The organism is Nocardia sp. NPDC058518, from assembly GCF_042719655.1.
GTDB lineage: Bacteria > Actinomycetota > Actinomycetes > Mycobacteriales > Mycobacteriaceae > Nocardia.
Genome location: NZ_JBHXNJ010000001.1, coordinates 642,261 through 699,931 on the forward strand (window position 1 = coordinate 642,261; position 57,671 = coordinate 699,931).

47 protein-coding genes, 2 pseudogenes and 1 CRISPR repeat array are annotated in these 57,671 nt (G+C 64.1%); of the genes and pseudogenes, 27 read left to right on the plus strand and 22 right to left on the minus strand.

From position 1 onward, the window contains the following. Window positions 1-280: 280 nt before the first annotated feature. From ACFWPX_RS02830 to ACFWPX_RS02855, 6 genes and pseudogenes are all read right to left on the minus strand, one after another. Window positions 281-1,552, minus strand: a complete 1,272-nt coding sequence (locus tag ACFWPX_RS02830) for a hypothetical protein (protein WP_378925382.1) — start codon at window positions 1,550-1,552, stop codon at window positions 281-283. A 425-nt stretch (window positions 1,553-1,977) separates the two neighbouring features. Then, entirely contained in the window at window positions 1,978-2,661 is a 684-nt protein-coding gene (locus ACFWPX_RS02835; protein WP_378925384.1) for a DsbA family protein, read from the minus strand. Between the two features lie 151 nt (window positions 2,662-2,812). Further along, a pseudogene (locus tag ACFWPX_RS02840) lies at window positions 2,813-3,217 on the minus strand (ATP-binding cassette domain-containing protein); the annotation flags it as partial. A gap of 44 nt (window positions 3,218-3,261) precedes the next feature. Then, entirely contained in the window at window positions 3,262-4,158 is an 897-nt protein-coding gene (locus tag ACFWPX_RS02845; RefSeq protein WP_378925386.1) for a hypothetical protein, read from the minus strand. An 80-nt stretch (window positions 4,159-4,238) separates the two neighbouring features. After that, the gene (locus ACFWPX_RS02850) at window positions 4,239-5,042 is read right to left on the minus strand and encodes a DUF4239 domain-containing protein (protein WP_378914127.1); all 804 of its coding nucleotides are present in this window, start codon (window positions 5,040-5,042) and stop codon (window positions 4,239-4,241) included. A 237-nt stretch (window positions 5,043-5,279) separates the two neighbouring features. Beyond that, window positions 5,280-6,143: an acyl-CoA thioesterase gene (locus ACFWPX_RS02855; RefSeq protein WP_378925388.1), complete on the minus strand. Its 864-nt coding sequence runs from the start codon at window positions 6,141-6,143 to the stop codon at window positions 5,280-5,282. Window positions 6,144-6,470: 327 nt separating this feature from the next. On the opposite strand from ACFWPX_RS02855, the gene ACFWPX_RS02860 reads away from it, so the two are divergent. Next, window positions 6,471-7,232 carry a BTAD domain-containing putative transcriptional regulator gene (locus ACFWPX_RS02860; RefSeq protein WP_378925390.1) on the plus strand — a complete coding sequence of 254 codons (762 nt, stop codon included), beginning with the start codon at window positions 6,471-6,473 and terminating at the stop codon, window positions 7,230-7,232. Between the two features lie 64 nt (window positions 7,233-7,296). Beyond that, window positions 7,297-9,015, plus strand: coding sequence for a hypothetical protein (locus ACFWPX_RS02865; protein WP_378925392.1), 1,719 nt, complete (start codon window positions 7,297-7,299; stop codon window positions 9,013-9,015). On the opposite strand, the gene ACFWPX_RS02870 is transcribed toward ACFWPX_RS02865, so the two are convergent. Next, a complete protein-coding gene (locus ACFWPX_RS02870; protein WP_378925394.1) occupies window positions 9,005-9,772 on the minus strand; it encodes a BTAD domain-containing putative transcriptional regulator in 768 nt (255 codons plus the stop codon). The two genes, ACFWPX_RS02865 and ACFWPX_RS02870, sit on opposite strands and share 11 nt — an antisense overlap. Window positions 9,773-9,913: 141 nt before the next feature. On the opposite strand from ACFWPX_RS02870, the gene ACFWPX_RS02875 reads away from it, so the two are divergent. The 8 genes from ACFWPX_RS02875 (at window position 9,914) to ACFWPX_RS02910 (ending at window position 21,543) form a co-directional block, all read left to right on the plus strand. Next, window positions 9,914-10,117, plus strand: a complete 204-nt coding sequence (locus tag ACFWPX_RS02875) for a hypothetical protein (RefSeq protein WP_378914132.1) — start codon at window positions 9,914-9,916, stop codon at window positions 10,115-10,117. A gap of 65 nt (window positions 10,118-10,182) precedes the next feature. After that, window positions 10,183-12,594 carry a hypothetical protein gene (locus ACFWPX_RS02880; RefSeq protein WP_378925395.1) on the plus strand — a complete coding sequence of 804 codons (2,412 nt, stop codon included), beginning with the start codon at window positions 10,183-10,185 and terminating at the stop codon, window positions 12,592-12,594. Next, window positions 12,594-13,844, plus strand: a complete 1,251-nt coding sequence (locus ACFWPX_RS02885; RefSeq protein WP_378925397.1) for a hypothetical protein — start codon at window positions 12,594-12,596, stop codon at window positions 13,842-13,844. The genes ACFWPX_RS02880 and ACFWPX_RS02885 overlap by 1 nt, the downstream gene beginning before the upstream one ends. A 24-nt stretch (window positions 13,845-13,868) precedes the next feature. Further along, on the plus strand, window positions 13,869-14,396 hold the full coding sequence (locus ACFWPX_RS02890; RefSeq protein WP_378914135.1) for a hypothetical protein: 528 nt from the start codon (window positions 13,869-13,871) through the stop codon (window positions 14,394-14,396). Between the two features lie 15 nt (window positions 14,397-14,411). After that, window positions 14,412-15,734, plus strand: a complete 1,323-nt coding sequence (locus tag ACFWPX_RS02895) for a hypothetical protein (protein ID WP_378925399.1) — start codon at window positions 14,412-14,414, stop codon at window positions 15,732-15,734. A gap of 51 nt (window positions 15,735-15,785) precedes the next feature. Further along, window positions 15,786-17,741, plus strand: coding sequence for a hypothetical protein (locus ACFWPX_RS02900; protein ID WP_378925401.1), 1,956 nt, complete (start codon window positions 15,786-15,788; stop codon window positions 17,739-17,741). A gap of 22 nt (window positions 17,742-17,763) precedes the next feature. Beyond that, window positions 17,764-19,938, plus strand: a complete 2,175-nt coding sequence (locus ACFWPX_RS02905; RefSeq protein WP_378925403.1) for a glucosaminidase domain-containing protein — start codon at window positions 17,764-17,766, stop codon at window positions 19,936-19,938. 483 nt (window positions 19,939-20,421) lie between these two features. Continuing rightward, window positions 20,422-21,543, plus strand: a complete 1,122-nt coding sequence (locus ACFWPX_RS02910) for a serine hydrolase domain-containing protein (RefSeq protein WP_378925405.1) — start codon at window positions 20,422-20,424, stop codon at window positions 21,541-21,543. Window positions 21,544-22,297: 754 nt separating this feature from the next. Here the strand turns inward: ACFWPX_RS02910 and ACFWPX_RS02915 are convergent. Both ACFWPX_RS02915 and ACFWPX_RS02920 read right to left on the minus strand, forming a co-directional pair. Continuing rightward, entirely contained in the window at window positions 22,298-25,933 is a 3,636-nt protein-coding gene (locus tag ACFWPX_RS02915) for a P-loop NTPase fold protein (protein WP_378925407.1), read from the minus strand. Window positions 25,934-26,162: 229 nt separating this feature from the next. Continuing rightward, complete coding sequence (locus ACFWPX_RS02920; RefSeq protein ID WP_378925409.1) at window positions 26,163-26,846, minus strand: transposase; 684 nt, start codon at window positions 26,844-26,846, stop codon at window positions 26,163-26,165. Window positions 26,847-27,009: 163 nt separating this feature from the next. Here ACFWPX_RS02920 and ACFWPX_RS02925 point away from each other — a divergent pair, with 163 nt between their 5' ends. The 7 genes and pseudogenes from ACFWPX_RS02925 to legP all read left to right on the plus strand — a co-directional run bounded on the left by ACFWPX_RS02925 (window position 27,010) and on the right by legP (window position 34,087). Further along, the gene (locus ACFWPX_RS02925; protein WP_378925411.1) at window positions 27,010-27,315 is read left to right on the plus strand and encodes a transposase; all 306 of its coding nucleotides are present in this window, start codon (window positions 27,010-27,012) and stop codon (window positions 27,313-27,315) included. A gap of 2 nt (window positions 27,316-27,317) precedes the next feature. Next, window positions 27,318-27,674 (plus strand): IS3 family transposase, encoded by a 357-nt coding sequence (locus tag ACFWPX_RS02930; RefSeq protein ID WP_378925413.1) that lies wholly within the window; start codon window positions 27,318-27,320, stop codon window positions 27,672-27,674. A gap of 45 nt (window positions 27,675-27,719) precedes the next feature. Further along, on the plus strand, window positions 27,720-28,208 hold the full coding sequence (locus ACFWPX_RS02935; RefSeq protein ID WP_378925415.1) for a transposase: 489 nt from the start codon (window positions 27,720-27,722) through the stop codon (window positions 28,206-28,208). 808 nt (window positions 28,209-29,016) lie between these two features. Next, on the plus strand, window positions 29,017-30,873 hold the full coding sequence (locus ACFWPX_RS02940) for a DNA/RNA non-specific endonuclease (RefSeq protein ID WP_378925417.1): 1,857 nt from the start codon (window positions 29,017-29,019) through the stop codon (window positions 30,871-30,873). 43 nt (window positions 30,874-30,916) lie between these two features. After that, complete coding sequence (locus ACFWPX_RS02945) at window positions 30,917-31,255, plus strand: hypothetical protein (RefSeq protein ID WP_378925419.1); 339 nt, start codon at window positions 30,917-30,919, stop codon at window positions 31,253-31,255. Window positions 31,256-31,364: 109 nt separating this feature from the next. Then, a pseudogene (locus ACFWPX_RS02950) lies at window positions 31,365-32,443 on the plus strand (IS701 family transposase). 453 nt (window positions 32,444-32,896) lie between these two features. Next, window positions 32,897-34,087 carry a Dot/Icm T4SS effector Zinc-dependent metalloprotease LegP gene (gene legP, locus ACFWPX_RS02955; protein ID WP_378925421.1) on the plus strand — a complete coding sequence of 397 codons (1,191 nt, stop codon included), beginning with the start codon at window positions 32,897-32,899 and terminating at the stop codon, window positions 34,085-34,087. Window positions 34,088-34,402: 315 nt separating this feature from the next. Here legP and ACFWPX_RS02960 read toward each other — a convergent pair whose 3' ends face one another. Beyond that, complete coding sequence (locus ACFWPX_RS02960; protein ID WP_378925423.1) at window positions 34,403-34,603, minus strand: hypothetical protein; 201 nt, start codon at window positions 34,601-34,603, stop codon at window positions 34,403-34,405. Between the two features lie 165 nt (window positions 34,604-34,768). On the opposite strand from ACFWPX_RS02960, the gene ACFWPX_RS02965 reads away from it, so the two are divergent. Together ACFWPX_RS02965 and ACFWPX_RS02970 are read left to right on the plus strand one after the other, a co-directional pair. Beyond that, complete coding sequence (locus tag ACFWPX_RS02965) at window positions 34,769-35,893, plus strand: hypothetical protein (protein ID WP_378925424.1); 1,125 nt, start codon at window positions 34,769-34,771, stop codon at window positions 35,891-35,893. A 36-nt stretch (window positions 35,894-35,929) separates the two neighbouring features. After that, the gene (locus ACFWPX_RS02970) at window positions 35,930-37,033 is read left to right on the plus strand and encodes a hypothetical protein (RefSeq protein ID WP_378925426.1); all 1,104 of its coding nucleotides are present in this window, start codon (window positions 35,930-35,932) and stop codon (window positions 37,031-37,033) included. A gap of 445 nt (window positions 37,034-37,478) precedes the next feature. Here ACFWPX_RS02970 and ACFWPX_RS02975 read toward each other — a convergent pair whose 3' ends face one another. From ACFWPX_RS02975 to ACFWPX_RS02995, 5 genes are all read right to left on the minus strand, one after another. Next, complete coding sequence (locus ACFWPX_RS02975) at window positions 37,479-37,715, minus strand: hypothetical protein (RefSeq protein WP_378925428.1); 237 nt, start codon at window positions 37,713-37,715, stop codon at window positions 37,479-37,481. Between the two features lie 77 nt (window positions 37,716-37,792). Further along, a complete protein-coding gene (locus ACFWPX_RS02980) occupies window positions 37,793-38,134 on the minus strand; it encodes a hypothetical protein (RefSeq protein ID WP_378925430.1) in 342 nt (113 codons plus the stop codon). A gap of 120 nt (window positions 38,135-38,254) precedes the next feature. Beyond that, entirely contained in the window at window positions 38,255-39,100 is an 846-nt protein-coding gene (locus ACFWPX_RS02985; protein WP_378925432.1) for a hypothetical protein, read from the minus strand. A gap of 111 nt (window positions 39,101-39,211) precedes the next feature. After that, window positions 39,212-40,075, minus strand: a complete 864-nt coding sequence (locus ACFWPX_RS02990) for an HNH endonuclease (protein WP_378925434.1) — start codon at window positions 40,073-40,075, stop codon at window positions 39,212-39,214. A gap of 600 nt (window positions 40,076-40,675) precedes the next feature. After that, on the minus strand, window positions 40,676-41,158 hold the full coding sequence (locus ACFWPX_RS02995; RefSeq protein ID WP_378925436.1) for a restriction endonuclease subunit S: 483 nt from the start codon (window positions 41,156-41,158) through the stop codon (window positions 40,676-40,678). Window positions 41,159-41,272: 114 nt separating this feature from the next. On the opposite strand from ACFWPX_RS02995, the gene ACFWPX_RS03000 reads away from it, so the two are divergent. Together ACFWPX_RS03000 and ACFWPX_RS03005 are read left to right on the plus strand one after the other, a co-directional pair. Further along, the gene (locus tag ACFWPX_RS03000) at window positions 41,273-41,488 is read left to right on the plus strand and encodes a hypothetical protein (RefSeq protein WP_378925437.1); all 216 of its coding nucleotides are present in this window, start codon (window positions 41,273-41,275) and stop codon (window positions 41,486-41,488) included. A gap of 27 nt (window positions 41,489-41,515) precedes the next feature. After that, entirely contained in the window at window positions 41,516-41,833 is a 318-nt protein-coding gene (locus tag ACFWPX_RS03005) for an NIPSNAP family protein (protein ID WP_378925439.1), read from the plus strand. Here ACFWPX_RS03005 and ACFWPX_RS03010 read toward each other — a convergent pair. The 5 genes from ACFWPX_RS03010 to ACFWPX_RS03030 form a co-directional block, all read right to left on the minus strand. Continuing rightward, window positions 41,830-45,363 carry a hypothetical protein gene (locus ACFWPX_RS03010; RefSeq protein ID WP_378925440.1) on the minus strand — a complete coding sequence of 1,178 codons (3,534 nt, stop codon included), beginning with the start codon at window positions 45,361-45,363 and terminating at the stop codon, window positions 41,830-41,832. The two genes, ACFWPX_RS03005 and ACFWPX_RS03010, sit on opposite strands and share 4 nt — an antisense overlap. A 403-nt stretch (window positions 45,364-45,766) precedes the next feature. Further along, window positions 45,767-46,015: a hypothetical protein gene (locus ACFWPX_RS03015; RefSeq protein WP_378925442.1), complete on the minus strand. Its 249-nt coding sequence runs from the start codon at window positions 46,013-46,015 to the stop codon at window positions 45,767-45,769. Between the two features lie 185 nt (window positions 46,016-46,200). After that, window positions 46,201-46,839: a hypothetical protein gene (locus tag ACFWPX_RS03020; protein WP_378925444.1), complete on the minus strand. Its 639-nt coding sequence runs from the start codon at window positions 46,837-46,839 to the stop codon at window positions 46,201-46,203. After that, the gene (locus ACFWPX_RS03025) at window positions 46,823-47,953 is read right to left on the minus strand and encodes a hypothetical protein (protein WP_378925446.1); all 1,131 of its coding nucleotides are present in this window, start codon (window positions 47,951-47,953) and stop codon (window positions 46,823-46,825) included. The genes ACFWPX_RS03020 and ACFWPX_RS03025 overlap by 17 nt, the downstream gene beginning before the upstream one ends. 147 nt (window positions 47,954-48,100) lie before the next feature. Further along, window positions 48,101-48,568: a hypothetical protein gene (locus ACFWPX_RS03030; RefSeq protein ID WP_378925448.1), complete on the minus strand. Its 468-nt coding sequence runs from the start codon at window positions 48,566-48,568 to the stop codon at window positions 48,101-48,103. Between ACFWPX_RS03030 and ACFWPX_RS03035 the strand changes: the two genes are divergently transcribed. The 6 genes from ACFWPX_RS03035 (at window position 48,549) to ACFWPX_RS03060 (ending at window position 54,968) form a co-directional block, all read left to right on the plus strand. Further along, the gene (locus tag ACFWPX_RS03035) at window positions 48,549-50,267 is read left to right on the plus strand and encodes a VirB4 family type IV secretion system protein (protein WP_378925450.1); all 1,719 of its coding nucleotides are present in this window, start codon (window positions 48,549-48,551) and stop codon (window positions 50,265-50,267) included. The genes ACFWPX_RS03030 and ACFWPX_RS03035 overlap by 20 nt on opposite strands. Before the next feature lie 402 nt (window positions 50,268-50,669). After that, the gene (locus ACFWPX_RS03040) at window positions 50,670-50,813 is read left to right on the plus strand and encodes a hypothetical protein (RefSeq protein ID WP_378925452.1); all 144 of its coding nucleotides are present in this window, start codon (window positions 50,670-50,672) and stop codon (window positions 50,811-50,813) included. Between the two features lie 79 nt (window positions 50,814-50,892). Then, a complete protein-coding gene (locus ACFWPX_RS03045; protein WP_378925454.1) occupies window positions 50,893-52,278 on the plus strand; it encodes a recombinase family protein in 1,386 nt (461 codons plus the stop codon). 399 nt (window positions 52,279-52,677) lie between these two features. Then, a CRISPR array of direct repeats spans window positions 52,678-52,889; the repeat unit is 29 nt; unit sequence GGGCTCATCCCCGCTCGCGCGGGGAGCAC. Window positions 52,890-53,660: 771 nt separating this feature from the next. Further along, window positions 53,661-54,209, plus strand: a complete 549-nt coding sequence (locus tag ACFWPX_RS03050; RefSeq protein ID WP_378925456.1) for a hypothetical protein — start codon at window positions 53,661-53,663, stop codon at window positions 54,207-54,209. Window positions 54,210-54,268: 59 nt separating this feature from the next. After that, the gene (locus tag ACFWPX_RS03055) at window positions 54,269-54,502 is read left to right on the plus strand and encodes a hypothetical protein (RefSeq protein WP_378925458.1); all 234 of its coding nucleotides are present in this window, start codon (window positions 54,269-54,271) and stop codon (window positions 54,500-54,502) included. 241 nt (window positions 54,503-54,743) lie between these two features. Next, window positions 54,744-54,968 (plus strand): EthD family reductase, encoded by a 225-nt coding sequence (locus tag ACFWPX_RS03060; RefSeq protein WP_378925460.1) that lies wholly within the window; start codon window positions 54,744-54,746, stop codon window positions 54,966-54,968. Window positions 54,969-55,121: 153 nt separating this feature from the next. Here ACFWPX_RS03060 and ACFWPX_RS03065 read toward each other — a convergent pair whose 3' ends face one another. Together ACFWPX_RS03065 and ACFWPX_RS03070 are read right to left on the minus strand one after the other, a co-directional pair. Beyond that, window positions 55,122-55,691: a class I SAM-dependent methyltransferase gene (locus ACFWPX_RS03065; protein ID WP_378925462.1), complete on the minus strand. Its 570-nt coding sequence runs from the start codon at window positions 55,689-55,691 to the stop codon at window positions 55,122-55,124. A 256-nt stretch (window positions 55,692-55,947) separates the two neighbouring features. Further along, window positions 55,948-56,535, minus strand: a complete 588-nt coding sequence (locus ACFWPX_RS03070) for a GrpB family protein (protein WP_378925464.1) — start codon at window positions 56,533-56,535, stop codon at window positions 55,948-55,950. Window positions 56,536-57,671 lie beyond the last annotated feature (1,136 nt).

A 57,671-nucleotide genomic window follows, 5' to 3' on the forward strand; every position in this document is an offset into this window, starting at 1 on the left:
GCGGCTCTTCCACCGCCCCCCCCCCCCCTGTGCCGTCGGGCGCACCCCCCCCCCCCCCCCCCCCCGCCCCCGCGCCCCCCCCCGCCCCCCCCCCCCCCCCCCCCCCGCCCCCCCCCCCCCCCCCACTACCGTGGGCACTGCGGCTCGTACTGTCGCCCGGTCGCGCGTTTGCTCAGCTATGGGCTGTGTCGTGTTCGGTGACGAATTCGAGGAGTCCGGGTACCCCGGGCAGACCTTTACCTATCGCGGCGGCCGTCCGTGCCGGGATACCCGACGATTCTCAATTGCTGAAGATGCTGCTCAGTGGCCCGAACAAGCCGGTGGACAGCAGACCGGTCGCATCGACGGTCCGAGACCGGGCCGGTGGCGGTGCCCAGGGTTGGATCGTCCAGCGCTGGGCGTAGCCGTCGCTCTTGTCCCGGCCGATCAGAACCCCGTCGCGATCGGTCCAGTAACTCACGACCGCCGGCAGATACTTGCGGTCGCTGGTGGACCAGATATGCGTCCCGTCGGTGGACCACCGCTGAGTGATGCCCTCACCCTGGTCTTGCCCGCAGCCGCGCATCTCCATCGCCGAGCTCTCCCCGCCCGGCTGTGGATCCTCGTCCGGGACAGGCTCGGAGTCGGTCTGCCACTTCTTGTCGTAGGCCCGGATCGAGTCGAACAGGACCTGCATGTCCCCGACCCAGGCACTGGGCGGACACGGATCCCATGTGTCCCGCACCTGCTGCTCCAGTTTCCGCGCGAACGCCGCCTGCTCCTCGTCGTTTCCGAACACGAGGCTGTCACCGATCACCTTCATGGTGTCTTTGACCAGCCCCTGCCACTCCTGCTCGTTTCCGGTCCACGCGGCAGGCATGGTCGCAGCCAGGCGCCGCTCACGAATGGCACGCGCGAAAGCAACACGGCGTGTCAGGGCATCGCCGGCATAGCTGCCGTTGGCACGAGCGCCGACACAGTGGTTGCCGATGTTCTGCAGGTCACGGACCGCGACGTTCACGATCTGGTTACGAGGCCCCGCATCGCTGCGGTCGTAGCTGGTCTCCAGATACCAGGCACACGCCATACTGCCGTCCGCATCGCCGAGCTCGAGTTCCGGAGGAGCGGTCCGCTGCAGCAGATACTTCGTGCCCTCCTTGTAATGGCTGAGGTCGGTGCTTTTGCCGAGCCGGGCGCGCAGACACCGGCCGGTGTCGTTGTTGGTGATGGTGAAGTCGCCATTCGGAAAGCCCGCCATACCCGCAATCCCTTCGTCGTTCGAACGAAACCGGACAACCGCGACTGTAGACATCGCCTGCGACGCGAACCTGCACCTACGCGAGCAGCGGCGAGCCGACACTTGAGCCGGTTCGGTCTCTTCGGGGTGACGGCCGCCCATGATCACACAGTGCGCCGTATCGACGCACCGGGTCGCCCACGACTTCATCAACCGCCCATCGACATCGACTTCCATCGACGCCTCGACATGGTCGGCGTCCCACACGGCGGTGCGGTAGGTGCAGGGCCGCTTCGAGAACACGCCGAACTTGCGGCGGGACTTGCTCGGCCGCACGCGCAAATGGCGTGGGACCCGAATAAGCGCCAGAAAGGGGCCGCGCCCATGTCGCGCGCAGTTGTCTGCGAGGCCCATGCTCGATAAGTGCCCTGCCGACCCGAGGCAACTGCCTGCTGTAGCGCCAACCATCAACGCGAAAACACCGCCATTCAACATTGCGAGTCACACGTCTTCGAACACCACTGAAGCCGAGTTCCGAAACCCGTTCGGATACAGGACTGAGCGAACTTGCTGTGACCGCTCAGGACGACCGAATCGAAACCAGTCCGTACCAGCGGACCCGCACCGTCAGATCGGATATGAATCCGCGATGACCAGGCGTTTCCAGTTGCCCATGTGTTGCGTGTCCTGCCGAGGGCGCGAACCCGCGACGTGACCGCACCGTCATCATGGGCTCCCACATCGATGCCTGAACATCGAGGTCACTCCACAGCGGCATCGAGAGCAGCAGCCAGGTCGCGGGACCCGCTCACCGTGATCTTCTCGCCGTTGAGGAAGAAGCTGGGTGTGCCCGCGACTCCCAGTGCGAGGCCTTCGTCGAAGTCCGAATTCACGCGCGCCGCGGTGCGCGGGTCGTTGTAGGCGATGTCGAAAGCGGTCATGTCCAAGCCGATTTCAGCGGCCAGGTTCCGGAACACCGTGTCCTGGGCGACGCGCTTCTCACCCCACTCCGCTTGGGTTTCGAACAGCCGCTGATACATCTTTTCGAAGTGCCCCTGCTGCGCGGCCGCCTCGGCGGCACGGGCGGCCCGGCCGGAGTTGACGTGCGACGGGATCGGGAAGTAGCGCACCACGAAGCTGACGCGATCTCCGTACTCGGCGCGCAGCCGCTCCATGGCCGGGAACATCGCCCGGCATGCCTCGCATTCGAAGTCCAGGAACTCCACCAGGGTCACCCTGGCACCTGCGGGGTCCGACAGCCGGTGGCTGTCCGGACGCACCACCGCGGCCGGTTCACCGGTCGATCCGGCCTCGGGCGCCGGAGCGCTCTGGGCACGGTCGTCGCTGCGTGCCGCTGCCAGCACAATCGCGCCGACGACGATGACGAGTACCGCGGCCAGCGTGGTCAGTATGCGGGTGCGGCGCGGCACCGGGCGGGCGTTCACCGCGCCCGACTACGGGCAAATGAGACAAACAGGATGATCTCGACCATGGTCGCCATGCTAGCGCCCGCCGGTCCCAACAATCCAAATTCCTCTGAATACAGAAATAGATGTACCGTTTGGGGCGACAGGCGTATCGTCGACGCGCTGGGCGATCGTCCAGATACTGGGTGGTGAGCAGCACTGTGGTGCCGTTGTCGGCCAGCCCCTTGACGGTCTTCCAGACCTCGATGCGTGACTGCGGATCGAGTCCGGCCGTCGGCTCATCGAGGAAGATGACCGGCGGGTTCCCGATGAGGCTCATCGCGATGTCGAGGCGACGGCGCATGCCGCCGGAATAGGTCGATACCTTGCGCGCCGCGGCCTCGGTGAGCGAGAAACGCTCGAGCAGTTCATCGGCGACAGCGCCGGGGTTCTCGAGCCGCCGGAGGTTGGCGACCAGCACGAGATTCTCATGTCCACTGAGGATTTCGTCGACAGCGGCGAACTGTCCGGTGAGGCTGATGGCCTCGCGCACTTTCTCCGGCTGGGTGGCGAGATCGAAGCCATGGACGCTTGCCAGGCGTGGGGTCGGCACTGCGATGTCTTTACGGCCCTCAGCGACTACTTCCGGCCACGCAGGCGAGCACGCGCGCCTGCGATGATCGTGATGATCATGACGGTCATGACCTGCAGCGCCGTGAGCGGAGGTGCAGGGGGTGGCTGAACACGTGCGGTGAACTCGACGGAGGGTGGCGGCAGCGGCAGCGGCGGCGGGATCGCTGCGGGGATCGATGGGATCACCTCGGGCAGTGGCATTGGGATAGGCACGGCGGCCGGTGCCACCGGTGTCGGTGGAATGGTCAGGGGGATAACGGGCTCCGGCAGATCCGGGACCGGTAGCAACAGCATGCAGGTCAGCAGGGCGCTGCCGGTCGCGGCGCTGCCGACGGCCACACTGCCCGCACCGGCCGAGCCCGAGCCGACGCTTCCGCTGGAACCGAGGCCGACCAGGCTCGAGCCCATGCCGCTACCGGTGACGATGCCAGACCCCAGTGCGGCGCTGCCGACTGCCGCGCTGCCGACACAGGCGGGAAGCACATGGTCGGGGTTGAGGAGCAGCAGGCCGCCGAGCGTGTCCGGGCCTGCGACCGGAGTCGTCAGCGCCGTACCGGGCACGGGATCGGAGGCCCCTGGATCCACGGCGGTTGGATCGATCGTCGCACGGGCGGCATCGATGCCGCTGGAAGTGCTCGGGCCGAGGCCGAGAGCTTGCCCGGCTGCCGGGTTCGGGACCATCCCCGCCGAGCTTCCGGTCGGCGCCGACGACCAGCCCGGTTCACTCGCGGCGCCGCTGCCGGTGCCGAGCCCCAGCTCCAGCCCGCCGGTTTGTCCGTCGCCCGCGGCGGCCTCGGTGCCCGGAGCCGCACTGCCGCTGATGATCTGGTCGATCGTCGGTATTCCCGGATCAGCCGCAGCGAGCGGTGAGTGGACGGCCAGCCCTGCCGCAGCCACCGACACCGCCGCGAATCCTCGTACTGCTCTTCGTTTTCCGCCCACTACGCCTCCGAAAGCCAAGTACTGATTGCTGTTCGACCCGGTCAACGAGGAATATCGCCGCTGGACGACGTTTCCGCGGCAAGGTGCTGGAAGCGCGCGAGCGCGAGTTCGTAGGCGTCCTTGGCGACGTGGTTACCGCCGGCGAACGGCCGATCCAGTTGATAGACAGCCACAATGACCGCACCGATCACCAGACCGAACAACCCGGTCATGAGGATGCTGCGCTTGGTGACCACAACACCGGAGAAGACGGTGCCGAACAACAGCATGGCAGTGGCGAACCACAAGGCGATGTAGAGAAACCAGGGCAACCGATAGCCGGCGTCCAGGCCACGGTCGAAGCGGGCATCGGTGATCGCCGCAACGGCAGTGGCGGTCTCCTCCTGGGCCGCCTTCGCGTCCGCGGTGGCAGCAGGCACGGAATTCACCGCCTCCCGCAGATCATCGAGCGTCGCCTGCGTGGACGAGCTCAGTCGGCGCTGTTCGTCCATGACCTGCCACTCCTCGTCGATCACCTGTCGGGTGTAGGCGGTCACCAGGGTTTGGATCTTCTCCCGATCCGGCTCGGGCATGCTGTTCGCGGACTCGTACACGCCCACCAGGGCTTTGCCCTCCGACACCGTGTGCGCGTGCGAGGTGTCGTACTGCTGCCACAGGATCACCACCACGAACGCCACGATGGCGGCGAAGAACATGTTGACCATGTCCAGCATCATCGAACCAGCACCGGAATCGTCGTCGTGCCGCCATGATTCGGGCCGCACCCGATCCCCCAGCACGAAGATCCCCACCGCGACGCCCACGAAAAGCGCCAATACCGCCAGCTGCAACAGAATTCCTAGCATTCCGCGACTCCGTTCCTGCCCGGGTGGAAGCGATCACAGGGTATTCGCGGCCGCCACCGGGATGGATTGCGATCCGAATCCCTTCCACGCCAACGATTTACGACCGACCGGTCGCTTTCGTGGCGCTGCCGCCGTGAACCCGGCCGACGCGCGATCGTTCGAAGACGGCGATCTCGAGCCCGGTGAGGAGCTGCTGTGGCTCCCGACGCCCCGTATACGACGTCGGCTCTGGAACGCTCAGTCGTGGGTTCTCGAGGAGTATCCGTCCGCGCGCATCAGGCCCTGCGCATCCACCGAAGCCACCAATTCGCCTGCGGACGTGAATATCTGAATCCGCGAGTACATGCGCCCCGCACCCGCGAAAGGACTCTCGCAGCGCAACAGCAGCCAGTCGTGCACGGTGAACGGACGATGGAAGGTGACAGTCTGGGCGAGCATGGCCGACTGCCCGCGGCCACCGCGCCGCGCGATCTCGGCCTGCGGATACGGGCGCGAGGCGACCGGGCCCAGGAAACCCTCACTGCCATGGGCCAATAGCGCCCGCGAGAACACAGGCAGATCGGGAGCCTTGTCGCAGCGCATCCACACATCCAGGGACGGCGGACCCGCGAGATCGAGCGCCAGCGCGTCCGCGCCACCGGGCGTCCGGACCTCCCACGGCAGCAGGGCACACGGCAGGTCGGCACACTCCTCCGGACCAGGCACCTCGGGCGGCAGTACGGCATCGTGCGCGAGAAAGTCCGGCTCGTCGACGCTGAGCATGGCCAGCACCCGGGCGTGCTCGCGCCCGTCCTGCCGGAACGACACCTGCACGGTGGCCAGCGCCTTCCCCGACTGGACGACCTCGACATCCACGTCGACCTCGCGATCGGCGTGCCCACCGCGCGGGAACACACCGTGCAGCGACTGCACCGCCATCTGCGGCACCGTGCGCTCGGCCGCGACCACCGCCTGCGCCAGCGTCTGACTGCCCAACGTCGTCGGCAGCGTCGAAGTCACGTTCCTCGCCCGAAATCGTCCGGGCGCGATCTCGCCGAGATCGAGCACTTCGAGCAGGTCGGCCAGGTCGACGACCGGCCAATTATCGGTTCCACCAGCCACTGCGGAATGCTCGCACACACCTCGACCTCCAGGGAAGCCACGATGAGCGGTGAGTGGGACACTTACTCTGGACGACCCCGCCGCACAGTGGTCACGTTAACGGGGACCGGCCACCAGCGATTCGAGTAGGAAACTACTCGTGTGAGGCTGTCGAACAAGAGGTCTCATTGATGTCGAGCTCATTGTTGTGTCGAGATCGATTGCGTTCTCAAAGGACGTACAGGCTATGTGGACATCAAAGTCGACCGTCGGCCGCGGCCGTCGAGCGAACCGGCCCGACGTCGCATGCGTCGGGTATCCCCGACTCGTGCCGATCGTGGCGGGACGATGATCACACCCGCGGATCCGGTCCCTTCCGATGCGGGACGAGCGTCCGCCCAACTCTCCTTGTTGGGCGGATTCGAACTCCGTATCGACGGCGTGGAGGCCGCGCTGCCGATGCACGCCCGCCGGGTCATCGCCTATCTGGCGCTGCGCAAGTCGAGCGACAGGGAATGCACTCGGCAGGTTCTCGCCGAACGTCTGTGGGAGGACTCTCCCCCGGTCCGATCGCTGGCCAGTCTGCGCACCGCGCTGTGGCGAATACGCCGCGTCGACCCCCATCTACTGACCGGCGACACCGAGCGCGTGGCCTTGGCCGACCATGTCGAGGTCGACGTCCATTGTTTCCGCCGGTACGCCGAAGGGCTGCTCTCCGGCGTCACCACCTGCGTACCGCCGGACGTGCGGCTGCTGTGTGGGGCGGCCGAGCTGCTACCCGGTTGGGACGAAGACTGGCTGATGTTGTTCCGCGAACAGGTCCGCATGCTGCGGCTGCATACCCTCGAGGCAGTGGCCCGCCGGTTGTGTGAGCAGGGGCGCCATCCTCAGGCCATCGACCTGATCCTGTGGGTGGTCGCGGAGGAACCGCTGCGCGAATCGGCCAGGGCGGTACTCATCGATGCCCACTTGGGCGCCGGAAACGCCGCCGAAGCGCACCGGCAGTTCCACTTGTTCGCCACCGGTCTGTGGCACGAACTCGCGCTGCGCCCCTCGCCCGAACTCGGTCGGCGCCTCGGTCTACCGGCCGCCGCCGCTACGGGGCATTGACGCTCGCGATCATGCCCGGGCAGCATCGTCGAACGGCCGGGTCCTTCGATCGCAAGGAATCACTATGTCGGCCGATTTCACCGATGCACCACCTCCGACGACGGTCGCGGGCTTACGCGCCGTAGCGATGCACATCCAGGAGCTGCGCGCGGTCGTCACACTCGATGCGACGACCGCTACCGCCTCCGCGGAAGCGCAGATGACCTATGAGATCGGCCCGCAGTCCGGGTCACCGATCTTCGATCTGCGCCAGTCCGTGCACTCCTGCCGACTCGACGGCGTCGCACTGCCACCGTCGATGATCGCCGCGCGCGATGTCGGCGCCGGGCCGCACAGTACGGTCCGGGTCCTCGACGTCGCGCAGAAGGCCGGATCGGTGCACCGATTGACCATGGCCTACCAGCTCGCGACGCCGACCGCTGATCTCGGAGGCGCCTATCCACCGGTGCTGCAGCTGTCGAACGGACGGGTGCGATGGTCGCTCGGTATGTCCGATCTGTTCGCCGGTCGGTATCTGGAAGCCTGGTTTCCTTCGAATCTTCCCTTCGACCGGTTTCCCTTCGCACTCGAATTGCGGATCATCGGCGACTCGGTCGCGCACTCGCTGATCACCAACGGCGATGCGACCGTCGTCGGGGTCAACTCGTGGGCCGTGCGTTTTCCCGCGTGGTTCACCACCATGTCCCCGCTGATCGAACTGCGACCCTCGGATACGGTGACCGTCAGATCCACGACCACCGTCCTGCCTGTCTCGCGGCGAGCGGTGATCGTCGAAACCTGGAAGCCGTTGGGGGGCAGCGAAAGCCTGGCCGCGCTCAACACCCGAATCGCCGAACTGCTGGCCGAGAACGAACGTACCTACGGCGAATTCCTCGGCACCAGGTTCGTCTGCTTCTTCCATGGCGCCTCCGGTGGGATGGAGTACGCCAACGCGGCCACGACCGCCGCGGGTGCGCTCGGCCACGAGGTGTTCCACTCCTGGTTCGCCCGGGGAGTCACCCCGGCCGCGCAGACCGACGGGTGGTGGGACGAGGCGTACACCAGTTTCCGCGATGACGGCGACACCCGGACCGAGCGATTCGACTACACCGAACCACCGGTCGAGTTGTGCTCACGCGCACCGTTCCAGCGCACGACACCGTCGTCGGCGTATGACCGGGGTGGCCGGTTGTTCCGGGGCATCGCCGAGCGGATCGGCGCCGACCGACTACGCACCCTGATGGCGGAGCTGTACCGCGCCCACCGTGCGATACCGGTCTCGACTGCGGTGTTGGAGTCGTGGCTGGTCTGTGGTTCCGGTGCGACGGATCTCGTCGACGCGTTTCACCGATTCGTCTACGGCTTCGGTGAACCGGCCCCCGACGCCCGCGTCACGTTGGTGGCCGATCCCGCCCCGTGGATCCGCCACGCCGCCGATCAGGCGGTAGCCCACTTGTCACCGAAATTCGGTCAGGACAACTGGTTTCATGCCAGGGTTCGCAATTCGGCGACCGCGGGAGCCTGCCGTCACTTCGTCGTCACCTTTACCGTCCGGACGACCACGGCAGCACCGGCCACGTATCCGGGTGACTTCTTCCCCGCGCTGACCGCGGCGGTCGGATTCGATCTGGCACCGGGTCGCCGGCGCACTGTCTCGGCACGCTGGCCCAGCGGTGCGGTACCCGCGCGCGGAACGAAGGTGACCGTGTTGGTGTCGGTCCATGCGCGGCGCTCGCATCCGGCCTCGGGCACCCACACCTGGGAGCAGGCGTCGACGGCACAGCGCCACATGACTATCGACTGATCGGCGGGCGGGCGGGCGGCGTCGCCACCATCCCCACCCTGCCGAACAATTCGGGCGAGGGCCAGATGCCGAGTTGACTCCACAGCAGCTCGGCGAAGATGCCGAGCTGCCGCCGCGCCTCGACCACATTGCTCTCGCACAGATGGGCCTCGATCAGTGCGGTCTGGGCCGATTCGCGCAGCGGCTCCTCGGCGACGACGGCGAGCATGACATCGATCGCCTCCAGATAGCGCCCCTGCCTGGACAATCGGCGCGCGTCCACCTCGAGTGCGTGTAACCGCAACTGCCGCAATTGTTCCCGAGCGAGCAGAAGCCAGGTCTCGTCCCATCCAGGGAGCAGGTCATTGGTGCGAGCCAGCAGTCGCGCCCGCTCGCGCGGACAGTCACGCTGCTCGGTCAGCATCTGCTCGGCGTTCCGGCGGAACTCGTGGACGTCGACCGCCACCCGATCGGCCAGCCGCAACCGCCCGCCCTCCCCCTGCACCAGCGCCGGGCCGGCCTGACGGATTCGCCACAGCGCCGTCCTGAGACTGGACCGCGAACGTTCCACGCTCGAGTCGGGCCATAGTCGTTCGGCGAGCACGCCCCGGTCGCAGTCCGGTTCGGCGATCTTGTCCAGCGACAGATAGGCCAGAACTCGGCGGGAATGCTGCGGGAGCGCGACATGCTTCGCGTCGACTCGCAGCGCGAATCCGCCGAGCAGGGAGATAGCGAGTTTCTGGTCGCTCGCGTCAGAAGCGCACGCGGACACCGGCATCGGAGTTCCCCTCTCACGGGCCCGGGTGTGGCCCAGTGCGGCAAGCCTGCGCCGGCGACGCTGCGGATTCGTCAACACGGCGTCAACACCGTCCACAGAGCGTTGACGCAATCGGGTAGGCCGATAGGCGACCGTCGGCCGATGACTGGCAACAAGAGCGGCGTGATCGTGGTGCGGGTATGGCGCGACACCGGTCGTTTGATCATTCGAGTACTGGCCGGAACCGATGACGCGAACTCGAGCCGCGAATGGGTTTTCGCCGACGTCGAGGCCACCCTGGCGTGCATCGGGGACCTACTGAACACCCTTCGCGAAGAAAAGGATTCGGATGACACGAAGTGTTGACGCTCGGTCATATCACGGACCCGCACAGTATGCCGAAACAGCCGTCGTTTGCGGAGGTGAACACAATGCGAGTCGACTCCTACATCGAGTCTCGCGGCGATTCCGAGGACTACGTTTCGCCCTTCGCGGGAATGTCCCCGCTGGGTGAGGCGACGGATCAGGCGACCGAACAGGCCGACCCGGAGTTCGACGAATCTCCGTTCGAGAGTTTCTCTTTCACCGAATCCCCGTTCGGCGAGCACACCTACTCCGAGGCCGATGAACAATCGCAACTGGCCACCGAGTTCCTCGAGACCATGCACGACGAGGAGTTCACCGAGGCGCTCGAGCAGCTCCTCAACGAAGGGGCCGCGCGTGCTTTGTCCGACGCTCAGCAGTGGACGGTCACCCCGTCCGAGGCCGAGTGCCGCGAGTCGCTGCAGGAGTGGATCGCCCCGCTCGTCACCGAGTGGGAACGCGCGATCGACAACTTCGCCGGCGGGCTGGAGAACGCCGATCTGCACGGGCTCGCCGAGCACGAAGTAGACGAGTTGCTCGATTCGCTCGAGACCCCGGCGGCCCTGGGCTCGGAAGCGTTCGAGAACTTCCTGGGCAAGCTGGTCCGCAAGGCCAAGAGATTCATCAAGTCGAAGATCAAGCAAGCCGTCGGATTCGTGAAGAACCCGATCAAGGGCGTCATCGGTATCGCCAAGAGTGGCCTGAAGACGATCAAGAGCGGCCTGCAGACCATCGGCAAGCACCTGATCGGCCCGCTGCTGAATCGGCTGAAGAAGATCGGGCTCTCGCTGCTCAAGGGCGTGGTCAAGAAGCTGATCAACCCACTCACCAAGATCCTGCCCGCCTCGATCCGTCCGCTGGTGCCGTTGCTCACCAAGCGGCTCGGCATCGGCGAGGCCGCCGACGAGGCCGACTATGAAGTCGACGGCGAGCTCGGTACCGCGGCTCTCATGGCAGAGGCGTTCGATCAGGAGCTGCTCGAGTTGTTCGCGGCCGAGGACGCTGACGAAGCCGAGGAAGCCGACTACGAAACGTTCGACGACGCCGAAGAGCCCGAGCACAACGTGGTCGCCGAGCTCGACGACGCTCGCGCGCGCCTGGCCGCCCAGCTGAGCGGTTACACCAGCTCCGAGGATCCGATCGCCGAGATCGAGCAGTTCGTGCCAGCGATCCTGGCCATCCGGCCGCTGATCAAACTCGGGCTGAAGGTCACCGGTGCGCGCACGAAGCTGGTCAACCTCATCGCGCGGCCACTCGCGAAATTGATCAGGGGGATGATCGGGCCCGAGGCCGCGCGCACCATCGCGAAGGTCGCCGGACAGGACCCCGCCACCATGCTGGCTCGGGCGGTCGTCGGCGTCGGCTTCACCGCGCTGGGTCTGGAATCGACAGACCAGCAGGAAGACACGATTGCGGGTGAGGCGCTGGCCTCTACCGTCGAAGCGACCGTAACGCGGGTACTCGACGAACTGACCGAGGAGGCGCTGAGCGATCCGCTGCAGGTGAGTGCCTCGGTCCAGCGCGCCTTCGCCGAAGCGGCCGCCGCGTATCTCCCGGACCGGCTGCTACGTGCCGATCTGCCCGAACGGGAGACCGCCGAAGAGGGTGGCTTCTGGGTGATGATGCCGCGCGCCACTCGGCCTCGCTACCGATTCCGCAAGTACACCAAGGTTTTCGCGGTGCCGATCCCCCGGCAGGTGGCGCGGGCGGTGCGCTGGAACGACGGTGGCACCCTCGAAACCTATCTGCTCGACCGTGGTGTCGGTCAGTGGCCGGTGCAGGCGGAGATCGACCTGTACGAGACGCTGCCGGGTACCCTGCCCGGTCACTTCACGAGGGACGAAACCCTGCCTGCCGCGGAGAGACCCGCCGATGACGAGTTCCAGCCGCTCACCGGCGAGGCCGCGGGGCTGCTGCTGCGTGAGCCCGCGCTCGGCCGGGCACGCAGAGTCGGCACCACACCGGGCGCCTATCGCCCGGTCCCCGGCCAGCGGTACTTCCGGGTGCGCGTGGGCAAGATGCCCGCCCGCAAGGCCCGTCGTCCCCGTCGCCTGACCGTCGTGCGCTGGGATCCGACAGCCAAACGCCTGGCCGTGGTGGTCAAACTGTCCGAACGGCGTGCTCGTGGTCTGCAGGCCCGCTTGCAGCGCACCGCACCGGCCGGTCAGCGTGACCTGCCCGCGGTGCTGTCGGCCCTGCGGGAGATCTTCTTGCCGCGCTTGCAGTATCGGATCGCCAAGCGACTGCTGAAGGCCACCTCGGTCACCGACCCCGCGGTCGCGGCCACGCTGGCAGGCAACCTCGCCGCGGCGACGAGCACCGGCATCGCCAACTACCTCACCCAGCGCGGCGCGCAATTCGCCGCCGCGGTGGCCGATCCGGCCGACGGTGTCACGCTCACGGTGACCTTCACCGGCGTGCAGGCAGGCGCTGGGCAGGTTCCGGTCCCCGAAGTCGTTGCTACTCCCGGGTTGTCGTGATGGCCGACGGGTTCACCACCGAGACCGCCGCGCTCGCCTCCGAGGCCAGGCATTGGCGCCGCGCCTGCGCGGCGCTGGCCGACCTCGAGGTCGGTGCCTCTGCCGCCGCGTGGCGTGAGCTGGAGACCTACCTGGGGATCAGCGTGCGAGCCACCTTGACCGCTCACGCCAAGCGACTCACCGCGCAGGCCGACCGGACACTGTTCACCATCAAGGCCGCGTCGAGTCCCGCCGATCTGAAGACCGCCCGTGCGGAACTGCTCACGCTCCGGCGCCGCTACAGCCGCGCCGAGGCGATCGTCGATTTCTATTGCGACGCGGTGAATACCAGAACGAACCCCCGGATGGCCGCCGTCCTGCGCGGACTGGACGCGCTGGCCGTGCACAGCATGGACCAGATACTGCGGCCGTTGGGAATCGATACTCCGCCGGTACTGACCTACCTCGACAAGGGGATGGGTGCCTCCATCCTGCGGGCGGGAGCGCGGCTATGGGACGCCACGCTCTCACCCGCCGCCGCCGTCAAGATCACCCGGCACAACCTGTGGCAGCCCACATCCCTGGTCCACGAGACCGGCCACCAGGTGGCCCATTTGACCGACTGGACAAAGGAATTGGCAGCCGCGCTGCACACGGCTCTGACCCCGCACAGTCCGCTGGCCGCCGATGCCTGGCAGAGCTGGGCGTCCGAGGTCGCGGCCGATGTCTACGCGTTCTGCCTACTCGGCTTCGCTCCGGTACCCGCGCTGGCCACCGTCGTGGACGGTCCGTCGCGTGCGGTGTTCCGGATGCCGATCGGAGATCCCCATCCCATCTCGGCGCTGCGGGTGCAGTTCAACGCGGCGCTGTGCCGATCCTGGTTCGGCACCGGCCCGTGGGACGACCTCGCGCGCCGGTGGATGGACCGACATCCCCTCGAGCACGCCGCCCCCGATGTCAGAGCTGTTGTGGGCGCGAGCATGTCGTTGCTGCCCGGCATCGTCGACGTGTGCACGCGCATGCCGATGCGCGCGTTCAACGGCGTCCCGCTCTCGGCCTTGGCCGACCCACGCCGCGTCTCGCCGAACGAGCTCAACCGGTTGGCAGATCGCGCGGGCGCCTCGCTGTACACCTCGACCTACCTGCAGCGAGTCGACCCGATGCGAATCCTGGCACTGACCGTACTGCGCGGCCTCGAATCACCGAATCCGCCGACGGAGATGGAGAACTGGTTGCGGCGGATGGGCGGCGATCGAGCCGTCGCCGCTTGATGAGCACAGAGAGAGGAAACCGAGATGGACAACGAACCGCCCCCGGTGATGACGCGCGAAGACGTCAAGAACCTCGTCGCGGAGGTGCTGCAACAGTCAGGCCGCCTTCCCGCGGACTGCCCACCACCGCCCAAGAGTGACCTCAAAGAAGGCAACGACTTCACCCTCGCCGCCTTCAGCATGCTGCAGTACAACCTGGGGTCGAGGAATCTCTCGTCCAACGGGCCGCTGACACAGACGTTGTCGGTCCGTGTCAACACCGACGACGAACTCGTATTCGACAAGGAGCTGCCCGACTACGCCGTTCAGGCCGTCGTCGTGCACAGCAACAAACTGCCTCCGCAAGTAGAGACCGTGCTCGGCGGGCAGATCCCCTGTCCGATCCCGCTGCGCGACCCCGCCTTCGCGGTCGCGGTGCAACTGCGGGACTGCCACAAGAAGATCCGTGACATCGCGTTCGTCACGCACGACCCCAAGCCATTGCCTTCGTGTGGAGACCCCTGCTGCCACGGTGGGCATTACCGCTCCCAGCCCGATACAGCATCCGAATAAGGAAGAGGCAGCGCCATGTTTCGCACCCTGGCCACACTGGTCGCCGCGCCGAACGATCCGTTCACGCCGGCGGACGCGGTTTTCACCTTTCATCCAGAGCAGTTGAGCCGATGGCTGGACGAAATCTGGGCATCGGGCGGCGTGTCCACCTTGGCGCCGATCTTCACCGACAATCCCGTCCCGCTCGGCGACCCGGCCGCCATCAGGATGACGGCGATTCCGAGCAACCTGATCCTCCAGTCCTTCCAATCCGGCGTCGCCCGTCCGGCTCCCCCGACAACCTTCCCACTCCCTTTCGGCTACAACCCGCCTGCGGTCGGCCTGGGCGGAAAGTTGCTGTGGGACCACATGTTCTATGCGTACCTGCTCGAAAGCACCGGCATCTTCGAGATCTTCGCGGAGGTCGTGCGGCGGTACGTCGTCGGCGAATCGCTGCCCGCGCCCTCGGTGGAGACGATGGCCTGGGTCCGTGCGACCGAAGAGCTGTTCTTTCGTGACCCGCCGTTGTTCCGGGTCGGCGGCCTCACCAGTCAGCTGCGCCCCGACGCCCGCGTCAACCGGCGCAATGCCTACTGGCGCATGTTCGGGCTCGATCTGCCCCACCCGACGCCAGGTGTGGCTGGTCAACCGTGGAAGCGAGATGCGGTCGCCACCAGCAACACCCGGTTCATCGAGATGTGGAACGAGCTGCTGCGGCAGGTGTGGCTGGGCATCGAGAACGACCGCAACACCTCCGGCTCGAATCCGACCGACTCGAGCTACGTCGCCTACCTCTGCCAGACCATCGGTGAGATGCTGCGGCTGCGGCGGCTCGGCGGAATGCTCTCGCGGGAAGAGTTCAGCAACGTCTGCATGCTGAGCTGGTTCCACCTCACCGTCGAGCACGAGAGCGCGGTGGTGCGCGACCTCAGCGCCAATGCGGGTCTCGCCGGCGGCAATCCGGCCGATCGATTGGCGACCGTCGGCGCTCGCGTCGGCGTGGCACCGTCCCGGCAGGCCCGTGAACTGTTCGAACTCGGGACGGTGGTCTCACCACTGCTGTGGTCGATCGAGCTGCGGATGTTCGACGCACCACAGCAAGCGGAGCTGCTGTACCGCTCCAGGGACATTGTCGACCCCCGTCCCGCGCAGACGATGAACCGGATCATCGACCTGTGGCAGTCGGCGACCGGTGAACGGGTCAAAGACCTGGCCGTCACGGTCCGCAAACCGGCGGCGCAGGTTCGGTCCGCGCAACCATCCAAGTTGCTGCCGACGAGCGTCCTCTCCGCCGGGAACGCACCCACGGCACCGTCGACGAACGGGCATCATCCCGCCGTCCGAGTCCCTCGGCCATGAGCCGCTGGTCCGCCGAGTCGCCACCAGCGCGACACCGATTGGGAGCTTGATATGACTACAGTTGCCGAATCGTCGATCTTCGCCTCGCCCGAGTCGACACCCGATACCGGCATGTGGCCCACTCGCGAAGATGTGTTCGCCGAGACCGTGGGCGACACCGAGTACGCCGCGGAAACCGGCTGGGGCCACGAGGAAGCCGATACCCCGTGGCACGAAAGCGGTGACAGCAGTGCGAGTTACGTCTCTGCGGCCGAGTACGACGAGGCGAGTGACTACGAAGACGACAACGAGGACGTGGAGTTCACCGAGACCGGCTATCACGAGGCCGACTACGAAACCGACTCTGAGGACGCCGACGCCTACGAGGACCCACAGCTCACCACGGTGACACCGGGTCGGCTGATCGTGCAGCGCCACCCGCTGCTGCGTTCGCACGCCGGGACCCCGCCGGACGTGTTGGTCGAATGGAACGGCATGGTCCAGCCGTCGGTGGTCGATGTGGTCGTCCATCTGCACGGGTACTCCGGGCACGGCGCGGCGATGAACATCGTCAAGCACAAGAAGCCCATCAGTGGCCTGGATTTCACCGACCCGGCGAACAAGGCCGCGGTCGGCCGCACGAACCCCACCCTGCTGGTGCTGCCGCGTGGCCATCACCAGCCGAAGGGGCGGTATGTGAATCAGCAGCGCTACACCTTCCCGGCATTGCTGAAACCTGGTGCGCTGCAATCGTTGATCGATGACGCGCTCGCCCGGTTCGCCACCGCGACCGGGGCCAGGGTGCGGCGGCACCGACTGATCCTGACCGCCCACTCCGGTGGCGGGGCGGCGCTGATGGCAATTCTGGCGCACACCGATCCGGACGAGGTGCACACCTTCGACGCGCTGTACAACGACCCGACGCCGCTCATCGCGTGGGCTCGTCAGCGGATGGCCGCGGGCACCGGCGCGCTGCGTGTCCTATACCGACCCGGCGAAGGGACCGCGCGGCACAGCGAGCGCGTCGGTGCGGCGGTCCGCGCCGCGGGTTCACCGAACTTCCGAGTCGAGCGCACCAGCGTGGCGCACAACGCGATTCCACGCACCTTCGGCTGGCAACTGCTGGCCGATCCCTCAGCCGATATGCGAGGCATCACCCGAGGCAAGGAAGCCGAGGACGAGTCGTTCGCGACGCAAGAGGGCGACGGCGAGTACTGGGGCGAAACCTCCGAGGAGGAAGCCGAGTACGTCGCCGAGTCCGACGCACACGAGTGCGCGTGCAAGGGACATCGAGCCGCCGAAGAGGAAGCCCCGACCAAGCGCACCCGGCGAACCCTCGGCAAGTGCGCGCCCGCACAGGACGACCGGACGCCCACAAAATCGTGGGCTGAGCAGCAGAAGAAGTTCGCCAAGCAGTGCAGTGTGAACAGTCGCAAATTCGATGCCAAGTCCCTGGCCGACTGCGCCTGCGCGGTCGGTGAACCACGCCAGGTGGCCATGGTCGCGATGGCTCGGGTCCGGGCCGCCGGACCGCTCGCGGCCAGACTGTTCCAGCATTTTCTCGACGCCACCGGCACCGAGGTCAATATCGACGTCCTCGATATGATCCGTCGCTCCAGTGGCGTGCGGGCCAAGATTCGCAAGTCGATCGCCCGCGGCGGCATGGCCGGGGTCACCCGGATCGAACAGAGCGAATACGGCGACACCGACCTGCAATTCGCCTACGGCGCCATCGACTGCGTCCAGTGGCGCGTGCTGCCACCCGCGGGCGCGAACTGGCGCAAGAATCCGGCCACCAAGATCGAGATCTCGATGCTCGACTACTACGAGTTCCATCCCGAACGCACGGCCGCGAGCCAGTGCGCGCATACCGCCTGCGTCGAACTCGTCGCCCGCCGTCAAGCGAAGAACTTCTGGACCAGCGGCCGAGCGGCCGTCAGCTGGGCCGATCTCGGCGGGAAACCCGCGCCCGCACCGGCGCGACCCCCGAAACAACGACGCGATGTCGTCTACCAGAACACCTACTGACGCGATCGATGAGGAGTCTGTCATGAGCACCGTTGCCGAATCGTCGATCTTCGCTTCGCCCGAATCGTCACCCGAATCCGGGTACTGGCCCACGCGCGAAGATGTGTTCGCCGAGATATCCGAAAGCGCCGACGAAACCGGTTGGCAGAACGAAGATTCCGCGACCACGCAGGCAGATTCCGAGTACCTCGGCGAGGTAGCGGAGGCCTATCTCGGCGAGAACTACACGGACAGTGCCGAATACGGCTATCAAAGCCTCGACGCCGAGGACGCCGATCAGGAAGCCGATTTGGAGGACGCGGATCCGGAAACCTTCGGATACGAGGACGCCGACTACGAAGACGTCGATCCCGAGTCGTCCGAGTACGGATATGCCGGGGAGGACGCCGGGTACGAAGAGGCCGACGAGGAAACCGCGCCCTACGGCGAAGAGGTCGACGGCGAAGAAATCGACTACGAAGAGGTCGAGAACGAAGACCTCGAGGAAGAGTCCGGTGAGGTCGAGGAGTACGAGTTCGATGAAACCTTCGGCGAGGACGAGGCTTTCATCGAAGGCGAGACCTTCCCCTCCGGACTGGTTCTGACGGCGCGGCCGGGACCGGAAGCACCCGGCCAAGAGCATTGGGATCCCAACAAGACCGGCCTGCCGCTCTATGACACCGGACCCGAAGTGCGTCGCCAGCAGATCTCCCCGCACTTCACCGTGGGTGAACTGGTCACCAGTGGCGGACGTGCGGCCGATCGGGCTCGTATCTCCCCCGCACTGATCCAATGCCTGGAGGCCATCCGGGTGCGCGCGGGCCGACCGGTCCGGATCAGCTCCGGGTATCGCTCGTGGGCTCGCAATGCCGCCGTGTACAAGCAGCGCAACAAGAAGCCAACCCTCAGCAGGCATTGCAGCGGCCAGGCCGCCGATATCACCATCGCCGGACTGACCGGGCTGCAGATCGCCGAGATCGCGATCGAGGCCTACGGCAACAACATCGGACTCGGGATCGGCAAAACCTTCGCACACGTCGATGTCCGAGGGCGGCCGGACACCTGGGCGTACTTCGGCGGCGCGGCGAAGACTGCCGCACTCGGTGCGGTCGAGCGTTACCGGTCGCGTGGTGCGAGACAGCCCAGGCCACGAGCGGTGCCAGGGCCGGCCCCGGCACCGCAACCGGCTCCCACGCCCACCCCCTCCGGGACAGGTGACCGAGCCAGGGGCATCGTGCGACGTGGCACCTTCAAGGCATGCTCGAAGCAGGAGCAACCCGGTGCTCGCGCGATGGCGGATCAGTGGAAGCGGCTGACGGGCCGCAGTGCGGGGACCCACTCCTGCCGCAAGACCACCTGGGGCACCCCGTCACTGCACGGTGAAGGCAGATCGATCGATCTGAATGCGCTGGTGTCGGACCCCCGCCAACGTGCCCAGGCCGATGCGTACGTCGCCTGGATGCAGGCCAACGCGGTCGAACTGCAGGTCGCGTACATCATCTGGAATCGCAGGCAGTGGAGCTGGCAATCCCGCGCCAAGGGCTGGCGGCCCTACGGCGGCACGAACCCGCACACCGATCACGTCCATGTCGACCTCAGCTGGGAAGGCGCGCTGACGCCCAGCCGACTGTTCGCAGGCCCGGTCCCCGGGCTCGGCTCGGGTACCGCGCCGACGCCGCCCGGACCGCGGCCGACACCGAAACCAGCGGGGAACGTGCCCGCCCACGTCGTCGAGTTCGTCCGCAAGTACCGCCCGCACGCCCAGGCCAACGAAGCGCGTTCGCGTATCCCCTGGCTGGTCACGCTCGGACAGGCCGCCCTGGAATCCGGGTGGGGCAAACGGTCCTGCGGCAACAACTACTTCGGCATCAAGGCCCGAACCACCCTCCCCGCAGCCCAACGAAAGCTGTGCCAGACCAAGGAAGTCCACAAGACGTCCACGGTGCAGTACCCGGAGGTCGTCTCGGTCACCCAACGTCCCGACGGCCGCTTCGACTACGTCGTCAAGGACTGGTTCCGCCTGTACAGCAGCCCGGCCGGCTCGTTCGACGATCACGCGCGCGTCCTACTGAACCGGCGCTACGCGAAAGCCTTCGCCCATACCCGAGACCCGTACGCTTTCGCCCGCGAGATAGCCGCCGCCGGATACGCCACCGCACCCGACTACGCCCGAGTCCTGACCGGCGTCATGAAGCTGATCGACAAAGTTCCCCAATGACCCGGGTACCAGCCCAACCGAGTACCACGGAGCCACGTCATAGCTGGAACTCCTTGACTTCTCCACCATCCGATCGCCCCTCAGGCGCTCAAAAGACGCCGGACTGCTCGGTAAACTCGGCACTGCGCTCCGGATCGAGTTGCCCATGCAGGCTGTCTACCTGACCCGACTACTTCAAGTACATAGCGGTCGGCCGTGACGCGCTTCAGTTCTCGCACGTCGGCCCGGAGTTTCCGCAGCTCCTCGGCGGCATCGCGGGTCACCCCGGGGACGCTGGCCGGTGTCGACCTGCTCGCGGCGGATCCAGTTGTGGACCCCCGGGTGATCGGGCTGTGATTCTTCAGCGCACCAGGTCAGATTCCCAGTCCGGCCATGAACCGGCCCGTGAACGCACCTGGTGGTCGCCTAGAATCTGTGGCAGCGTTTCTCGCTCGACCTCGTCCACCGGAGTGGGGCACCATGCGATTCACCCGAGCGGTTTCGATGGCAATCTCGACTGTGATCGTGATGTCGGCGTTCGTGGCGTCATGCGCACCCCCACCCGCGCAATTCCCTCGCGCCGAGATCGAATCCGAGCTGAATCAGCTCGTTAGCAGCGGCGGCATCCCTGGCGCGCAACTGGTGGCGACCAACGGCGACCGTGAGATCCAGCTCAATGGCGGGTTCGGCGACCTCACCGCCGAGACACCGTTCCCGGATGCGGCGCGCGTGCGGATAGCCAGCAATACCAAGACCTTTGTCGCTGCCGTCGTCCTGCAGCTGATCGCCGAAGGTAGCGTGGCACTCGACGCTCCGGTGGAGCACTATCTCCCCGGGACGATCGCGGGTCCAGGTGGCGACGGAACCCGGATCACCGTGCGCCAGCTGCTCAACCACACCAGCGGCATACCCGACTATCTGCCGTTGCTCGGACCGCTCTCCGAGGCCGATCTTCGCCGACCACGCCCCGTCGAGGAGTTGATCGACCTCGCGCTGGCCCAACCAGCGATATTCGAACCGGGTACGAGATTCCGCTACTCGAATACCAACTACCTGCTGATCGGACAAGTAGTCGAGCGCATCAGCGGTGCGTCGATCGCGGACGAAGTCACCCGACGGGTGATCCGCCCGCTCGACCTCACCGACACATACTGGCCGAATTATCCTGCGGAACAAGAGATCCGCGGACCACACCCGCGGGCCTACCACTACTTCGGTCACGAGCGTGTAGACATCACCGATATCGACCCCAACTGGGGGCTCCCGGATGGCGCCATGGTGTCGAGTGGGCGTGATCTGAATCGATTTCTCACCGCGCTACTGTCCGGCCGGGTGGTACCGGCAGCGGAGTTCGCCGAGATGACCCAGACCATTGCCGTCGATATCCCGGGAATCACCGGGGTCGGGCTCGGACTGTTCCGGCGGACCACCAGTTGCGGACTCGAGGTGTGGGGCCACAACGGCGGCATGGATGGTTTCGTGGTGCTCGTCGCCGCGACCGCGACCAGCGCCGTGACGATCAGTTTCAACCAGCTACCACGCACATCTGATGCCGCTCGATTCGAACCGAACGTGCTCATCGACAAGGTGCTGTGCACCGTCGGAGATCTGCCGAGCCATCGATGACACAGCGGTATCTCCGCGCGCCATACCTGCGGCGCCTAGTACTCCAGCCGACCGCCCAGCGAGCACCAGCGACCCGGATCAGGTCCGCGTCACGGGTGCCGATCGGGGCACCGCACAGGCAGTAAGGCGATCTCGAGGTCGCCTTTGGCGTTGTAGGTCAGTGACCGTCTGGCCAACAGCCAGCGTCGCCAACCAGGCCTGCCTCGCTGAGGGGGGCAGGGTTGCCACGGCCCAGTCGAACAACAGAGCCCTTTCGCGCCTTCTCCGCAGCTCGAGCGTTCCATGCTTCTGGCGGTGCGTCCGCGACGAGGCGGTCCGCGACACGGTCGAGCAGTTTCGCCCATCGGATCGCGGCGGTGTGGTCATCGTACGTCTGGGAGGTTGCGACCGGCTCGGAGACGCCGGGGTGGGGAACCCGGTAGCGCACTTGGCTCACGGTCGAGCCGTCCTTACGAAACGCGAACGCGGGGTGTGGTCTGCGGGTCCGTGCCATTGGCGCAGTCCTTCTACTAAGGCCGAATCCCCTCAGATTCCTTAGTGTGTGGACCGCAATGTGGACGCAGAAGGGGCGCAATCTTTCGATTACGCCCCTGAACTGCTATTTAACTGTGTCCGGAGGGCGACTCGACCACTACGTACACGGACTCGCAGTACAAACTTCGTTGACAATAGGGTGATTTCGAGGCCAGCGCTCCCCCCGCTTCCCGCATGTCGAGATCTGGGGCGACATCACGGTGGCCGGACTGATGGTTGTTCAGAGCAGTCGGGCAGCCAACGTCCCGATCCTGGGGCCTGCCGCCAGGAACATCCGAAGGTCCGCACACCACATCGGCAGATCGGTTTCGGCAGGAAGAGCCATCAGCCCCACGACGGCGAGCGCCTGTCCCCAAGACCGTGTGTCGTCACGGCTCGCCTGCTCGAGCACCTCCAGTGGATGTTCCACGTCGTTCGACGATGGCCCGAGCAGCGAAATCAGGTGCGGCCAGCGGATAGCCAGCGCAGCAAGTTTCGCTATCTGCTCAGCCGACGGCGCCATCCGGCCGTCAAGACGCTGGCGTTGCGCGACGAAGGTGTAGAAGCGGAACAGATTGATGTACCGCTTGATCTCGCGTGGGGTCGTCGCGGCAAGGCTCGGCAGCGCTGCCGCGATGGCGTCCGCCGCATCGGCGTCGCGATAAAGGTCCTTGAGAACAGCCTCCACAGCGGCAATGGTTTCTGGACGCAGAGGATCAGTTGGAGCGTTCGGAACAAGGAGCTGTTGAGCGGCGCGCGCCGCCTCCGGCAGAGTTGTGGGTGAAGGAGTGTGGAGCCGGATCTCGGCAGTCAGCCGTCGCACGAGATCCAGGTCGAGCATGCCAGGGCGGTCTCGTTCTGCGGCCTCGGCCGATGGCTCCCGCGACTGCGGCGTGTGGATCCGCCCGTTTGCTCCGACGTCAGCATCCTCACGGCGTCGCGGCTCTGGCTGATGGTCCGAAGCGAACACCGCAGCGGCAGTCGGTGGGCTGGGTCTGTTGGCTTGTAGCAGGCCTCGGGCGTAGTTTCCGATGTCACCCGAACCTTGGGGAGCAGGCAAGCTCAGCGGCAGTTGAATGATCTTTTCCAGGAAGCGCCAGCCGAGCGTGGCCCAGTCGCCCCGTGCGTGGCCGACTTGGAGGGCCGTGTTGAGATCGCTGTATGCGACTTCGATGTGAGCGGCCACGACTCGTGGTTCCATCGCGATGACGAAGACGCAGTTCGGAAACTCACCGGCGAGAAAGAGATTGACCGCTTCGATGACCTGGACGACGGTGCCGGGTGTGCACCGGTCGAGGTCGTCGACGAACACGACCAGTGGACGATCCTCTGTCGCGACCAGGTCGAGGACTCGCTTCATGTCCATATGAACGAGGTAGAGCAGCCCCGACTTCGGTCCGTAGCCGGGTTCTGGAAACAGGTCGAATGACCCCTTCATCTCGTCGCCCACGACGCGGCCGAACCCTCCGGCTGCGGGACCCTGTAGAAGACCGCCCAATGGCCCAGCTGCGGCTTGGCCGAAGAAGCCATAGGTGCGAATGGCCGAGCCGACGATCCCGGCTGAGGTTGCGATCGCGACGATCCCGCTTGTCGTGGGGCCCAGCGGGATGCTCGAGCCGGACAATTGGGCCAGTAGCAGTACGACGAGGGCGACAGCGATTCCCGCAGCCACGCACAGTGCGACCGGCAGCAGCCGTTCCAGGATCGTCCGGTACACGCGGCGCCGGACAGCGCCGCGGTCCATCCGGGCGAGGTTGAGTTTCAACCAGAATCGTTCGCGGTCTCCGACTGGCAGTCGTGCGGTGATCTGAGTGATGATTTCGTGGGCGAGTCCGGACCAGATCTGTTCGCCGCTTTGGTACATCCAGGGGTTGAACCAGACTGTCGCGCGCCAATCCTTGGGATCGAGGCCGCTGGTTTGGCCACGCTGTTCGGCGCGCAGCAGGGGAATCGGCTGTGCGGCGCCGAGGGGTTCCTCGGCCTGCAGCAGCGCCTCACGAACGCTCACCGGTTGAGTCTGCGCCGCCGTCTCTCTTCTCCAACGGCGAAACCGGAACCGCTGTCGGTCAGGGGCAGGCCTTTCCATCAGAACCGCTCGTGACGTCGGGTCGAGTTGTATGGGGCGCGGAGTGCGGGCGCCCGGTGGCGACGTACCGAAGGGGTCCTCCCCCACACCTGGATCGAGCCGTTTCTGCACCATCCGCATGAGCGAGGTCTTGCCGGCACCCCACGGAGCCTTGACCCCGATGGTCAGCGGCGGCTGAGTCGATTCATGCTGGATGAATGATGCGATCGCGTTGGCATAGGGGGCGTGCTCGAGCTCGTCCTCGGTGGTCCAGAAATCACGCGCCAGCCTCGGTTCCGGAAGGTGATCGCGCCCGGACAACCAACGATGCACTTCCTCCTGGAGCGCAAGCCGCGCTTCCTCCTCCTCACTATTCGCCAATTCCGTTGCCGCGAAACGCTGTACGGGCTCATCGGTGAAGTACATGCGGCCGTCCGGTCGCTCGACAATCAAGCCCTGACCGGCCAGTAGATCGAGCATGCGCGAGGCATCGGCACGGTCGGAGTCCAGCAGCCGTGCGGCGATCCCCGCATCCAGTCCCTCGGCGTCGATCAGCGCGGCCCGGCGAAACAGCTGTGCGGTCTGTGGATCCAGTTCGCTGTACCGGTACGCGACCAGGTCGATCATGCGGTTCTGCACGCTATCAGCGGCACGGAAGTCTTCGGGACGGTGTTGCGCCTCTTCGATGAGCTGACCGACCAATGGATTGCTGTCGGCGAGTGCGGCGAACCAATCGCCGACCGCGTGCGGGGACGGTGCCGGTGCTGTCACGCCGCCGGAGTCGGTCGCACTGCGCAACTCCGACAGCAGCACCTGAGCGGACTCGGGTAGTGACGGTGTGATCGTGTCGAGCCAGGACACGATGGCGTCGGCTCGGATCCCTTCGCAGGCAACCCAGTCGATCTGGTCGTCATCATCGCCCTCCTGCCACTGTGTGCCATCCAGACGCAGAAGATGTCCAGCCTGGTCGCGTCTCGGCACACCGGCGTGATGCAACGCCACCATTTCCCACTGGTCGTTGAATATCGGTGAACCGGAGTTGGCCACGCCTTGGTCGGTGTAGTACTGCACAAACTGATCGAGTACGAGTACCAAACGGTTTCCCCGGGTCCACAGCTCTTTGAGACGACCGTGCGGGTGCCCGATCAGGTTTAGATTCTCCCCAACCAGGACCGAACCCCGGATCGGGACCAGGAGCTGGCGCCCGAACCTGTCACCGGGAAATTGTCCTTCGTTGTCCGGATGCAAGAGGACCAAGGAGGCGTCCAAGTGCGGGTCACCCACCATGAACGAGCCAGAATTCAACAGGAATCGCCTCGTCGGTTTCGGCACGCCGTCGGGGCCTACCTCGGCATCGAACTCGACGACCACATCGCGAGCTGTGTCCTGGTCGGGAAGGACATGCCAGTTTGTCAGCAGCAGCTGACGGGTAACCAGAATCCCCGTCCCTATAGGCACCTCCCGGCCCATGCGACGAAGTGAAAGACGGGCGACGCATTGCGCGGCCCGTGCGGCGCGCGACACCCACGCAGCGGAGGTGTTGTCCGAGGCTGCGATTACTCGCTCGAGTGAGGGCAACGTCGAGGTAGCACCCGACGCGGCGAGTTGGATGACCGCACTGGCAGGGACAGCGCCACTGGCCAGGAGCCGGTCTGCCCGGGCTTCGATGTCATCCGGGTCGCCCACGATGCCCGTCTCACTGCCGGATCGCGACCGTTCGATCTCGTCACGGAACGGCCCGCTGTCTTCGAACCGGCGCGCCGCGTCGTCCCCGCTGTCCCAGCGAGCAGCCTCGGAACCGCTGGATGCCATGATTTCGCCTCCTCCTGGTACTGCAATTATCTGCTCCGCAGTAGATCGGGCGACTCTTGGTGCGTGTCCGCGATACAAACGGTACGTCGACGAGAGCTAATGGAATCATCTCATCAATGCTATGAGGCCGCGTTCAATCCACCGATCCCAAGTCAACGCGATTGAAAGTTGTCAACGGCAGGCGAATCCTGGATCTGGCCCAATTTTCGTGAACCGCCAGCCGGGTCATTCAGTCGCTCAACAGGATCCGCTTTCGCAGGAGGTCCGGCTTCGGTCGGCCGAACATCTGCCGTGTCAGCATTTTGATGCGGTTGACGTGACCTTCGACGGTTCCGCTGCTCCAAGGCAGCGTGAAGCCGGCGGTGACGGCGTCTTGGTCGCGGCGCAGACCACGAACGAAGGAGTGGAGCGCCGGGTGATCGTCGGAATTGACTGCGGCCATCCACCTTTCGAGATCTCGTCCGCGGCGCTCGCCCATGATCGCGGCGAACTCGCGAACATGGCCGACCAGTGATGCCAGTTCCGGGCTGACGGACAAGATCGCATCGAGGCTCGTTTGGTCGTCGGAGTCGGTGCTGCCGGGGTTGGTCATGATCCAGGCGGTGACCCGGCGGACTGCCGGAGGTTTGGGTGGGGGCTTGTGGATGTGGGCGGTCGTGCGGAAGGAATGCAGGTAGGCCCTCACGATCTTCTCGCTGCCCCGGAAGCCGCGCTTCTGGATTTCCTCGAACAGTCTCGTGGCGTTTGTGTGGCCTTCGTTCCATCGTTGGTGCAGGTAGGGCTTGTAGTCGTCGAGGATGCTCCGCCGGTATCCGGTGCGATTGTTGACCAGCAACTCTTCCGGTGATTCGGCGTGAGCGAACCGGCGTGCGGTGCCGCACGCCAGCCCCAACTCGATACCGATGCCGCGCATGCTGCGGCCTTCGGCAAGCAACGCATGGACCGCGGCGTAGCGCTGACGGGTGCGGACCGCGACCCGGTCGTGCCTGAGTTGAGGTTCGACGGGCCACCATGCAGATCGGCCGCGAGGTCGGCGTGTCGGGTAGTTGGGGTGTTAGGACCGGAAGGAGTCATTCGTGGCAGCACCGAAGAAGTACCCGGACGAGTTGAAGGCGCGGGCCGTGCGGCTGTATCGGGAGTCGGATCCGAAGCCGACAATCCGGAAGCTGGCAACGCAGCTCGGGGTGCATCACGAAGCGTTGCGGCTGTGGATCCGCCAAGCGGAGACTGATATCGGCGAGCGAGACGATCGCCCGACTACCGACATGCTGGCCGAGAACCGAGCCCTGAAGAAGCGGGTCGCGGAGCTGGAGCGAGTCAATGCCGTATTGCGCGATGCGAGTGCGTATTTCGCCTCGGAGCTCGGCCAGACCCGACGGTGATCGTGGCGTTCGTCAGCGAACACCCGCAGCACCCGGTCGAGCTCGTATTACGGGTTCTGGGCATCGCGTCCTCGACGTATTACGGCTGGTTGCGGCAGGCGCAGACGCCGTCACGGCGGCGATTGGCCGATCAAGAGCTACTGGCCGAGATCGTCGACATCAATACCAGCTCCGGCGGAACCTACGGGTCACCACGCGTCCACGCGATGCTGGCCCGGCGCGGGTTCTCGGTCGGCCGCAAACGAGTCGAGCGACTGATGCGAGGGGCGGGTTTGCAGGGCGCGCGTTCTTGCGCAGGAAGTGGCGGCTGGGCTCGACCCGGCAGGATCGGCGTGCCACCCCAGCTCCGGACCTGGTGAATCGTGACTTCGCTGCCGACGAGCCGGACCGCTTGTGGGTTGCCGATGCCACCCGCATCGTCTGCGGTGAGGGTGTGTTCTGGCTGGCCGCGGTCCGGGACGCGTTCTCGAACTCCGATCGTGGGCTGGAAGTGTTCGGACCGTTGGGATACCGGACTGGTGCTCGGCGCTCTCGAGTACGCGGTCTGGACCCGCGATGTTCGTGACGGGCAGCTGGTTCATCATTCCGACCGCGGGTCGACCTATACGGCGATTCGGTTCGCGAACCACTTGGCCGACAACGGGATAGCACAATCCATGGGGTCGATCGGTGACAGTTACGACAACGCCCTCATGGAGAATTTCTTCTCCACCCTCAAGACCGAGCTGGTCTACCGGAACAGTTGGCGGACAAGGGAAGACGCCGAGAACGCCCTGTTCGCCTACATCGACGGTTGGTACAACACCCAGCGGATCCAGAAGAAGCTCGGTTGGCGATCACCCGACGAGTACGAAGGCAGCTATCATCACCGGGTTCCTGCTGGAACCAGATAATCCGCTCTCCGGATTAGCGGGGGAACCTCATGCTGCCACTTCCGGGTGCGTACAGCTGGCCGACTGGTCCTACTGGCCACGAGGAGCCAGCGAGCGGGCGCAAGCGGCACAGATGTCGGCATACGAGTTGGCCTACCAAACGCTCGTGTGGGCCGAGCAGTACCAGATCGTGTTACTCGCGGCCGCCTCCGACGAGTCACTGGCCGAGTTCTACATCCTTGGCGGATTCACCCAGCCGCAGACGACTCACTGGCGGCAGTTTCGCTGCGACCGCCTGTTCCAACAGCATCACCGGCGGGGGGCCCGTAGGAAAACTGCGACTGCCCGGAACACCCCTACCCGATCGCGACGCAGTCCGTCACTACCTTGAGCAACACGACAGACTCGCTCCAAGCGCTGAACAAATGAACGGCCAGTGACGTGCCTACGACAAAGACTACTGCCTGGTCCTAGCACCGCACCCGACAAGTCGGGCTGTCGCGTCGCCCTGACATCGACAACTGCTCGGGCCTGACGGGATACCACCGTCGATGGCGACCGCCGAACTCGACCGCAAGAGCCCGTCCGGCTAGGGTGGCGTCAGTGAATCGCGGCGGTAAATGGCACGACAATGGCGGCGCTGTAGGGCACTGACGCTATGTCGTCATGTAGATCACTGGCCCGATACATATGAACGTGCGTTGCCGAGGTCGGTTGACACGAGTAGCGCACTACCCGTGTGCATCCTGTCTGGCGACGCGAAGATAGTGATGCGTTGCCGACACATCGCAAGTCGTTGTCTGAGCCTCTGCGCCGATAGGAGCCTACGATGCCTACAAAGAAGCGTGACACGGGATACGGGTCGAGGCACCTGAACGACGATCTCCTTGCTGCGTTACGGAAGTTCATCCGCACCAAGGGCGAGGATTTCCTCGCCGACCCGAACATTTCGTCGATCGGCGTCGGCTACAAGCAGGTTGACGGGAAACCGACGACTGAGATTTCGGTGCAGTTCACGGTGAACGAGAAGTTGTCCGAGCCGGAGGCCCTGGAGGCGGCGGGGACGACACCTATCCCGGAGTCGATCACCGTGGACGGCGTGCAGGTGCCGACCGATGTGCTCGAACGTCGATACGAGCCGGCATTCCGGGTTGTTGCCGAAGCAGTTGCACCGGAACGGAAGACACACCTGGATCCGATCGTTCCGGGCATCAGTGTTGGTCATGTCAGCGTTTCTGCAGGAACGATCGGGTGCATTGTGTACGACCGAGAAGACGCAACGCCCTACATCCTGAGCAACTGGCACGTGCTGCACACGGCTGCCGGCGCATTGGGTGATGACATCGTTCAGCCCGGTCCACGCGATGACAATCGGATCGACCGTAACCGGCTCGGCAAACTTGTGCGCTCGCATCTCGGCGTGGCAGGAGATTGTGCTGTCGCAACGATCGAGAACCGACAGTTCGACAGCACGATCGCCGAGATCGGTGTCGTCCCAGAGACTCTCGGGGAACCGGAGTTGGGCGACAAAGTAGTCAAGAGTGGCCGCACCACCCAGGTCACTCATGGGGTCGTGCGCCGCATCGACGTCATCGCCAAGATGAACTATCGCGGCGTCGGGGCGAAGGGCATCGGTGGTTTCGAGATCGGACCGGATCCGAACAATCCGCCGGTCGACGGTGAGATCAGCAGTGGGGGCGATTCTGGTGCTACGTGGATGTTCAAGTTGGCGGACGGCAGGACGAGCACCGTGCTGGCCGGGCTGCATTTCGGTGGGGAAACCGGCGGCAATTCGGACGAGCACGCATTGGCGTGCCTGCCCTCGTCGGTATTCGAGAAGCTTGGAATCTCGCTCAGCCCGCCTGCCCTCGATGAAGCCGTCGTGGCGCACGGATACGACGCGCAGTTTCTGTCGCCGCCGATTCCGGTGCCCGATGTCGCAACCGAGCTCCGCTCCGATGTCGCGGCAACCGTCGACGGCACGACCGTATTGCAGTACACACATTTTTCGCTGGCGATGTGCCGCTCTCGCCGATTCGCAATCTGGGTCGCCTGGAACATCGACGGTGCCGCGATCAAGAAGCTGCCGCGGAAGAACATCGATTTCGTCAAGGACTCGCAGCTTGCTGCGGACGCGCAGGTTGGTAACGAGTTGTACCGAGGTAATCGGCTCGATCGTGGCCATATCGCACGGCGCGCCGATCTCCTCTGGGGGAGCCTGCCGGAGGCAGCTCAAGCTAACAAGGACTCGTTCTTCTACACCAACATCACACCGCAGATGGACGACTTCAACCAAAGCACGCGCAACGGTGTGTGGGGTCGGCTCGAAGACGCGGTCTTCGCCGATGTCGAGGTCGACGACCTCAGGGTCAGTGCCTTCGGCGGGCCAGTGTTCGCCGACGACGACCGCGAATTCCGGCGCGTCAAGATCCCGCGCGAATATTGGAAAGTGCTCGCGTTCGTCGAACACGGACAGTTGAAGGCTCGAGGCTTCATATTGAGCCAGAACCTCGAGCAGCTCGAAACGCTCGATCTGGACAAGTTCCGAGTCTTCCAGGTGCCATTGACCGAAATCGAACAGCGGACATTCCTGCGATTCCCGCAAGCGCTTCGGGATGCGGACCTGCAGATCGCACCCGAAACGACACCCAGTCCCGTGGACTCGGTGTCGGCAATTCAATGGTGAATCAGCAGGACGGAACACTCGGGGTCCGAGGCGAGAGTCAATTGTGAGACGAATCCACGGCGTGGTGGTTTTCCCGGCCGACGCCCCAGCGACGACAGCGCTGCTGATCGTCGAGTTGCGGGATGTCTCCTATGCAGATGACAGCGCCTCCCTCGTGGCCAGTACGCAGATAACAGCGGCGACGGTCCGGCCGCACGGGCGCTGCCCATTCGAATTCGAGGCGCCCGAAATGCCTATGGCAGCTTCACTTTCACTGCGCTGCCACATCGACCTATCAGGTGACGGGACCGTCATGGCCGGCGACCTGCTCTCGACCCAGTCGCTGCCCATTCCGACAGCAGGTGATGCCGGTCCACTGGTCGTGCCGGTCGTCGTCATATGACGATGCAGGCATCAACTCGACTTAGTACCGCAACGACACTCGTGTGAGTGGGTGCTAGTAGATCTGCGGTCTTGTGTTGGATCATGCTGTGGCCGAGTTGGATTCGTTGATGACCAGAGTCGGTGTCCCGGTTCACTCGATCCGCGCCACGGGCTCTTGCCCGGAAATATGTATCGGGGCTGGTAGCGGGTTTGGAGCGGAAGACCGGGTGGACTCTGGCCGAGCGTGCCGGTAAATTGGGCCCGCAGGGGATGCAGCGGCAACTGCGGCGTGCGGACTGGGATATCGACGGTGTCCGTGACGACGTACGCGCCTACGCCGTGAAACGGCTAGGTGATCCCCATGCGGTGCTGGCCGCCGACGAGACCGGATTCTTGAAGAAGGGCGTGCGGTCGGCGGGGGCAGTGGCAGTACTCGGGCACGGCAGGCCGGGCGGAGAACTGCCAGATCGGGGTGTTTCTCGCGTATGAGTCGCCGCGCGGACCCGCGCTGATCGGCCGGGAACTGTATCTGCCCGAGTCCTGGACCAGCGACCATGAGCGTTGCCGGGCCGCGGTATCGCCGAGGAGGTCGGGTTCCCCGCGAAACCACGGCAGGTGATCGCGATGCGGCCATCGACGTCGGGGTGCCGTTCGCGTGGTTCACCGCTGATGAAGCCTATGGCCAGGCCGGTTACCTGCGTGAGTGCCTCGAATCCCGCGACGTGGCCTATGTGCTGGCCACTCGCTGTGATCAGCGGGTGGCCACGAGCGGCGACCGTGTGGCCCGTGTCGACGAACTCGTCGCCGAGTTCGCTGCCGTCACCTGGCAGCGACTCGGCGCCTGTGCCGGTGCGCACGGACCCCGAGAATACGACTGGGCACGCCGCCAGATCGAGGGGACCTGGGCGCGGCGACGCGGGCACTGGCTGCTGGCGCGGCACTCGATCAGCGACCCGACCCACATCGCCTACTACCTGTCTTACTGTCCTACGGGCAGGCCCGCTCCCGGTTGGTGGATCTGGCCTACACCGCCGGGTCACGCTGGCATATCGAAGTAGCATTCCAGCAGGCCAAAGGCGAAGCCGGGCTCGATCACTACCAAGTCCGCAGCTACCGGGCGCGGTTTGCCCACATCACCTTGTCCATGCTCGCACTGGCCTGGCTACAGGCATCGAAAGCGATTGCCGCAAAGGGGGATACACCCTAGACCGGTGAAGACATGATCGCTCTCACTCTACCGGAGATCCGCCGCCTGCTCGTCGCCCGGATCCTGACCCGCCACCACGGCCCTCGCCACGTCTGAGCCTGGTCACGATGGCGCCGCCGCCAACAACACCAAGCCCGCCTACCACACTACCGGTGCGACGAGGCCACCCCCTCGCCGCCTGAGTGTCGTCGCAGTATTAGACCGATTAGACCCACCGTCGCGGGTGTGACCACCGGAAACGCCGTGTCGCCCGGCGGATCCACTCAGTTCGGCGCGTGAGTAGTCGGGACGTACCGGGTGGTGTCGAACTGAAGTAGTCCGCTACTCGTGCGGCCACAGTCGGTCAGGTTCACACTCTATTCGAAGGTCGGGATGCGCCATCCAGGTGCCGCGGAACGCCTTGGCGCGCAGTCATCAGAGGGTGGGGAACTGATTGAAAGGAAGTGGTCCAAAATGACCAATAGCGACGACGCGAACGTCGGTTACACCGGAGAGTACCAATCGGGACCGGTGGCCGGGTCGGCAGTCATCCCAAGCGTCAATCACGGCGATAGGGAAGTGCACTACGCCGATGTGGACGGTCTTGCCGTGTTCGAAGGTGACATCGTGTTGGGCACCGTAGCGGAGATCCAAGCCAAAATAGGCCCGGAGGGAATCGGGATCACCGGCGACCAACTGCGCTGGCCTGACGCGACGGTCCCGTATGAGATCGATTCCGCACTGCCCGATCAACAACGGATCACCGATGCCGTGGCGCACTGGGCTGCCAATACCCGGATACGGTTCATCCCCCGCACGGCCACCCATTCGGACTTTGTCCGTTTCCGCCCGAGCACCGCCAGCCGATCACACGTCGGCAGACGCGGAGGACGTCAGGACATCGAACTGTCGAACACCGCTCCGACCGGCACCGTCATCCACGAGATGGGACACGCGCTGGGCTTGTGGCACGAACAAAGCCGCGAGGACCGCAACACGTTCATCGAGGTCCGCTTCGCGAACATCGCGGCCGCGAACCAGCACAACTTCAACCAGCACATCACCGACGGAGACGACATCGGGACCTACGATTTCGGCTCCATCATGCACTACCCGGCAACCGCATTCAGCACCAATGGACAGGCCACGATAGTGCCAAGAGACGCGCTGCCGCCGGGTGTCGTGATGGGACAACGCAACGGCCTGTCTCGTGGTGACCGGGATGCAGCGCACGCGCTATACCCCTGGTCGGGCATCTACACAATTCGGCAGAAGAGCACAGGCAGATTCCTGGACGCCCACGAGACAGCGGCGGATAATCTCGATTTCCGGTTGGTAACACGCCAGGCTCAGAACAACGACACCCAACGCTGGCGGCTCACGCCGATCGGCGACGCGTACACGATTCGTCAAAGAAGCAACGGCAGGTTCGTCGATGCCCACGAGTCGGAGGCAAAGGACTTCCGGTTGGTGACACGCACGGCTCAGAACAACGACACCCAACGCTGGGTAATTCGAGCCGCCGAAGCTGGCAATTTCACACTCCAACAGCTGAGCAACCGCCGGTTCGTAGACGCCCACGAGAACGACCTGAACGACTTTTCGGTGGTGACACGCAACGCTCAGAACAACGATACCCAACGCTGGATCATTGACCCCCTGTGATAATCGCTGGCAACAGTTCAGTCACCGCAGCAACGATTGGCTTGGGACCGCCCCTACGAATCCGGCGGGGCTGTCTCGGCCGAGTCGAGCGAACTGGCTGGAACTCAACAGGGTTACGACCCGCTTCGGAACACGCGCGCAGACGCACTGGCGGCCATGCTCGTTGTGAAATCGCTTGGCTAGCACCGAATTGTCCCGCATTTCCAGGTTTCGGGAGGTGTAGCATGATTATCAATTCGACCCGTGAGGGTCGCCGGGATGCACCGGTCACCGCAGAAGAAGTACCGCCGAACGACAATAGAGTAAGAGCTCCTATCAGGTTCGGTTGCCGAGTCGTCGCCAGCAGATGAGGGCAGCGGCGAGGGCGAGGAATCCTTGATGGATGTAGGTGCGGCGTTCCCAACGCACGACCAGGCGCCGGTATTGGTGTAGCAAGGCAAGGGTCTGCTGGACGATCCAGTGGTCGGCAGTCACTTTGTCGCGGGTACCGCGGCGCGGGATATAGCCAGTGATCACGACATGCACCCACGTGCTCACCCGCCCAAACAGCGTGACTTTGCGGCCGAAGGCGGGGAGGATGGGATGCGGATCAACGGCCCGAGCGGATACCAATGATATCGGTACGACGTGAGGCGAACGCGACCGCTTCGAAAGAGTCTGTCAAGGGTGCAACGTTGGGAGGTGGCAAAAATTTCGACCGGTGGCAGTCAGCAGTTCGCATGGGCGGAGCGGGAAGACGCACCGCTTCGGGAAGTCTACGTCCCACACGCAGAGTACCGCTCGCCCAGCGCCTTTGTGGTTCACGAGGGTGGCGGCGAGTATAGCCTGATTGTTGGTTCGCACAATACTTTTCATTATTATCAAGCTCAGGTCGTCGCGTACGGCAGAAACAACACGCGGTGCAAGTTCTTCAAGCGGCCCACGCCGGAGTGGGTCACCCTTCCGCCGCCGGGCGTTTCTGGCTGGTGTACGAGGTTTTATGTTTCCTGCACGAATGTGTCAGGTGCGGCCGTCGACTCGAAGTTTGTGTTCTCGTTCAGTGGCGTCGCCATCAACGACACTCCTAGGCTAGCGGGGCCCGCCGCGTTCTTCGAGACCGCCGCAGACGGCACAGCGATCGCGCGAAATTATGAACGGACATCCGACGGCAGTTATACAACGGGCAGAGGTTGGATGTCCTTCAATTCCAGTTCCGGGAACCCGCTTCCTACGATAAGGCGAAGGAGTGCCGGTAACTACTTGGTGAGCATCCCCGGACTCGGTACCCCGAACCCGGGCCTCGCGCAGGTCACCGCGCTCGGATCGGGCACCACGCACTGCGTCACCGGGTCGCCCTATAGTCTCGCGGACTCTCCGACAACGCTCCGCGTCGCCGTCTACGGCTGGGCCGGATCGACCCGCGCGGACACGGATTTCGTCCTCAACTACGACCAGTACGTGACACGGATCGCCAATGACTACCAAGGCGCTCGCGCCCACGCAGACAAACCGTTCTCTGTTCCATACGCACCGAGACGCTCCTACAATTCGGGCGCCATAGCCGACGACCCCGGCACGAACACGGCGTCCGGCCGGGGAACCGGGCTCTACAACATGCACCACAGCAAAATACGTTCGACGCCGAACTCGGCGTGGGTAGGTGCCGCCTACTCGGCAACAGGAGGCAATTACTGCAAGATCGAGTCCTGGGTCCCGTCCAGTTCCGGCGGGACAATCGTGCATATCCGTTGCTACGACGCGCAAGGCAATCCTGTGAACAGCGAATACTTCGAAACGTTTCAAGGCCCCGGAATAGGCCCGTCGTAGTCATTCTTAAATTCGGTATTTGAGGAGGCGGAAAAGGTGTCTACAGGCGGCCGTCAGGAGTTCGCATGGGCAGAGCGGGAAGACGCACCTCTCCATGAGGTGTACTTCCCGCACGGGGATTACACGCCGGGCGGGCGCGCCGCCGTGTGGCGCGAGGGTGTTGGGGAGTACACCGTGGGAGTTCTCGGCCACGATCCCTGGCGCGCCTATCAGGCTCAGGTCGTCGCGTACGGCAGAGACAACACGCGGTGCAAATTCTACCAGCGACCCACGCCGGCGATTGGCGAGAACAACAAGTGGTATTCGCGTATGTTCGTTTCCTGCACGAATGTGTCAGGTGCGGCCGTCGACTCGAAGTTTGTGTTCTCGTTCAGTGGCGTCGCCATCAACGACACTCCTAGGCTAGCGGGGCCCGCCGCGTTCTTCGAGACCGCCGCAGACGGCACAGCGATCGCGCGAAATTATGAACGGACATCCGACGGCAGTTATACAACGGGCAGAGGTTGGATGTCCTTCAATTCCAGTTCCGGGAACCCGCTTCCTACGATAAGGCGAAGGAGTGCCGGTAACTACTTGGTGAGCATCCCCGGACTCGGTACCCCGAACCCGGGCCTCGCGCAGGTCACCGCGCTCGGATCGGGCACCACGCACTGCGTCACCGGGTCGCCCTATAGTCTCGCGGACTCTCCGACAACGCTCCGCGTCGCCGTCTACGGCTGGGCCGGATCGACCCGCGCGGACACGGATTTCGTCCTCAACTACGACCAGTACGTGACACGGATCGCCAATGACTACCAAGGCGCTCGCGCCCACGCAGACAAACCGTTCTCTGTTCCATACGCACCGAGACGCTCCTACAATTCGGGCGCCATAGCCGACGACCCCGGCACGAACACGGCGTCCGGCCGGGGAACCGGGCTCTACAACATGCACCACAGCAAAATACGTTCGACGCCGAACTCGGCGTGGGTAGGTGCCGCCTACTCGGCAACAGGAGGCAATTACTGCAAGATCGAGTCCTGGGTCCCGTCCAGTTCCGGCGGGACAATCGTGCATATCCGTTGCTACGACGCGCAAGGCAATCCTGTGAACAGCGAATACTTCGAAACGTTTCAAGGCCCCGGAATAGGCCCGTCGTAACGATCGATCGGACCTAGCGCCGCGACCGGCACCGACCGGATGACTATCGACAATAATTTGGGCACGGATGGCGCCGGGCAGATCACGGGCGGATTCAACTGGTCGAAGCAACATTTCATCGTTGAAATACTGCGTCGACCAGTTGAATCCGCCGTTCTGCCTTGAGGATTTCGATGGTCTGTTCCAGCTCGGCGATCTTGCGTTTCTGCTCACGGATCACTCGGAGGAGAGCCGATCGGGGTTGTCTCCGATCGAAATGACCAGTGCCGCAGCGGTATCTGGTCCGAGCGCGAAGATATCCATGGTATTCGGGGCGACCTGGCTGAGTAGCTGACTCAGCTTGCGTTTGAGCTGTTCGGCGTGGGCTTGGGAGTCGGTGGCTCGCTGAGCGGGTGAACGCAGCGCGAGCTTGGTGGCCTCGATCGGGTTGTGCAGTGTCCCCAGGTCAGGGTCGAACCCGGCGCAGGTTGCGATCAGCCGGCCGCGTGGCAGTCCACGCAGCTGGCTGCGGAGTTTCTTCGGGGCTGGTCGTGATCAAGGCTCGCAGGGCGTTGATCGCCGCGGAGGCAGCCTTGACTGCGCTGTTGCGGGCCAGTTGCAGTGCCCGGACGGCCTCGATCGCACCGTCTTTCACCTGAAAGATGCCCTGTTGTAGCTTCGAATTGTTGAGTGGCAACTCCAATTTTCCTGCCCTGCAGGGGGCTCTCGCATTCTACGGCACGTGCACACCGTCACATCGCCGGTGGATTAGGGCTGAGCCTACGCCGCGCCTATCCCTGCGCCGATGTTGGAAAGACCCACAGTAACCCCCGCTACAGCGAGGAATGCCAAGGATAGAAAGAACAGTCGCGACGACCGATCAAGATCCTTCATCGCCGCCGCCAACGCGGCGAGCGCCTCCCACTGACCCTTCAAATCAATGCCCGAGTGACGTTCCAACGTTTCCTTGTTCTCGGTGGCTGCCTGTTCGATCTTCGCCGCGTTATCGGCGGCTGTTCGCACGGGGCCCTTCGCCGTCCACCCGATTGCGAGGTCAACGATGCCGACCAGAAAGAGGACGGCCGCAGCGACAACGCTTACCCAAACAACCACGTCCTCCATTTGTCTGTCCTTTCCTTCGCAGCACGTTCACCCTCACCCTGAACACCTACGGCGACTGGATCCCCGAAGAGGACGGCGGCGCGGCTAGCCTGCTGCCCGAACCGCCTGCCCCGGCGGGGATTACGCCTGCTCCGTCGATTGAGATTCCGTCGAATGTGGTGCCGCTGTTTGGTCGTCGATCGGGGTAGGTGCCTGGCCGGTGCCATCCCCAGTCAGCCGTCCCGATAGGCGACGTAGCCGATCTCGGCTTTCCCCGGCCTCGGCTGAACGGCGCAGAGCCTCCTCTTTGCCATCGGAGGTATAGGTCCAAACGCCTGCATTTGGAACCCGAAATGCCGCGAGGTGTTGGGAAATTTCCTTGTGCATTTCGTTCTGTTTCTCGGTCAGCTTCGCAATATCGTGGACGGTCTTGATGATGATGGACTCAGTGCCACGCAGGCTCTCCCAGTCCAGCACCGAATTGGTTGTGTATCCCTTCTCGCTGCTGTCGGCATAGGTAGCTTTGGCCTCATGCCGTGACGGCAGAGAAGCGTGTTCAAAACGGTGGTGGGAGAGGTCCCACAGCGTTCGCCACTCTTGCCCGGGAGCCAAGAAAGGGATCTCATCTGGATACCAGAGGTCCTCAATCTCGGTGTCTCCGACCGCATGCGGGCTTACTTGAGGTTTGGGGTCGAACGTGAGTTCGACATTGTAAGCCGGGGTCGTGCCGAAGTTTTTAACGACCAACTCAAGCGCCTTAGAAACAGCAGGGTTCTTTTCCACGAAGATGACAACGTTCGGTTGCGATTGCTCCTCGCGCAGTTTTCGCGATTCCTCTACCTGCTTTAGCGCCGCATCAACCTGCTTCCCGGCGGCTATGACCTGCTGGCGTGCGAACCAGCCCGCAACGAGAACGGCACTCAGCGCGACCACGGCACTGGCGCAGGAAGCAACGGCTGCAATCGCCGCCCACTCATCAGCTTTCACGTCGTTGAGCGTACCGATGACCCCTGACAAGACCAGCCAAACCGCCTGCGCGCCGGGGTGGGGCCGGGGCGGCGACGCCGGATTTACACGGTGACCTGCGGCGCAACGCATCTACCTGCGACGTAAGAGTGCCCCCACAGGGACTCGAACCCTGACTGTGCGGATTTTAAGTTTGCCGCGCTCGACGTTTGCGGTCGTTGACAGATGGTGGAGCGGAACGGGATACCGGTGCTGACCTGCGAACTCCATAGTTGGGTTCGTTGGCTGGCATCGGCTCCGTTGTGTACCGCTGCGGACCAGCTGCGGACTGGGCGCTCTCAGCTTGTTGGGTAAACCCTGGCGCGCGCCCTTGGAGCTGTTGCACCTCCAACAGGCCAAGGCGCAGTTTGCGAAGGTATGTGGACCTCCCGCGCTAATCGGAACTACGTGTTCAATGGTCGCAAGATTATCAGGTCGAGCTGTACCTCGCGGGTAGCGAGCAAAATCCATTAGTCTGCCGCAGTAGCAGCAGTTATCGCCGTCCCTCTTACGAAGTGCCTTCCGGGAGATCCCGTCCTCGTATTCGTTGTCGGCCAAACGGGCGCGTCGAACATGTGACGCTCGCACTGCGAGCTCGAGTCGCTTGTCTCGGTCGCGAACGTAGCGCTCAATGTCCTGCTTGCGCAATTCATCGGTACGCTCTGATCTGCATGCACGAATTCGGGACAATCGGGCTTCGTGATCTCGGTAGTACCACTCGGACACCTTATTGCCATGGCAGTTTTTGCACTTCGATCTGTGGCCAAGAGTTGCGTTTGGATCACGGTTGAAAGCGGTCAGCGGTTGGCGGACGTTGCATTCTGAACAGGTACGTGTTCCATCCGGATGATCGACGGCCTTTAGAATCTTTGGACTGGGGTTTCCGCCGAGTGGATCGCCATGGTGCCTCCATCTCTGGTAGTGCGATGAGCACCACCCCGCGAGATATCGCTCCACTGGAGCAGTCGCTGATCGAGCACCTCGGTCGGTCGGGTGAGGTCTGTCGCCAGATGTTGTAGTGGTAAGTACACATCTTTCGCGCTACCACGCGCCGGCTGCAGCCCACGCTAGTACAGGTGTCCACGTGCTGGACTGTAGCTATAGGCACTGACATTTAGGATCGCAGCTGGTCAATGGTCTTGTCGTCCAAGCGGTTCCGCCGCCAGCCGCAAGGTCAGCCATCCCGATGAACCGCGGATAGCTCGCCTATCCGGCCTGTGACTGCTCTCCTCCCTCATCCTCATACCTGCCGCCCTCAGCGGAGCTCGGTCGTGTCCAGGATGGCGAAGCCACCGCGTAGCGGACACCGGAGGTGGTCCTTGTCTCGAGCGAGTGGAGCGAGACGATGACGGCACTACCATCAGGCCCGCCGCGACGAGGACAGCGAACTTGCCGACGCGATCGCCGCGTTGGTCGGTGAGATCGACCGCGAACTCGAAGACCTCGGTGTTCGTGGCTCGTTCCCGCGAAGCCCGCGATCCCAGCCGCAAGCTGGTTAGGGACAGATTACGAGAGGTGCACTGGCCGATGCGAAGCGCAGACGTGCGTATTGGATTGTCAGGCGCCGCTGCCGAAGGCCCAGAATTCATCACATGATGCGACGACATTGGACCGCGCGCTGATGAGTAGCCGTTCCAGCAACTGGCGGGTGCGGGCTTTCAGCTCGGCTTGCAGTTCGGTTCGCAGTTCGGTCTGCAGCTCAGTCATATTGTCGAGGATCTGTACGATTTCGCGCTGCACTTCAGGCGGAGGAACCGGGATCGTGACTCTGCTCAGGCCGCCGCTGGAGAGTCGCTTCATCTTGGCACGGGAGACGTGCTGATTCTTCTGAGTATGGAAGGTGCTGGTCTGGAAGTAGTAAGAGACGTAGGTCGGATCGAGTTCGCTCCGGAACAGAAATGAGTCATCGTGGATCGCGACCTCCCCTCCGCCTAGCCACGCCACGGCCTTGCCAACATCTTCGACAGTCTCCCCGACACCGGCGACGATCACGTCTCCCTGCTGGGCGTAGCGCAGCTGATGGCGCAGGTCCTCCCGCACATGTGAGACGGTGGTGCGCGTGGACACGGTACGTTCAACGTGTCTATATTCCATCCGAGTGCATCGATCGCCCGCTTCATATCTTGATCACTGGCGACATTCTGAATGATTCCGATGATCAAGCTCCGGCAGGGGTGGTACTTCTGCAAGGACCCGTCACTGACCGACGCCGACGACGGGGTACCGCCGGAGATCATCGCGCAAGAGATTGTAGAGGAACTGAGCGCCGCGCTCGCCGAGTTCTCTGCCGTCGCTGACGCGTTGGTGGCTCGTGCCGCCGAGGTCGCGCATCGGGCCGAACCAGGGAATTTCAATCATTGCCAACGGTAGGCTAGCGGAGATCGATTCAATGGCTCGTTGACTGAGCGGGGAATGATGCCACGGACTACACAGCTGCGGACGTACACGGTCCGCGAAGGCACACTGTCGGAGTGGGCGGCTAAGTGGCGTGACCTCGTTGTGCCATTGCGGTTGGAGTTCGGGTTCGAGATCGGCGGTGCGTGGCTAGATGAGGAGCGTAGCCAGTTCGTCTGGCTGATTTCCTACGAGGGCGAGGACTCATTCGAGGAGGCGAACTCGCGTTATTGGGCATCTGCTGGTCGAGAGGCGATGGGGCTCAACCCATTTGACTACCTGGTCGACCGCGAAGTTCGCGTGGTGGAGTCGTTCTACTAGCCGTCGACCGGGAGCAGGTGGGCGGCTCGTTCGTCGGGGGTGAGCGAGCGGAACACTCGTCGGCGTGCGCGTGCCTTTAGCTCGTCGATGTCGATCTGTGCAGCCCAGATCCGAACGGTTCCATCGAATGATGTTGTGGCTAGGTGGTTTCCGTCGGATAGCCATGCCACTCGGGTGAGGCGGTCGCGGTGCATACCGATGACTGCGATCTCAGTGAAGTTCTCAGTGTCCCATGTACGGACGGTTCGGTCGTAGGAGGCGGTCGCGATTCGGGTCCCGTCGGGGGACCACGCGACGCCCTGGACCCTGGCGTCATGTCCGGCTAGAACGGCGACCTGTTGACCAGTTTCTGCGTCCCAGATACGTGCGGTGCCGTCGGCCGAGGCGGTCACGATTCGGTGTTCGTCAGGTGACCACGCTGCGTCGTTAACCCAGTTCTCGTGTCCGGTCAGCACGCTACTGCCATGTCCGACTACCCCGTCTGGGGTAGCGATGACACGCCAAACGCGGGCGGTTCTGTCATCGCTTGTGGTGACGAGCTGGGTGCCGCTCGGTGACCAGATTGCGCGGGTGATCCAGTCGCGGTGGCCGTCGAGGTCAACGAGCTCAGGTGCGGCAGAGCCTTGCGGGGCGGCGAGGCGCAGAACTCGGTCGTGGCCGCCGATGGCGAGGTGGCGACCGTCCGGGGATTGCTGCGAGGTTTCCGGGACCGATTCGGTACTGAACGACGAAATTAGTTGCCACTGTGCAGTATTGACAGAGCGTGACCATCGCCGAATGGTTTTGTCGAGGCCACAGGACGCCAGGTATTCGTTCTCGCCTGGTTGAGTCCACGACACGTCAATCACCGGTCCATCACCGGTGGATACGACCGTCGACGCCCCGGTCGATGGTGTCCAAGCGCGAATGCTGCCGTCATCTCCGCTGGTAAGGAGTTCGTCGGTGGCGATGGCCAGACCGCGAACTGGTCCGCGGTGCCCGCGCAGTTGTGCGGTCTCGCCTCCTTGGGGAGAGGTGTCCCAGATCCGGCTGGTGGTATCGGCGCTGCCGGTGAGGAGGCGTTGCCCGTCTGGGGACCAGGCGACGGACCACACGTCGGAAGTGTGGCCGCGCAGGACGTGGAGTTGTTCGCTGTTGTCCGGGTTCCAGATTCGGGCGGTGCGATCGCCGCCACAGGTCGCCAGCGCGCGTCCGTCAGGAGAGAAAGCGACGTTCCACACTCGGTCGTCGTGGCAGCGCAGCAGAGCCGTCTGCAAGCCGCTGGTGGTGTCCCAAATTCGGGCGGTGACGTCGCCACCTGCTGAGGCTAGACGTCTGCCATCCGGTGACCAGCTGACTCCTTCGACGAAATCTTCGTGACCCGTCAACACCATCGGTTCGCCGCCCGCGAGCGTCCAGATGCGCACGGTTCGGTCATGGCAACCGCTGGCGAGCCGCAGCCCATCCGGTGAAAAGGCCAGTCCGAGAACGTTATCCGTATGCCCTGTGAGCCGGCCAACTTCGGTGTAGGTGTTTGCGTCGAACAGCCGAATGATGCGGTCGCGCGAACCTACGGCGATGCGGGTTCCATCCGGTGACCAGGCGACCGCGCGTACGACATCGGTAGGGCCCGTCAGTTCGGCGAGGACGTCTCCGTTGCTGGGGTCCCACACACGGACCGTGCGGTCGCGTGAAGCGGTCGCAATTCGGTGTGAGTCTGGCGACCATGCAGCCATCTCGACCATGCCCGAGTGGCCAGCGAGGACCCGAACGCAGTCAGCGGAGTCCGGAATCCATATCCGGCAGGTACCGTCGCGCGAAGCGGTGGCGACCAGCGCGCCGTTCGGTGCCCACGCGACATGGCGAACCGCGTCGGTATGTTTGTCGAGCACGCTGGTCAGGTGGCTAGATGCCAAGGCTGCCAACAGTGCTCGCGTCGCAACCGGTGTCGGGGGACACTCCGATAGAGCAGCCAGGGACAACAGCGCTGATAGTTCTGGGTAGTCCTGCACGTGGGTCAGTACGTATTCGCCGATACCTTCCGAGACTCGCCGCAGGAAGGTCAGGTCTCGGCGTGTGGAGTTGTCGACCAAGGCCGTGATGGAGTCGGTGGCCAGCGCGGGGTTGGTGTCAACCCATTCCCTGGCCAGGCGTAGTCGCTCGCCGGTGAGTAGGTAGTCGGCGTTGCGGTGCGAGGTTTCCCAATCGGCCGCCCAACGCTCCAGTTCCGCGCGTCGCTGCAATACCACCATGTGGGCCTCGACCTCCTGGCGCAGTGGAGGCCACTGCCGGAAGAGAGCTTCGTGAGCCACTTGGGCGACGGGGATGTCGCCCGCGACGTCGGTGACGAGCAGTCTGGCCTCGATGAAGGCGTCGATTACGCGTCGGTCGTCTTCTCCCAAGTCCGCTAACGGGACTGGACGTCGAGTTGATCGTTGACCGTCGGTGGTCACAAGCTTTAACAGCACGGCCAGGATCGGTTCGATTCCGTTGTCGGCGTGCAAGGTCGTGACGACGTCGTCGGCTTGTCGTGCCAAGGCTCCAGCGACTCCGCCGAGGCGTTGGTAGTCGGCCAGAGTCGCCTGTCGCGCAGTGCCCGAGACTAAGTACAGCTCTTGGAGCAGATACCCCAGCAGCGGCAAAGCGTCCGCGGTTTCGACGTCGTCGAGGATTCGATTCACCACACCGGGTGCGAATTCCAACCCAGCCATCGCAGCGGGTTCGGTGACGACTGACCGGAGTTGGGTGGCGGTGAGCGCGCCGATCGCGGTCGGGTTGGCGAACAGACCGGCGCAGGGCGAGTCCAGGAAACTTCGGAGATACTCGATTCGGATGGTCATCACGACTCGGAGTCGGGGATCCGCGGCTACAGCTGAGTCCAACGCCGTGAGAAAGACTTCGCGGTCACGTTGACCCGCGAGTGTGAATAGCTCCTCGGCTTGGTCGATCGCGAGCAGGAGTCGGGCCCGGGGTCTGGCGAGGCTGGCGCGCAGCCGAGTCAGCATCTCGACCAGTGCGGCCGGGTCGTCGCGTAGCCGCTCCGCGCTGCCGTGGGCGACTTGCGCTAGCCCCAATATCGGGTCGGTGCCCGGAGTGAGAACCGGTAGGACGGACCATCGCGCGCTACGCAGTCGGGGCAGCAGACCTGCCTGGACTAGTGAGGATTTCCCGCTGCCGGACGCACCGGTGACCACGATGAATCGCGCCGTGTCCTGGGCGCAGAGTTGCCGCAGGAGTTGCTCGGTCATCTCTTCGCGACCGAAGTAGACCGCCGCTTCATCCTCGGTGAAAGCCTCGAGTCCGGGATAAGGTGACCGGTCCGAACTCCACTTGCGTAGCGGTGCCGGTGGGCGCTGCACGCGCACGCTCAGAATCGTGATCACCACAAGCACGACGACCAGCACCACGATGATCGGGGCGGAGAAGGCTTGCAACCAGCGAAGCAGCGTCGGTGGCGAGGGCCGATTGGTCGCATAGTTCGTGACGATGCCCAAGGTAGCCGTGCACAGGACTAGCAGGACCTGAAGCGTCCCTGTCAGCCGCTGGTTCATCACCGGCTAGCCCCTCCCCCACAAGGTTCAACTCCGTAGACCTGAACCGCGATCATATGCGGTAAACCCGTTGGTATACAACGCTATTCGTCAATGCAGGGATGGCCGTTGCGATTCGTTGGGGATTCTTGCCGTTAGCGTAGGGTCGAGGACGGGGCGGCGGCGGGCAGGCTGATATGAGCGGCGTGCTTTCATGCCGGCGATGCGTTCGCGCTGACTCGACGATGAAAATGTTGGACGCCCAGCGCGAGCCTGAGCGCGCCGTCCGGACGGGCGGTGCACAGTCTGCAGCAGCAGCCAGCGCGGCATAAGGGCATCATTGCGCATCGCGACACCCGGTGTGCCAGAAGGTCTGCGACAGCGACCTCAGCGAATCCGTCGTGGTTGGTGTCGGATTTCAGGCTCAGCAGTTCGCGCGGACGAAGATCCTTAGCGTCTCGCCGCCGCCGTCGTGGATGACTGCGTAGCGTCGTGGTGCCCGGTTGTCTTTTGCCGAATGCTCGTTTGCCGTGTTGCTCGCCAGCAGGTCTACCATGCCCGTCGCGTCCCAGTACGACTTCCATAACTGCGGGACTCCCGGAGCGAACGGCGCAAATTCGGATCGCTGTTTGAAGTCGTCCACAGAGCTGCGAGGAATGTCGACTACCGCCACACTCGTCCACGTTTGGAAGCCCCCGTCGTGGTCGAACCAAATTGTTTCTGCTCCGTCGGGGAAGACAACCCCCGAGCACTCGGACATATTGCGAAGGCCCTCGGCATCCTGTGAACACCCGCTCGTGACAGCCGAAATGGCCCAGGCGGATACACAGAGGCTCAGGATTCGGGAAGCGGCGTTCCTCATAGCTTATCGAACCATCTCATAGTTCCCGTTGACTCGCCTCGGGAACGGAAGCTGCGTGCCCATCCGGCTTCTTCGAGTTGCCGCAGCTCGTTATTGAGAGAGATCCCGATATTCAGGCTGAGCGCTTCGAGCTGCTTCTTATCGAAGTTGTAGAAGTCGTAGACATAGACTTTGTAGATAATCTCTGCCAGTAGGCCGCCATCGCCTTCGATGACGGTGGTGTCGCTCCCAACTGCAATGTCGTAATGGCCGAGTGCATAAAACAGGTCGCCCTCTGTTTCCTCGTTGCCCACCCATTGTGATGTCAACTCCCGCGTGACACCGATCTGAGGATCCTGCCGCGCTTGTTCTTTGATCTCATCGAGACATACGGAAATTATTTGTCTCGCGCTGCCACTCTCGATGGTCTGGTTGAATTGCGCCGAGCTTATTTCGTTTTCGAAGCCAGCATCGTTGTTGCCCAGATATATACCCATAAGATCTTCGGCGTAAGAATATCCCATTACGTCGAACCAAGCTTGAACGGATGCTGCGTCGACGCTATTTGCGGTGGCCTCTGCCTTGTCCGCGGCGCTGGTCTTCGAGCCGTAGACTGCGCGGTCGTTTGGAAGCGGGCTATCAGGCGGGCGATGCAATGCTGCTCTCCCACCACGCGTTGTTTCCAAACCCGTAGCGGGTCACGCCGATATCGACAATCACTTTGTCGGGCACCTCGTATTCAGTGGCAGAGTAGGTGGGAGTTGTGCGCCCTGGCGTATATTCGAGCGCTCGGGTGATGTTTCCGATCATGGTTGTTATTGCATCTCGTCGTGCGTCCGATGCTGCTCTCAGCGTATCGACTGCTGAAACGATCTGCGACTTGTTGGAAGCATTCATGGGGCGATCGATAAGTTGCGCCCACGCTCCGAGAGGGAGGGTGAAGCCGAGGAAGCTCATCGGCTGGGACAGCCCGCTGCTCCAGCCCATCGCCTGGTTGTACACCAAACGTTCGAGGCAAGTCCCGCCGTTGACAACGATCTTCGAGATGATATCGAGGTCAGTGCTCCTTGCGGAGACGGTTTGCGCGAGGCTGCTCGCGCTCGCGGCGAATGCCTCGCCAGCGCTTCCGGTCCAGCTTCCTTGCAACCACCGCACGCCGCTGGACAAGTTTTCCGAGGCCACGAAGTCGTTGATGCCGAGCTGGCGAATTCGGCCGCCTAAGGTCTCCAGTGTTTCCCAGTCCGCGGCCAGCGGCGCGAGGTAGTCGGCAGCCGGTTTGATGCCGATCGCTCGATTCAACGGGTCGTCGAAATGTGTCAGCGACTCGACTGCTGACTCGACAACCTGTCGCACGGTGAGTTGGCCGTCTTCGATTGCTGGCAGCGTCGGCAGTTGAAGTCCCGTGAAGCGAGTGGCGCCTTCAAAGGTGTTGCTGACCCCTGCGACGGCGAGGTTGTCCGTTGTGCTTGCCGACAAGGTCGAAATCGCTTGCGCGGAGGCGTTATCGGTTCCTTGGAACTGACGTGATGCTGTCGCAAGGTTGGTTCGATACGACGAGAGGCTCGTCAGATCTTGTTGATGCGACGTAGACAGTGTCGTCTGGAAGGTCTCTAATGACGAGGTCAGCGAGGTGATCAGCCCGGTCGATCCGCTGGGAATCGAGAGTTCCGACAGCATGCGTGTGGCATTCGACGAGAAGTTCGTCCCCAGCTCCTGCAGGTCCAAACCGAATCCATCGAGACTGGCGACCTGCACGGCGAAGTCGTTCAAAGTATGTACCCCCTCGGTGCCACGATAGCAGTGTAAGCGATGAGGATCAGCGAATGATCTTGCCCCACATGGGAACTGGTCTGCAGCTCAAGATGCGTGGCGGCGCAGCCGGAACCGGGTCGGTGGTTGATCTCGGGATGCCAATCCTCAGCCGCGGGGAGTGTGATCGTCGTACTCGAACACGCTGAATGTGCGGAAGTACTCGTCCTCGTCGATGGGGTCGTCGCTGTACGCCGGTGCTGGATTCGGGCCTGGGACGGGGTTCGGTGTCAGTGTGGGTACTTCGACGTCCGGCAAATGCGCGGCTCGTGTCGTTGATGGACTTGGGGCGGTCAGCGGTTGGTTGCGAGGCGGTTGTGCCGTCATGCGTGCTGCGGGCGTCGGCCACGGTTGCGTGCTGGGCGCGGCCGGTTCCGAAGGGCGCGTTCGGGCGGCCGAAACGACGGGGCCGGGCGCTTCAGTGGCGAGAGTGTCGGGGGTGGGCGCCGGTGATGCGTCCGCAAGGTCGAGTTCGGGGATTGCCGGCACTTCGCCGTCGGACAAGGCGGCCTCGATCGCCTTCTGTGCCTGGGCCAAGCCTGCTGTGTGCAAGGACATGATCAATTCGGCGACCATCGCCGGGGTCATTCGGTGGCCGGCCTCCGAGAGCGACCCGGTTACCGCCGCCACCCGGTTGCGCCGCCAGCAAGCCCGCCTCGAGTCCTCCCGGATGCACGACACGAGCCGAGGTCGTCTGACTGACCCGCAGGTCGATGTCGCGGTGGAGGACGCCGCCGACCTCTCCGCCCGGGTCGCCCGCGCGGAGGCCCGGTTGTTCCGCGTCGGGGTGTACCTGAGCGTGCACGCCGAATCCGAAGCCGAACTGGCCGACGAGGTCGCCGCCGTGCGGGCATTGGCGGCGAGCCTGCTCGTGGACACCTGCACCCTGTCCTACCGAGCCCCTCAAGCCTGGGCCACCACCCTGCCACTGGGCCAGGACCTGATCCGGGTTCAGCGCACCTTCGACACCACCGCCCTCGCCGCAGCGTTCCCCTTCGACTCCCCACAACTACCCGCCACCGACCCCGCGCAAGCCGCACGCCCGCACGGGGTGCTCTACGGCCGCGACGCCGCCGCAGGGTTGCTGTTCGTGGACCGGTTCGCCCCCGAAGCCCACAACCACAACATGGTGATCCTCGGCCGGTCCGGCGCGGGCAAGTCCTACCTGGTCAAAACCGAGATCCTGCGCTCGCTCTATCGGGGGATCGAACAGATCGTGATCGATCCCGAAGACGAATACCGCCGACTCGCTGAAACCGTCGGCGGCACCAGCATCCGCCTCGGCGTACCCGGCGTCCGACTCAACCCCTTCGACCTGGAAATCCACACCCGAGACGACGGGAGTCGCAGCGCCCCACCCGACGCGCTCACCCGGCGCAAACTGTTCCTGCACGCCTTGATGCAGGTATTGCTCGGCAACCAGACCGCTGCGCAGAGAACAGCATTGGACTCCGCGCTGCCGGCCACCTACGCCGCTGCCGGGATCACCGACGACCCGGCCACCTGGACCCGGCCCGCGCCCACCCTGAGCGGATTGCGCGAGCACCTGGGTCGGATGGGCCCGCCTGCCGCCGCAGAGCTGGCCGCCGGGCTGCATCCGTTCGTTGACGGCGGAGCCTACGCCGGGCTGCTCGACGGGCCGACCACCACCGACCCCGACGGTGGGCTGATCGTGTTCTCGCTACGGGAACTGCCCGAGGAGCTGAAAACGATCGGCACCCTGCTCGTGCTGGACCTCATCTGGCGGCGGGTGTCACACCCGGGCCAGCGGCGGCCCCGGATGATCACCGTGGATGAAGGGTGGCTGCTGCTGAGCCAGCCCGCCGGAGCTCAGTTCCTGTTCAAGGCGGCGAGGAGTTTTCGCAAGCACTGGGCCGGGCTGACCGTGGCTACCCAGGACTGCGCCGATGTGTGCTCGACCGAGCTGGGGCGCGCGATCGTGTCCAACGCCGCGACCCAGATCCTGCTGCGCCAGGCACCCCAGGCCATCGACGAGGTCGCTACGGCGTTCCACCTCTCCGACGGTGAGCAACAGTTCCTGCTCTCCGCGGCACGGGGATCCGGGCTGCTCGCGGTCGGCGGCACCGACCGGGCCGTGTTCGGATCACTGGCCTCCCATACCGAAAACGCCATCATCACCACCGATCCCGGTGAACTCGCCGCCAGCAACGACGAGGGCGATACCGACATCGAGATCGACGCTGCGGCACCGCTGCCCACGCTCATCGAAGCCGACGAGCAGGACGAGGTGATTCTTGACAGCCGCGCGGCCTGAGACCGGATTCAACTCTTCCCCGCCACCCAACACTGTCCCGACCCGTCACTGGACCCCGAAGATTCCGACCACCGCACCCGACGCGCGGCCGGTCGCACGACTAGGCGCATCCCGCCCCTAGATCGGCCGCTGGCGCGGTAGCGAACAGGATCGATCCCCGGGTGCCCGCATTTACCGAACATGGCGTCAGAAACGTTGAAGGAGAGGCTATTTGACGAATTGGCAGGTACGGAGCGTTGATAGATCCGGCGCGACCCGCCGCCGCGTTTCCGACGACACAATGCAGCAATCGCCTGAATGAGAAAGGACAGAGACTTCATGGACAAGCAGCCCTCGGAAACGGCGAGCGCCACACCGATGCACCCACCATGCGGCGCAACGACTCCGCCCCGCAGAGGAGCCATGAACGCATCACCAGCACAGGAGAACCCGGACGAGGGCGACGACTCTACTGGGGATATTGCGGCGGGCGGGTCGCTCACCGTGGTGGTACCGACCGAAGCCCCCGCACTATCCGCGTCCGCCGCACAGCGGCTCTACGCCTAATCCGCAACGTCGCAGCCGAGTCCGACCTCCTGGCAGGACGCGATACCGAAAGCGACGACCACACGATGAATCGAGCAGCATGACAAAGCACTTCGCGTTCCTTGGCCGCGTGTCCACCGAGGATCAACAAGACCCGGCAGCTTCACGCAATTGGCAGCTCGCCCGAGCCCGGACCCTGACCGAACCCCACGGAGAGATTGTCGCGGAATACTTCGACGTCGGCCAGTCACGCTCGATCCCCTGGAAGCGCCGCCCCAAAGCTTCCGAACTACTCGAGATCCTCAAGCAACCCGACCGAGGTTTCGACGCCGTCGTCATCGGCGAACCGCAACGCGCCTTCGACGGCAACCAATTCGGGCTCACCTTCCCAGTGTTCACCCATTACGGGATCGAGTTGTGGGTTCCCGAAGTCGGTGGCCCGATCGACCCGGAATCTGAGGCACATGACCTGATCATGTCGGTCTTCGGGGGAATATCCAAAGGTGAACGCAGCCGGATCAAGATCCGCGTCCGCGCCGCGATGACTGCCCAGACCCGGGTCGAAGGACGCTACCTCGGCGGGCGGCCCCCCTATGGCTACCGCCTGGCCGACGCGGGACCCCACCCCCACCCCGGCAAAGCCGCCGAGGGCCGACGCCTACACCGTCTCGAAGGCGATCCCCGCACCGCTCCGGTCGTGGAGCGCATCTACCTGGAATATTTGTCCGGCTTCGGCATTTTCGTTATCGCGCAGCGCCTGACCACTGACCAGATCCCCTGCCCCTCTGCTCACGACCGGGAACGCAACCCTCATCGGTCGGGTGTTGCTTGGTCCAAGAGTGCGGTCCGGTCGATCCTGGGCAATCCCCGCTACACCGGCCACGAGGTGTGGAACAAACAGCGCAAGCAGGAGTCGCTGATCGACGTGGATGATGTGGCGCTCGGCCACCACACCCGGCTGGCCTGGAACCCCAAAAAAGACTGGGTCTACTCCGACCAACCCGTTCACGACGCGATTGTCGCCAAAGAAACCTTCGATCAGGTACAAGCCCTGTTCGCCGCGCGAAGCCCCCGCTCACCTCGTCCCATTACCCGCCGGACCCACCCGTACGCGTTCAAGGGACTCATCACACACCAGAGTTGCGGGCGCAAAATGCAGGGCAACTGGTTCCACGACGCAGCGGTCTACCGCTGCCGCTACCCCCGTGAATATGCCGTCGCGAACCATCTCGAACACCCCACCAATGTCTTTCTCAACGAAGACCTCCTCATCACACCCCTCGATGACTGGCTCGCTGAGGTCTTCGCAGCCGAACGTATCGAACACACGCTGACGCGGTTGGAGGCCAAACAACCAGACTCTGTGGCGGCAACACAACCACTGCGCCAATCCATCGCCGAATGCGATCGAAAACTTGCCCGCCACCGCGCCGCGTTGGAAGCCGGGGCCGACCCTGCGAACGAGCGGTTCTGGCCGCCCAGCTAGCCGCGACACCCGACCACGTCCCGACGCAACGGATGAGCCGTGACGATATCCACCAAATCGTGGACGCCCTGGGCGGGCTGCAAGCAGTCCTGCGGGCAGCAGATCCCGGGGACAAGCTGGAGGTATACCGAGAACTCGGCCTGAAACTGACCTATGATCATGAGAATGCCATAGTCACAGCGGGGTTGAATCCTCAACCCCGCTGTGGCGTATTTACTGTGTCCGGAGGGGGACACACTCGCTATCCACAACCGTCCGACTCAACCGTGTTCGCAGACCAGAGAACGCCGCAGTACCCAGCGCCAGCCGAGCCCCATAGGCAAACCACTGCGGCACAGATAGTTCTGTGCGCACGAGTGGCTGCGGACCGATCGCAAGAACGTCCGAGCTCGCCGGGTTGGGCCCATTCCCGCTCGCGCGGGGAGCACTCCCCACCCGATGAAACAGAGACACCCGGCCAGGGCTCATCCCCGCTCGCGCGGGGAGCACCACTTCATGCCCCAGACGCGGGCCTGGAACAAGGGCTCATCCCCGCTCGCGCGGGGAGCACGCGGAAGGCCCGCAGCTCGCCGGGGGTGATCGGGGCTCATCCCCGCTCGCGCGGGGAGCACACTAATTCACCTGCACGTTTGAACGCCAAACACCCGATTTACATTCACTTTCGATCAACCTCCACCACCAGACACCAACAAGTTCCACCACTTTCATGGACACCCCGCCTGAAGAGCCAGCCGTCCTCGCCGTCGTCGGAGCAAACCTCAGTACCGAGCATAGGTCTCCGACCGCCACGGTCTATAGGCACTCCGCCCAACACATCGCGGATGCTCAATACTCCAGCTCATATCCGACTCGCCACAAGGCGAATGAACGCTGTCGCCCGAAACCGGTCGAACATTGCTCCGCAGTTCGGGCAACGACGAACCGGTACGCGCCGCCAGCATCCGACAGGTGACAGGTGCTGCTCATCGAAGGCCGATCGCAAGTTGGTCCAGGGACTCACGCCATGACGGCACTGGTACCTAATTTGCCTAATTGGGCCAAAGTTGACCCGGCCACATACGAGCCAGGTCCCATCCGCCACCGCAGCCCAGGCACACAACACCCCGGAAGTCTGCCCAGCCAGCCGCCAGCCAGTCCGGCGCCATAAAGCGAACTCTCGCCCATGAACTGACCGAGCGCGCCGGTGACGGGGTGATCGCGATGTTGGCCTGCAGGTCAGCTACAGCGGCGTCAAAGACAAGCTCGCCCAAAATCAGCGCTACGCTTCAACGGAAGTCAGCAGCCACCGAACTGGGGATGCCATACTTCAAACCAGGTCCTCCACGCCCGGGCCGTACAGGACCGTCAGGACACTCCACAGCGGCCTCGGCGAAAATCGATAAGTGCAGCCCGACACGGTCAGGCATCATGGCTGGCATGCACGACTGGCCCGCACCCGACTCCGGCGAGATCTCGACCCCGGAGTTGGTCGCCGCGTGGGTAGCGCTCGACACTCTCCCGTCCGAACGGATCCCACTCTGGCAGCGCACTGGCTGGTTCAGGGCTATGACGGTGAAACGCTCAGGAAATTGGCTGGGTTAAGTGGCACGGATCCTCACGAGGTCCACGACATACTGCCCGAGGCACTGGCCGACTGCACCGCAGCCATTCCGGACTCGGACGCAGCCGCGGCCCAGATGGCGTTCACCAAACTCGCACGCATGCACGCCGACAACCGAGCCACCGAGAGATGGGTACTGGACAAGGTTTGCGAGATCGTCGCACGGTCCGGCTATGCCGACAGCGTCATCGCACTTCCGCTCGGCCAGATATTCGATCTCGAAGACGAGTGGGGAGCGGGCTGGGGCCGAACGGAACAGCAACTCGCATATGAGATACAGAACGCATGCAGAGTTCAACTCGCCACGAGTCACGCGGCACACGACCACTGATCCAGCCGCACCGTCGAGCGGCTCGAGGTTAGTTCAGAGAAGCCTGTATCCGTTGCCCGATGCTCAACGTCAACCCCACGATGCTGTCGCGACTCGACGAGATCGAGACCGACCTACTCCACAGAAGAGCCCGCGCCGAGCAAGAAGCATGGCTAGGCGAGATCGAGGGCATCGACCTAACCCTGGCGTTCCTTCGGCAGAAACGAGACCAGACCCTGCGCGTGGCCCGGCTCGCTCCCGCCGGGCCGACGACGCTCACCCTTGAACCACCGCCATCCAGACCGCGGCAATAGCGGACACGATCTTCCGCTGCCGAGCCGGGCAAACACGCGGTATGCGGCATGAGCGGATATTCGCTCGTGCCCCTGCTCGTGTGCCTTTAGGGTGGTGCCGGTATGGCGACGGCCCGAGATCTCCTGGGTGTTGTGATCGCTCGCCACTGAACGGAGGTTGTTGTGCACAAGCTGATGGTCCTGTATCCCGATCCCGACCACTTCCGCGACTACTACGTGAACAACCACCTTCCCGCTGGTCATGCGCATGCCCGGCCTGCTCGCGTGGCGCTACAGCTTCGAGGTGGCAGCGACGCAGGGACAGACGCCGTACTTCGCGGTCTTCGAGGCCGAGTTCGCTGACGCTGCGGCAATGACCGCGGCGAGGGCGTCTCCGCAGGGCCAGCAGGCGGCTGCCGATGTCGCCAACTACGCCACCGGTGGTGCGATCGTCATCCACTATCCGGTGCAGAACGGCACCTGCTGAGCCTGGCCATGAGGCACCGCCGTATCCGCGGTGAGCCATGTTCGCCACATCCTCGCGGAATCGGTCCCCGCACTCGCTTCGGCAATACCGGATGTTCGACGGACGTTCCGTCTGCGATTGATCAGAGCGACCGAACGCCCGGAACGCGGCCTGTCAGTGTGTTCCGGTGCCGCGCTGGTCGGCGGTATTCGCTGCTTTGTCGTAAACCAGCGAATATCGCCAGAACAGGTGGCGACGGATGCGCGATCCAGGCAGATACTCGGCTGCCGCACAGCGGATCTCGGAAAGCGTTTCGCGCGGTCCCGCGGTCGGCGCGGTCATCTCGATCGGGAGCCGGTCGATCGGGCGAGGGTGCTTGATCTTGCCCACAATCAGATTCGCTACCGAGGCAACGAAGCCCGTTGCGTAATCGGTCGGGCCTGCATCGCGGAAGCACCCGATGACGACCAGTCGGCCGCCGGGGCACAAAAGTCGGTCCAGCTCACGCAGGGTATCGACCAACGGAAGGTGGTGCAGGGTAGCGACCAGCGTGATGGCCTCCCATTGGCGAGGCGACCGGAGCTGATCGAACCGAACCTGCTCGATCACGACAGAATCGTCCCCGGCGAAACGCGCAGCCGCAACGCGCGCGGTCGCAGCATCGGGCTCGATCCCAGTCACTCGATCGACATGTACTCGTAGCCGATCAACCAGATTCCCTGTGCCACAGCCGATATCGAGCACAACCCGGGCTCCGCTGGACCTCACCCGATGGACAACCCACCCGCCGTAGAAGTCGTTATGACTCCACGGATGCCGCCCGTTGAACCGATCGATGCGCGAAAGCAAGGTCACGACGCCACCGTAACGATCGTGGGCGAACACCGGACCGACCCGCACCCGACTCTGCACCCGGGACCACTCACCGGCAGATGCGGACGTTCGCGACCACGCGATATGCGGCATGAGCGTATGCCGAGTGCAGTCGTTGTCTGGGTGCCTATAGCATTCCCGCCGCACGGAAGAGCCGGTCGTAGATCGCGCGGACGGTCTCCTGCTTGCGTGCGTTGTAGTCCATGACATGCCCACCTCCTGGGACCGCCGAGCGTTTGGCGTCCTCGTACTGAGCACGATCCTCGGGATGGTCGCGCAGCCAGTCGCGGAACATGCGGTGCCGGATGACCTCTGGGCACTCTGGTCCGAACACGTGCAGGTTCACGCGGGGCTCGGCCAGCCTCATGCACCGGTGTTCGTGCCAGGACGGCTCTCGAACAGTGAGGATGTAGCCGATCCGTGTAAGCAGAGGGACGTACCGCTCCTCGTTGGAGGGATCGGCCACCGTCAGATCGATGTCTATGACGTCCTTGGCGGCCAGTCCTTCGACGGAGGTCGACCCGACATGTTCGATGTCCACCACCGCCGGGCCGAGCGTCGCGCGGATCTCAGTCGCCGCAACCTGGTAGCGGCGCGGCCACTCGGGCTTGTAAGCAACGATCGAGACCGTCTCCGGTGGTGGGGGCCCGTTCACCCATGGGCTCTCGGCCGGGTCCGGGTCGTGGTGTCGGGTGATCTCCTCGAAGGTAGGCACATGTCTCAACGTAGCAATGGCCCGCCGAGGCCCTGATCCTTTTTGCAAGCGGACGCGACTCTATGGGAGCGACATCGCCGCGCCTGTGAACACTCGCCATTCGGCATGAGCGGACATTCGGGACGCGTACAGCGGCATGTCAGTGCGTTGCCTGGGTGAATACCGAGCCGCGATACTGTGGCCGGATACGGTGGATTCGCGATTTCTACGCGGACGAGGGCATCTGGCTCCTCTTCGAACTCGATGACGACGGTTGGCCGAGCCGACAGGTCAATCTGCGAGGTTCAGACGGTGAGCCCGTGACCGCCGCAGCGTTAGAAGAGGTAATCCGTGCACGAGACCACGGGGGAATCGGCGCAGTTCAGGCATACGAGAGCAAAGATGGTGTCCTCTCGGAGTCCAGCGCCAATGACTGGCACGTCGAGGTCTCTTCCCTCGAAGAGATTACTGCTGAGCAGTTCCAAAAAGCTTGGGCGAAGGCTCGTTCCACGATCGAACGACGATGGTCCATTGGTAGCTGAACGGGGCTCCGGGGGCTTGAAAGCTGCACGGTAATCGACATTTCCGGATGTCGGCCAGCGGCCAGTGGCGTGTCGATTTACTTGGTGCAGAGAAATGACCCAGAGTTCTATCGCCCTGCTGACTCTCGCGCACACACGTCAGCCCAGCGCCAAAATGGAGCCTCCAACCTCCGCACCAGCCGCACATGAACTACCTGCCATCCCCAGCGCCCATGTCCAACGCTTGCCGTACAGGCAGAGGCATCCGAGGTCGTCGACCATCCCCTCGAGGATCCTGCGGCCAAAGCCCAGATCTCAAGGCATTGGCCGCGTTGATCTGCGGACAAGATCCCGGCGGGCGACGCGATCCCGCAACTGTCGCCACGGTTCTCGCGCGCCGGTATGTCGATGGGTGGAGCGCCAGTCGTATCTCTGGTGATCTCGGGCGTAGCCGCTCGGCGGTCAGCCGGATCCTGCGCGACGCCGAGCGGCTCCGTGCGCACGCTGGCGCCGACGGTACGCACATACAGGCCCAGTCACCTACCGACGGTGCGCACGCCGGGGCCGAGCCGCCCACAGCGCGTGCGCACGAAGAGATCGGTCGTGCGCACGCAGAAACGTCGGCAGCCGGTTGAG

Coding starts and splice junctions, on each gene's coding strand:
- ACFWPX_RS02850 (WP_378914127.1), bottom strand. CDS start 5,042: ATGCTAGGAATTCTGTTGCAGCTGGCGGTATTGGCGCTTTTCGTGGGC.
- ACFWPX_RS02860 (WP_378925390.1), top strand. CDS start 6,471: ATGATCACACCCGCGGATCCGGTCCCTTCCGATGCGGGACGAGCGTCC.
- ACFWPX_RS02865 (WP_378925392.1), top strand. CDS start 7,297: ATGTCGGCCGATTTCACCGATGCACCACCTCCGACGACGGTCGCGGGC.
- ACFWPX_RS02870 (WP_378925394.1), bottom strand. CDS start 9,772: ATGCCGGTGTCCGCGTGCGCTTCTGACGCGAGCGACCAGAAACTCGCT.
- ACFWPX_RS02875 (WP_378914132.1), top strand. CDS start 9,914: ATGACTGGCAACAAGAGCGGCGTGATCGTGGTGCGGGTATGGCGCGAC.
- ACFWPX_RS02880 (WP_378925395.1), top strand. CDS start 10,183: ATGCGAGTCGACTCCTACATCGAGTCTCGCGGCGATTCCGAGGACTAC.
- ACFWPX_RS02885 (WP_378925397.1), top strand. CDS start 12,594: ATGGCCGACGGGTTCACCACCGAGACCGCCGCGCTCGCCTCCGAGGCC.
- ACFWPX_RS02890 (WP_378914135.1), top strand. CDS start 13,869: ATGGACAACGAACCGCCCCCGGTGATGACGCGCGAAGACGTCAAGAAC.
- ACFWPX_RS02895 (WP_378925399.1), top strand. CDS start 14,412: ATGTTTCGCACCCTGGCCACACTGGTCGCCGCGCCGAACGATCCGTTC.
- ACFWPX_RS02900 (WP_378925401.1), top strand. CDS start 15,786: ATGACTACAGTTGCCGAATCGTCGATCTTCGCCTCGCCCGAGTCGACA.
- ACFWPX_RS02905 (WP_378925403.1), top strand. CDS start 17,764: ATGAGCACCGTTGCCGAATCGTCGATCTTCGCTTCGCCCGAATCGTCA.
- ACFWPX_RS02910 (WP_378925405.1), top strand. CDS start 20,422: ATGGCAATCTCGACTGTGATCGTGATGTCGGCGTTCGTGGCGTCATGC.
- ACFWPX_RS02915 (WP_378925407.1), bottom strand. CDS start 25,933: ATGGCATCCAGCGGTTCCGAGGCTGCTCGCTGGGACAGCGGGGACGAC.
- ACFWPX_RS02920 (WP_378925409.1), bottom strand. CDS start 26,846: ATGCGCGGCATCGGTATCGAGTTGGGGCTGGCGTGCGGCACCGCACGC.
- ACFWPX_RS02935 (WP_378925415.1), top strand. CDS start 27,720: ATGCCACCCGCATCGTCTGCGGTGAGGGTGTGTTCTGGCTGGCCGCGG.
- ACFWPX_RS02940 (WP_378925417.1), top strand. CDS start 29,017: ATGCCTACAAAGAAGCGTGACACGGGATACGGGTCGAGGCACCTGAAC.
- legP (WP_378925421.1), top strand. CDS start 32,897: ATGACCAATAGCGACGACGCGAACGTCGGTTACACCGGAGAGTACCAA.
- ACFWPX_RS02980 (WP_378925430.1), bottom strand. CDS start 38,134: ATGGAGGACGTGGTTGTTTGGGTAAGCGTTGTCGCTGCGGCCGTCCTC.
- ACFWPX_RS03000 (WP_378925437.1), top strand. CDS start 41,273: ATGATCAAGCTCCGGCAGGGGTGGTACTTCTGCAAGGACCCGTCACTG.
- ACFWPX_RS03010 (WP_378925440.1), bottom strand. CDS start 45,363: ATGAACCAGCGGCTGACAGGGACGCTTCAGGTCCTGCTAGTCCTGTGC.
- ACFWPX_RS03035 (WP_378925450.1), top strand. CDS start 48,549: ATGATCAATTCGGCGACCATCGCCGGGGTCATTCGGTGGCCGGCCTCC.
- ACFWPX_RS03030 (WP_378925448.1), bottom strand. CDS start 48,568: ATGGTCGCCGAATTGATCATGTCCTTGCACACAGCAGGCTTGGCCCAG.
- ACFWPX_RS03040 (WP_378925452.1), top strand. CDS start 50,670: ATGAACGCATCACCAGCACAGGAGAACCCGGACGAGGGCGACGACTCT.
- ACFWPX_RS03045 (WP_378925454.1), top strand. CDS start 50,893: ATGACAAAGCACTTCGCGTTCCTTGGCCGCGTGTCCACCGAGGATCAA.
- ACFWPX_RS03055 (WP_378925458.1), top strand. CDS start 54,269: ATGCTCAACGTCAACCCCACGATGCTGTCGCGACTCGACGAGATCGAG.
- ACFWPX_RS03060 (WP_378925460.1), top strand. CDS start 54,744: ATGCGCATGCCCGGCCTGCTCGCGTGGCGCTACAGCTTCGAGGTGGCA.